The sequence below is a fragment of the uncultured Polaribacter sp. genome (genome assembly GCF_947497695.1).
GTDB lineage: Bacteria > Bacteroidota > Bacteroidia > Flavobacteriales > Flavobacteriaceae > Polaribacter.
Window position 1 is genome coordinate 57,672 of record NZ_CANMHM010000009.1, and the last position, 40,936, is coordinate 98,607.

The window sequence follows — 40,936 nt, forward strand, 5'->3', positions numbered from 1 at the left end:
AATAACCTCTGTCAACATATTCTACATCAAAAATATTATTTATCAACGCTGTAAAAGTAATCGATTTAAAAATAGATTTTGGTTGTATTTCATACACAATATTAATGTCTGACGTAAAGAAACTATCTAATACGTCATTGTCTGAAATTGCACTACTAAAATTACTCATAAATTGTTGCCCAACATATTTAGACAAAAAAGAAAACTGAAAATTTTCTACTGGCATATAGGTAAAAATATTTCCAATAACTACATCTGGCGAAAAAGATAAATCTGTACTTCCTAAAGATACAGGGTTTTCATTACCATCTCTTTTAATAAAGAAATCTCTGTTTTTATTGGTACTAAAAGCTATATTTGGTCTTATCGAAAACTGATTACCAAAACGAATATCTGCATCAATTTCTAGACCTAATCGGTAACTACTTCCAGAAGTTGCTCTAACTGCTTGACCAACATCATCTATATCACCTGTTAAAACCAGTTGATTTTTGTAGTCCATAAAATACATGTTGGTGTTTAATTTTACGTTTTCTTTATCTAAACGCCAGCCAAACTCAAAATCATTTAAGTTTTCTGGTGTATCAACGCCGTTTTCAAAATCATTTCTATTAGGTTCTCTATTGGCAACAGCAAAAGAAGTATACAATCTATTTTCACTATTTATTTTATAAGTTAAACCAAACTTTGGGTTAAAGAAATTAAAATTTGCATCTACATCTATTGGTATAATATCATTGGTAATTCCTTTTGTTTGATATGTTACAAACCTACCTTGTAAATCTATATAACCAGATAGTTTTTCATCAATTTTAAAATTTGCTTTTGTAAAAATTGAAAAGTCAGTTTTAGTAGCGTCAGAAAAATAATAATGATCTCTAATATTGGTGTTTGGTGCTAAATTTTCACCCCAAATAACTTCACCAAAATGATCTCCTGTATAGTTAGAATAAGAAATTCCAGTAATTAAATTTAGCTCTTCTGTTTTGTAATTTGTATTGTAGTTTACTACAAAAAAATCATTATCTAACCAACGTCTTACAATAACATCACTTCCATCTTCAATTAAATTATTAAAATCTGCTGCATCTTCTTCATCTTTAAATTGCTCAAAATATCCTGAACCTTTTGTGTAATTCAACGCTAAGTTTGTAGACCAATTATCGGTTATTTTTTCATTCCAATGCAATTGATAATGGTTTTGCTCGTAATTATCTGTTTCATTATCATAAGTATATGGGTTTTGTCTTCTATCTGTAGCTAATTGGTCTGCAGTTAAACCAAACCAAGCTTGATAGGTTTGTTCTTTTCCACCAAAAGAAATCGCTTTTATTAAGGTGTTTTCATCGGTATAACTTCCTTGTAAATAATACGATTTTAAATCTACAAAAGCTCTATCTATATAACCATCAGTAGAAATATTAGATAAACGTCCAGAAATTTCTATGTGCTCATTTAATTTTCCTGTGCTAAACTTTACAGTATGTTTTCTTGTATTAAAAGAACCAAAAGAATTAGAAATTTCTCCAAAGGCTTCCTCAGAATTAGCATCTGTTAAAATGTTTAAACTTGCACCAAAAGCACCAGAACCATTTGTTGAAGTACCAACACCACGTTGCAATTGTAAATTCTCTGTAGAAGAAGCAAAATCGCCTAAATTTACCCAAAAAGTACCTTGACTTTCTGCATCGTTATAAGGTATTCCATTTACAGTAACATTAATTCTCTCAGAATTAGAACCACGTACATTCATATAGGTATAACCAATTCCTGCACCAGCATCTGATGATGAAACTACGTTTGGTAAATAATTCATTAAAATAGGAATGTCTTGTCCTAGATTACGTTTTGCAATTTCTTTTTTAGACAAATTAGAAAATGTTACAGGTACATCTGCATTTACACGAACTGCAGAAACGAGTACTTCCTCTAAAACATTTTCATTAGATCTTAACACAAAGTTTAGTGTTACATCTTTATCAATAATGTTCACTTTTTGGATACTTGTTTTGTAACCAATAAAACGAACTTCAACAAGATACTCACCTTTTATAAGCTGTAATTTAAACTCTCCATTTAAGTCAGAAGAGGTTCCTTTGTTACTTTTTTTAACCAGAATAGTTGCTCCAGGTAAAGATTCATTGTTTTCATCTACAACTTTTCCAGAAAGTGTAAATTGTTGGGCGTTTACAAGTATACTTGCAAACAAGAATAAAAAAAGTGTAATTTTTTTCATTTTAAAAAAATTTAAAACGAATAAAAAGAGGTAATTATTCTTGATGTTAATATTGAATAATTAGTGTTTGTTTTACAAATTAAGAATGATGAAAAATCTATTTTAAAAATAGAGATTACTTCCATCGGTTCTTATTTGCAAAACATGTTTTACAAAATGGCAATTATTGCCTCCCTAAACAGCATTATCTGTTCTAGGTTCATTGGGTATGATCTCAGCCGATTTTCAGTGAACAGTTAAAAGTTTAACAGTTAACAGTGTAAAACTGATTACTGAATACTGATTACTGAATACTGATAACAGCACCCCTTTATGAGAACGCTGCAAAATTAAGATGGATTTTTTTACTGTGAAATAAAAAAGTGAATTTTTTTTAGAAGCTATTTCACGCTTTCAGCACTCGCTTTTTTTGTGAAAAACAAAAAAGAGCTCAAACATTAGTTTACCTTGAGCGTGGTCGAAAGGCTTCAATCGCGGCTAAACTTGTTTGCTAACTTTTAGATGTTAGTCTAACCTTGGTTTTTTTCTAAGTGTTTTTTTTACAGAATTTCTAATTTTATTTTCTGCATTTTTTTTAATTGAACTTCTACTTGGTTTTGTAGGTGTTCTTTTTTTAGGACGAATTAGGTTTGTTTTTATCAAACTTAAAAAACGTTTAATAGCTAATTCTTTGTTTTTGTGTTGTGAGCGTGTTTCCTCACAAAATAAAATCAATATATTTTCTTTGGTTAATTTTGATGAAAGTTTGCCTTTTAAAAGTTCTTTTTCTCTGTCTGATAAAGCGTTGGAGTTTTCTAAATCAAAAGTCAATTCAATTTTAGACGATGTTTTATTTACATGTTGTCCTCCAGCACCAGAACTTCTAATGGCTTTAAAATTAAGTTCTTTTACAATATTATTTACATCCACAATTATAATTTTATAAGAGACTTTTTTGATACTTTTTTTTCCAAGCTAAGTATCCAAAAATAGCAATAATAGTAAAACCAAGGTATTGAAAGCTAGTAAATGTAAAACCTTTGTAAAAATATAAAGGTACAGAAATAAGGTCTCCAACAATCCAAAACAACCAGTTTTCTACTTTTCGTTTTGCCATTAACCACATTCCTACAAAGAAAATTGCTGTTGTAAGTGTATCTACATAAGCAACCCAATGAGTCCATTTATCAAAGGTTTTATAAACGATAAAAACAAAAACCAAAGTAGCTATAAATATAAAAACACCTATTTTTTGCTCTTTTAAAGATGTTATAGAAATGGGGTTAGCATCAGTTTCATCGGCTTTACGTGTCCAAATATACCAGCCATAAATGCTCATTATAAAATAGTAAGCATTGATCATCATATCACCTAAAAGACCCCATTTAAGTAATAAATACACAAAAATTAAGGTGCTAACAATTCCTGTTGGAAAAACCCAAATTTTGTTTTTTTTAGAAAACCAAACCGATAAAAACCCAAAAATTACAGCAGTAATTTCTAGAACAATATCTAAAGTTTCATAAGTTTTGTATTGATCAAAAAAGAGCTTAAAAATATCTGTCATTGGTTTTGTTTGATGATGTAAAAGTAACGTTTTCTGTTTTTTCTTATGAGGTAAACTAATAAAAATAAAGGCATGTTACATCGACAAAAAGGAGAAGTCACACAAAAAGCCAAGACAAAGCTTTGTACAATCGATTGTGATTTCTCTCTGCGTTCGAAATTACAAACTGTATAAAAACGTTGTAATAACTACTTTTTTAAATCATCAAAAAAAGTTGCATCATTTTCAAAAGCAGTACCAATAACCACTAAATCTGCACCAGCATTAAATGCATTTTCTAATTGTTTTTTTGTGCGAATGCCACCACCAACAATTAAAGGAATTGATAAATTGTCTTTTAAAAGAGTAATAATATTTGTTTTTACAGGTATTTTGGCACCACTTCCTGCTTCTAAATAAATTAATTTCTTCCCTAAAAACTGGCCTGCTAAAGCAGTGTTTAAAATGAGTTCTGTGTTTTTTTGAGCAATGGGTTTTGTATTGCTAACTTTTTGTGTGGCTGTTACTGTTTGTCCATCAATTAAAATATAACCTGTAGGTAAAATTTCTAAAGTAGCATCTTTTAAAAAAGGAGCAGCTTTAATTTGTTGTTCTATTAAATATTCAGAATTTCTGCCAGAAAGCAAACTCAAAAATAAAATTCCATCTGCTTTTTGTGTAATTTGTTTTACATCACCAGGAAAAAGAATTACGGGTAGTTTTGTTACTTTTTTTATAGCAATAACAACGTTTTCTGTTTGGCTATTTATATCTGTACTACCACCAACAAAAATATGAGTAGCAATAGACAACTGTACTTTATCAAAAAAAGGAACAATATTATCTAAATCAATTTTTTCAGGATCTATTAAAACAGCCAACAGTTTTTTGCCTGCTGTTTTTGCTTGTAAAATGTTTTGGTAGAGATTCACGTTTGCGAAAATAAAAGTTTAGACACAAAATCCACCAAAAAACACGAATTTATCAGTTGTAATTTCGATAATCTAAATATCAATTAAAAATAACAATGTCAGTCTGAGCTTCTCGAAGACTAATAAGCATACGTACAAGTAAACCCATCAAACTCTAAAAAGTGAATTTTATAGGATGTAGTTTTTCCTTCATATCTAATTTCTCCCGTAGTTTTTTTGTCATCAAACCTAAAATCATCCACATAAATATGGTGTAAAAACAACAGTTTTTTCTTGCCATAAATTTTATACAAACTCTCTTTTGCACCCCAAACAATCGTTAATTTACTTACCAAAGCATCATGATTTGCAATGGTTTTATACTCTTCTACAGGAGTAAATTTATGAGCAATTTTTAAAATTTTATCACGTTGTTTCTCAATATCAATTCCAACAGGTAGGTTATCAGAAATTATAATTCCAGAAAAAGTAAAAGAATGTGTAATAGAAATGTGTTTTCCGTCTTTTAAATGCGGTTTACCAAATTCATCATATATTAAATCTGCATCAGTATAGCCAACTTCTTTTAACAAATGGCGTACACTTAAAAAACCTCTTTGGTGTAGTTCAGATCTCATACCATTTAAACGAATCTGATTTTTATCAGTAAGTAAAATGTTCTTATTTAATTCGTTAAAAGATTCTTCAATTTTCCAAATGAGTACTTTTGTATTTTTATCAATCGATAAACTTTTATAAATAGGCATACTTTTTAAAATGGATGTCGTAACTTTGCAGCTCGAAAAATTAGAATATAAATATACATAATATGAGTACAAAAACAGCTTACGTACCATTTAAAGTTAAAGATATTTCTTTAGCAGATTGGGGAAGAAAAGAAATTGAATTGGCAGAAGCAGAAATGCCGGGATTAATGAGTTTAAGAGAAGAATATGGAGACTCTCAACCATTAGCAGGTGCAAGAATTGCAGGTTGTTTACACATGACCATTCAAACAGCCGTTTTAATAGAAACTTTACAAGCTTTGGGTGCAGAAGTTACTTGGAGTTCTTGTAATATTTTTTCTACACAAGATCAAGCTGCTGCTGCAATTGCTGCTGCAGGTACTGCTGTGTATGCTTGGAAAGACATGACAGAAGAAGAGTTTGACTGGTGTATAGAGCAAACTTTGTTTTTTGGAGAAGATAAAAAACCTTTAAACTTAATTTTAGATGATGGAGGAGATTTAACCAACATGGTGTTAGATAAATATCCAGAATTGGCTGCAGGCATCAATGGTTTATCAGAAGAAACTACAACAGGAGTGCATAGATTGTATGACAGAGTAAAGGCAGGTACTTTACCAATGCCAGCAATTAATGTAAACGATTCTGTTACAAAATCTAAATTCGATAACAAATACGGTTGTAAAGAATCTGCAGTAGATGCTATCAGAAGAGCAACAGATATTATGTTAGCTGGTAAAAGAGTTACAGTTTGTGGTTATGGAGATGTTGGTAAAGGTACAGCAGCTTCTTTTAAAGGAGCAGGTTCTATTGTTACTGTTACAGAAATAGACCCAATTTGTGCGTTACAAGCTGCAATGGATGGTTTTGAAGTTAAAAAATTAGAAACTGTAATTGCAAATTCAGATATTATTATTACAACAACAGGTAACAAAGATATTATTCAAGGGCGTCATTTTGAGGCTATGAAAGACAAAGTTATTGTGTGTAATATTGGGCATTTTGATAATGAAATTGACATGGCTTGGTTAAACACAAACCATGGTAATACAAAAGATACTATTAAACCACAAGTAGATAAATACAACATTGCTGGTAAAGATATTATTGTTTTAGCAGAAGGTCGTTTGGTAAACTTAGGTTGTGCAACAGGGCACCCAAGTTTTGTAATGTCTAACTCATTTACAAACCAAACATTGGCTCAAATAGAACTTTGGACCAACAAAGAAGCGTATGGAAATGATGTGTATATGTTACCAAAACACTTAGATGAAAAAGTAGCAAAATTACACTTGGCAAAAATAGGGGTAGAGCTTACAGAATTACGTAACGACCAAGCAGAATATATTGGTGTAACTGTAGAAGGGCCATTTAAGCCAGAACATTATAGATACTAAATAGTAGTTAGTTTTTGGTTGTTAGTTATTTGTAACAATTAAAAACTATCTGTCATTTCTAAATGAGACTTTTTAGGTCTCTCGACTTTGCTCGAGATAAACTAATGAGAAATTTCATAAAACAGAAAACTCTTTCACTTGAGCTGAATTTATTTCAGTTTCTTTGGAAGAGTTTTTTTTATTTGGGCGTTTTAACAGGCTTTCCACTATATCTTTTTTATGAAAAATAAAAAAGGATGCCGTTTCAATCCTTAACGCAGCTTTTAGAGTTTTAATAACCTATTGTTACATCGAGTAAATTTGATTTTTTATCAAATTAGTATCAAGATGTTTTTATAATTAAAGCAAGTTAGAAAATTAAAAAAGCATTTAAGTACCCTATAAGGTTAAAAGGAAACCTTATCAGGATAAAAAAAGGAATTGAGTTCAAGTTTATACTTCTTTCATATCTTTGAAGTAATTTTAAATAACAAAATTCACTTTGAAAAAAAAACAACTACTCTCCATAATTTCTATTATCATTTTAATAGCAGTTTATGGCTACGAACATTTCTTAAATTCTAAAGAAGAAGGTTTTTTAATTGAAAATGGCAAAACACTAAAAGAATCAACAAACGAGTATTTTTTACCTACAAGTACAACCAATCAAGTAGTGCATCATCAAAATTATTCGTTGTCTTATAACGAAAAACACGAGCAAGCAGAATGGGTTGCTTATGAGTTAAAAGCAAATCATTTAAGCAGAACAAACCATAAAAGGCCTTATTTTGAAATTGATAATGCAGTAAAAACAAAAGCTGCACATTGGCGTAATTATAAAAAATCTGGCTATGATAAAGGGCATTTATGTCCTGCAGGAGACAGACGTTTTTCAAAATCTGCTCACGATGAAACTTTTTTAACAAGTAATATCAGTCCACAAGAGCATCAATTTAATGCAGGTATTTGGAACAGATTAGAACAAAAGGTACGTTATTGGGCAAAGAAAAATAATGGTGTTTTTGTAATTACAGGTGGTGTTTTAGAAGATAATTTAAAAACGATTGGATCAGAATATGTTTCTGTACCTAATAGGTTTTATAAAGTAATTTTAGACAAAACCAATGGTAAAATTAAAATGTTGGCTTTTTTAATACCGCACAAAGAATCAAAATTACCTTTGTATAAATTTGTAGTAACTGTAGATGAGGTAGAAGCAATAACTGGAATTGATTTTTTTAAAGAATTAGAAGATTCTATAGAAGAAAAATTAGAAAGTTCTAGCAGTTATAAAAACTGGAGTTTTTGAGTTACAATCTAGTCTAGTTTTCCTTATTTTAATCTTATTTTTGTAGCTTCATCCTTCAACTAGTGTAAATATGAGTTTCATGAAAAATTCTACTGCAATTTTCTATATGATTTTTAGTGTGATTGCATTTTCTTTTATGAATGCAGTTGTAAAATATTTAAATGGCTTTAGTGCGTATCAAATTGTTTTTTTTAGATCTATTGGTACTTTGTTGTTTGTAATCCCTTTAATAGTAAAGGCAAAAATTCCTATTCTTGGTAATAACAAAAAACTCTTGTTTTTAAGAGGATTTTTTGGGGTTATTTCTTTAACTTGTTTTTTTCAATCTTTAAATTACCTTTCTTTAGGTACAGCAGTTTCTTTAAGATATACATCGCCAATTTTTGCAGCAATTTTTGCATTATTTCTTTTAAAAGAAAAGATTAAACCCATTCAGTGGTTTTTATTTTTAATTGCATTTTTAGGAGTTTTAATTATTAAAGGTTTTGGAGGAGATGTAAATTCTTTGGGTGTAATTTTCGCAATTTTATCAGCCTTATTTTTAGGCCTTATTTTTATTGTAATTAGAAAACTTGGCGATTCTGAAAACCCATTAGTAATTATTAATTATTTTATGATTTTGGCATTTTCTTTTGGGGGAATTATGTCTATAAAATATTGGAAAACACCTAATTTAGTAGAGTGGTTACTTTTATTAAGTTTAGGTTTTTTTGGTTATGTAGGTCAATTATACATGACTAAATCTTTACAATCTAGCGAAACAAATATTGTAGTACCTTTAAAATATTTAGAAGTTGTTTTTATGATTGTAATTGGTGCTTTTTGGTTTGATGAAATGTATAATTTATGGACACTTTTAGGCGTGTTTTTAATTATGTTTGGGTTGCTTTATAATATTTACTTAAAGAGAAAAAAGACACAATAACTTTTAGTGATTTACAAGCTTACTTAATACAATAAAATTACTTTTTTCCAAAAAAAAGTATGTAACTTTTTGTTACTTTAGGTGTCTAATATAACAAACAATTAAAACAATAAAAATGAAACAATTTATAATATTATTATTTTTATCACTTTCATTATCTACCCTTGCACAAACAGTAATTAAAGATGGTAAAACGTACGAAGTTAAAAAAGAGAAAATATTTTTAGAGGGAAATGATGTTACTGAAACATTAGAAATTACAGAACGAGAAGCTATTTTTAAAGAACAAGCGTTAATACTTGAAAAATTAGCTTTAAAACAAGAAGTAGAGAAGCTTGAAAAAGAAAAGTTAATAGCTCAAAAGAAAGAAGAGAAGAGATTAAAAAAGGAAGAAAAGAAATTAAAGAAACAAGAAAATTTCAAGAAAAAGTTTAATAAAGCAAACGAAAACCTTGAAAAAGCAAAAGCAAAGCACGCAAAGTTAAAAAAGAACGGAGATTTATCTCCAAATGATGAAATAGCTTGGGCTAAAAAGTTCCAAAAATTAAATAAAAAAGTAGCAAAAGCTAAAAGTAAACTTTAGCTTTTACATTTAACGAATTTCTATTTAAGCTTCTATATTTTTTACTTCGGTAAATAAATATAGAAGTTTTTATTTTACTCAAAAAACCAATTGTATTTAACTACATTGGCTTATCTAAACGCTGTCTTCTATTTAGTTTCTTAACAAGCTAAAATGACCACTTTGAGTTCTTTTTACATTCTTTCTATCAATTAATTCAGCAAAAAACCAATAATCATTTGATGCAAGTACTTTGCCATTATAGGTTCCATTCCAGCCAATGCTATCCAAAGAAAAACTAGCAAGTTGTTTTCCATATCTATTGAAAATGTTAATTATTCCACTTTGATAAAAGTCTGTGTCAATTCCTTTTATTTGCCAAAAATCATTAATATTATCTGAATTTGGTGTAAAAAACTTTGGAAAATTTAACAATGAAACTTGCTCTTCGATACTTTTACAAGCATTTTCATAACGAATTAAAATGGTAAATACGCCTGTTTCCAATTTATCGAAGTAAGGGCTTGTTTGAAAGTCGTAAACAATATCTTGTCCATTAAGCAAGCTATATTCTATATCTTCAGGTTGAAAATTTAAAGTTTCAATGCTGATAGAATTATTTTCAGAACTTTCTACAGTGTTAATTTTATATTGTAAAGGAAATTTAACTTCTAAAGTAAGTTCACTAATTGAATAACAGCCATTTGTGTTTTCTACCCTTGCCCAAATAGTTTCTATATTTGCATTATTATTTTCATAGTTAGTAGTATTTAAAATAGCAGATACATTATTATTTGCGTTATCTATAGATCTAAAATAACTAATAGTAACAGTTTCAACATCAGTTACAATCATTGTATTAACGGTAGTTAAATCAAAAATAGTAAAACCATCAAAATCATCATCACAAGCTGTAATTGTCTCATTTTCTATAACATCAGGATTGTCAAAAACTTCAATTAATACTGTTGAAGAACAACTGGCACTAGTAAGATATGTAATTTCTGTAGTACCAGCACTTATTGCTGTTAACAAACCTAAATTATTAATAGTAGCTACAGTTGGGTTAGAAGATTGCCAAGGTAATGTTGTATTTGGATTGTCTGTACCAGTTAATTGAATTGTATTTCCTACACACATATTTGAATTTCCGGAAATTGTAGCACTTTCTACAGTAATATGAATACTATTACTTTGAATACAATTTTTTAGTGATTCTACTTGGATTCTGTATAAAGAACTAGAGGGTAGGTTAGAAGGTATTGTACATGTTATATTTCCACTAATATTAGTGGTAATTGTACCAATTTCTGTGGCATTATCAAAATTACCAGAAGCATCACTTAAAGAAACAGAAAGTAAGGTATTGGCATTAAATTGGCCAGAAAGCTCAAAGGGTAAGTCAAAACTATCGTCAGAACATAGAACTATTGGTGGATTAGGAATTGGGAGTTCTATATTTTTTAACAGATCATCATAAACAGTTAGATAAATTTGACCATTTGCTTGATAAGTAACTAAAATATTATCTGTTGTAGAACTTCTAGCAATGTTGTGGCTATCTCCTTCTGCCACAATTATTGGGGTATTAAAAGTATCACCTTGGTTTGAACTAACATTAATGGCTAAAAAACCATCATCATTTTTGTAACCATCAATTAAAGTACCTTTATTGTCTGCATAAAGTGTTCTGCCTTCTGGAGAAATGGAGTTTTTACCTAAAATAATTGGCGTTGAAATCCCTGTTTTAACATCAATTTTGTAACCTAAAGTATCTGATGGAAAAATGCCTCCACCTCCAACAAAAATAAAAGTTCCACAAGGTCCATCACTTAAAACATAACTTGAAAAAAAGACAGAAGCTGGTGGATTTATTATTTTTCTACTCAATGTTGCCCCCTGATTTACACTTTCAAAAATCAATAAGTTTGGATCATCCATTGGAGCATAAATAGCACCATTTTGATCTACTAAAACATCTGCATAGACCATTAATTGGCCTGTTGAACTATTTGTAAAATTACCAATACCATTATTTTTATTGGCGTAAACTTTTTCTCCATTTTGATTTATAACATATACATTTTCTTCAAAAGAGGAAATATGGACACCTGCTTCTGTTCCCTGTCCAATTATTCTTGGTAGAGAAAAATTTAAACCTTCGTCTGAACTTGAAGTAAAAAACAAATCATTATTTTCCATCCAAGCAATATATATAGTTCCATTAGTATTATTTATATTTAATTCTGGTTCAACATTTGCTGCGTTTCCAATTAGAGTGCTTGCTAAAAAACTTTGTCCACCATTTGTGCTTTTTGCAAGTCTAACTTCGCTATTATTTGCATACAATACAAATATATTTCCTTTGTTATCTACATCAACATTTCTACTTGTATTAGAGCTACCAATATTATTGTTACTGCCTGAATCACTTACAGGAATTCCAGAAAATAGCTCAATTTGTGAATAAATTGTAGTTTTTACAAAAAAAAGAAGTAAAAAAAATATAAGAATTTGTAAGGTATTTTTACTCATCAAATCAAAGATATAAAATTATGCCTATTAATTAAAAATCATTCCATTATCTTTAAAGCTTTCAGCATAATTTTAAGCATTTTAAAAAGCTATAAATGAAAGTTATAAATACAGTTGACTTAGAAACTAAAATAAACCTCTTAGAAAGATCTATTTCTAAAAGTGACCTTATAAACACAACTGTTTCTAAAGTAAATGTTGCATGGCATATAGACCATAGTTTAAAAGTGATAAATGCTGTTGTAAAAACAATGCAAAACTCCGATCCTAAATTGTACAAAGACAATTTTACTTTTTTAGGTAAAATACTTTTGCTGTTAAAGTATTTTCCAAAAGGAAAAGCACAAGCACCAAAACATGTAAAACCGCCAGAAATAATTTTAAAATCAGCTATTATCGATCAATTAGAAACAGCCAAACAAAATTTATCAGAAATAGTTAATTTAGATGAAAATGCTTTTTTTAAACATCCTTTGTTTGGTAATATCAATAAAAAAAGAGTTGTACGTTTTTTGAATGTGCATACAAATCATCATCTAAAAATTATAAAAAATATTTTAAATTAGGTTATTTTTATGATGATTATCTAGAAAAAAACTAAAAATACATCCAAATATGTAACAAGAACAAACCAGACCATAAAAAAGTACGAGTCCAATTTCTTTGAATCAATAAAAGTAAAAGTTTTTGATTAGACTTTCCCTCGGAAATTTTAAAGTGAAGTGGAGCAAAACCTAGAAACGTAAAAACCCAGAGAAAAAGTACAATTAATAAGGTAGTTATTGTAACTAAATTAGCATCAATATAAACAGTAATAATACCTAAAATGAGTTGAGTAAGCATTAAAGGAACTACAATAATTGCAATTTCTGTCGTATATTTTTGATGCCATGCTATTAAATTTTCTTTATTGAAATAGGTAAAACTAGGATACACAATTAACTGTACCATCCAAATAAGAACTACCAAACCTGCATCCACCAAAAGTGAAATTTTTACTATAATTTCTGAAAAGTCCAACTATAAATTATTTACGTTTATGTATTTTAATATTAAAATTATCCCAACCAACCATCTCTGTCTAAACTTCTGTATTGTATGGCTTCTGCAATATGATCTGGCATAATATCTTTAGCACTTGCCAAATCTGCTATGGTTCTAGAAACTTTTAAAATTCGGTCATAAGCTCTTGCAGACAGGTTTAATTTTTCCATGGCAGTTTTTAAAAGTGATAAACTTTCTTCGGATAATTTACAGAAAGTACGAATCTGTTTTACAGTCATTTGTGCATTGTAATGTACGTTTTCAAAATCTTTAAAACGTTCTGATTGTATTTCTCTAGATGCTGTTACTCGTTTTCTAATTTCTACGGATGATTCTCCTTTTCTTTCTTCGGATAATTTTGCAAACGGAACAGGTGTTACTTCTATATGAATATCGATTCTATCCAATAAAGGGCCAGAAATCTTGCTTAAATAACGTTGCATTTCTTGTGGAGAAGAGGTCATTGGAGAATTAGGGTCATTAAAAAAGCCACTCGGACTAGGATTCATACTTGCCACCAACATAAAACTACTTGGATATGTTACTGTAAATTTTGCCCTAGAAATCGTCACTTCTCTATCTTCTAAAGGTTGACGCATTACTTCTAAAACATCTCTTTTAAATTCTGGCAATTCATCTAAAAACAACACGCCATTGTGAGATAATGAAATTTCTCCTGGTCTTGGATATTGACCTCCACCAACTAAAGCCACATTGCTAATTGTGTGATGTGGACTTCTAAAAGGACGAGCATACAACAGGCCTTCATTTTTAGTATTCCCAACAACAGAATGTATTTTTGTAGTTTCTAAAGCTTCATGTAAAGTCATAGGTGGTAAAATAGATGGCAGTCTTTTTGCCAACATCGTTTTTCCAGAACCTGGAGGGCCAATCAAAATAATATTATGGCCTCCAGCAGCAGCAATTTCCATACAACGTTTTATAGATTCTTGTCCTTTTACATCAGAAAAATCAAATTCAGGGAAGTCGATATTTTTATAAAACTCTGCTCTGGTATCTACAATGGTAGGTTCAATTATTTTATCATTATTAAAATGATCGATAACTTCTGTAATATTTTCTACCCCTAAAATTGCTACATTATCTACAATTGCAGCTTCTTTTGCGTTTTCTTTTGGTAGAATTAAATATTTAAAACCTTCTTCTCTTGCTTTTATAGCAATGGGTAAAGCACCTCTTATAGGTTGTAAACTTCCGTCTAAAGAAAGTTCCCCCATAATAATATAATTGTCTATGTTTTCTGATTTTATTTGTGATGAAGCAGCTAAAATTCCCATAGCCAAAGTTAAATCATAAGATGCACCTTCTTTTCTAATATCTGCAGGTGCCATATTAATAATGATTTTCTTTCCAGGAAGTTTGTAGTTATTGTTATTTAAGGCAGCAGAAATTCGGTAAGAACTTTCACGAACAGCATTGTCTGGTAAACCCACTAAATGGTAACCAATTCCTTTATCAATATTTACTTCAACGGTAATTGTGGTAGCTTCTATACCAAAAACGGCAGAACCATAGACTTTAACAAGCATTTTTTTTCTTTAAAGATAAAGAAAATTTTGGCATAAAAAAATGCAACCAAAATATATTGATTGCATTTATAAATTTTATTAAATGTATATTTAAGCAGAATTTCTACTTGCATTAATATTCCCAAATAAAGAACGCATTACCATTTTTTCATACACTTCAATATCTTCTGGGTTTCCACCAGATTTATTAAGTTCTTGTATTTTCTTTAACGCATATTGTTGTATCGTTAATAGAGGCAATACAATCTGTTCTCTCATTTCTATAGAAGCCTTACCTACAGGGAAATTTTCCATTAATTCTGAATGACCAGTAAGTTTTAAGAGTAATCTTTTTGTAGTTTCATACTCAGCAAAAATTAATTTCCAAAAATCCCCAAACTCTTCATCATCAGCCATATAAGCAGTAAGTCCAAAGAAAGATTTAGTCAAACTCATCATACTATTTTCTAGCAACGTTCTAAAGAAATCTGATGCATTGTAAAATTCAATAATTTCATCAAATCTACCAGCATCTTCATATTTTTTCATTGCTGTACCAACTCCAAAAAACCCAGGTACGTTTTGTTTTAACTGACTCCAACTACCCACAAAAGGGATAGCTCTTAAAGCAGAAAAGTCCAATTTATCAGATCCTCCACGTTTACTTGGTCTACTACCAATATTAGTTTTTGCATAGTATTTTAACGTACTCATTTTTTCTAAATACGGTAAAAATTTGTCATGCTTTTTAAAGTCTACATAGGTTTGGTAGCTTGTTGTAGCCATGTCTTCTATTAAAACCCTGTGCTTATCGTTTAATTGATCTTTGGTAAAAACATCATTTTTAATACCAGAACTTATCAATTGTTCTAAATTGTATTGAGAGGAGTTTAAAGTACCAAAGTTAGAGCTAATAGTCTGTCCTTGTATAGTTAATTGAATCTCTTTATCTTCAATTGTTGGTCCTAATGATGCATAAAATTGGTGTGTTTTTCCTCCTCCTCTTGCAGGTGGTCCTCCACGTCCGTCAAAGAAAATTACTTCAATATCAAACTCTCTAGAAATTTTTGTTAATGCTTCTTTAGCTTTAAAAATTCCCCAGTTTGCCATTAAGTAACCACCATCTTTAGTTCCATCAGAAAAACCTAACATAATGGTTTGTTTGTTTTTTCTTTTAGATAAATGATGTCTGTAAACTTGATTAGAATATAAAGTTCTCATTACTTCTTCTGCATTTATTAAATCATCTACTGTTTCAAAAAGCGGAACAACATCTACAGTCAATTCGTTTTCGAAACCACATAAATTTAACATGGCAAAAGTTTGCATTACATGTAAAACACTTTGGTTGTTACTAATAATGTATCTGTTTGCACCACGTTCTCCGTTTCTTTGTTGTATTTCTTTTAATGCATAAATAGATTCTATAGTTTTTACAGAAACTTCATCAGTTAAAATACTTGGATCTATTTCACCTTTTACTAAAGATAAAATAGCTACTTGTTCTTCTTCTGAAAGTGAATTGTAATTCTTAGGGAAAGTAGTATCTCCATTTTTTAGTAAATCTTCTACAATTTGTGTAAATGCATGATGGTGTACTCTACTATCTTGTCTGATATCTAAAGTTGCAAAATGAAAACCAAAAATCCTTACTTTATTAATCACATCATTTAATTCTTCTACAAATAAAGATTGATGATTTTCTACAATAAGATCTCTTGCTGCATATAATTCATCTAGTAGAATTTTTTGAGAAAAATTAACATTGGTATAACTTCTAACAACGTGTTTATACAATCTTTTTTCTACACGAGCAAAAATTTCTTGAACACCATCAAAAGTAAAACGTCTTTTTAAACGTCTAATATCTCTGTAATAGCTTCTTAAAATTGTTTGACGCAGTCTTTCTGCAACATCTAACGTAATTTTAGTGGTTACAAATGGGTTACCATCTCTATCTCCACCAGGCCAAAAACCAAGATCAATAATTTCATTATCTATAGGTTTTCCGTCGTAAATATGATGTTGTACATAATTGTAAATTTTAGGTACAGAATGATAAAATACATGCTCTAAGTACCATATTAAACTTACTGCTTCATCAAAAGGACTTGGTTTTTCTTTTTTGTAAAAAGGTGTTTTCCCTAATTGAGCTAATAATTTTCTAATTAGCAGTAAATCGTCATTTTGTATTGCCTTATCTAAATCTGTAATAATTCCTAAAACAGAACCTGGGTAAAATTGAGTTGGGTGTGCAGTTAATACAATACGTACTTTAAAGTCTTCTAAATGTGCTTTTAATTCCTTTTTTTTGTTATTAAGATAAGCAACTTCTTTAGAATTTCTTAAGGTTCCAATACCATCCATATTGTTTACTACTGGGTAAGCAGCATCTTCTACAGCATCAAACAAAACTACTTGACGTTCTATAAATTGTATAAAACGAAACAATAAATCTGTTTTTTCTTTTTCTGTTGGATTTTCTTGGTATTTTTTAAAAAAATGATCTACAATTTCTGTAGGGTTTTTTTCTAAATCAAAACCTTTTTCACATACTTTGTGTAGTAGAGGTAATAAAACTCCAGTATCATCTATCGTATCAAAAGGTAATGTTGAAAAAATACTGTTGTAAATTTGATATTTAGAGAGTACGTTTTCGTTAAATAAATCTAATTGAGGTAAACTATTCATTTTGTTTGCTTTTACGGGATTCAATTTACAAAAATCTAAAAAGATAAAACCTACTTTTTAATGAAAAATCGTAATTTTAATTACGAAAACGATATAAATTTGATGCTTTTTTTACGAAATTGTCGTTTTCTGTTTAAAATCGTGATTTTCATTTTTATCTATCACTCATTTAAAGTTATTTTTATTGTAGCATTTTCTTTTTTGTTTACTTCAAAACGATTGTCTTGTCTGTAACCAATTACCCAAATAATAGCATCGTTTTTATTACAAAGTAACCAAGTGTTTTGTTTTTCTAAAACTGAGATTTTTTCGTCTTTAAAATATTTACTTAGTTTCTTTTTTCCTCTCATTCCTGTTGGATAAAAGAAATCGCCATTTTGCCATTTTCTAAGTTTCAACGGAAAAATTAGATGCTTTTTATCAACATAAATGGTTTGTTTGTTTTCTGTTGATTTTTCTTGTACTTCTTCTATTGTTAAGTTGATGGGTTTTGTAATTTTTATTTGATTTTCTTCAATTAAAAACGCTTCTATTGTATTTGAAGCAATATTTTTAGAGAGTATTAAAAATTCTCTATCCTTTAATAAAATGTGTGTTTTAGAAAATACCTGTTTACCAGATTGTGCAGAAAGTAAGTTGTAAACATCATTAAACTCTGTAAAATGATATGCTTTTAAAAGTTGATACAAATACGCTTTGGGGTTAGATAATTTCAGAATATCATCAACCTTAAACTTTAAAAAATCTTTTTCTTTACTTATTATTTTTGATGAAACTTCCTCAATTTTGTCTTCAATAATTGCCTGACTTTCTTTTAAATATGTTGATGTATTTGCAAATGTTTCTAATAAATTAGGATTAATTTCCTTTAAAACAGGCACAATTTGATGTCTAATTTTATTTCTAACATATTTTGTTGAGGCATTGCTTTTATCTTTTCGCCAAACAATGCTATTTTCTTTTGCAAAATTGATAATTTCTACACGTGAAAATTTTAAAAGCGGACGTACAATATGCCCATTAATTTCAGGAATTCCTGTTAAACCTTCTAAACCAGTTCCGCGAGTTAAATTGATTAGAAAAGTTTCTAAATTATCATCTGCATGATGTGCTGTTAAAACAAATTCGAAATTATGTGCTTTTATCAATTCTTGAAACCAATTGTAACGTAATTCTCTTGCAGCTATTTGTGTAGATTGTTTGTTTTTATAGGCAATTTCTTCCGTTTTAAAATGTATAGTAAAAGTTTCAATATTCAGTTTTTTACCCAGTTCTTTTACAAAAGTTTCGTCTAAATCACTTTCTTTTCCTCTTAAATTAAAATTACAATGTGCTAAAGAAATATTAAAATTTAAGGTTGATAACAAATGTGTCAAAACCACAGAATCAACTCCACCAGAAATGGCTATTAATAGTTTTTTATCCTTTAAAAAAGGAAGGTTTTGGTTGATGTGGTTTGAGAGTTTTTGTAACATTTAATATCAAAAGTAAGGAAATAAAGACAGTATTTACTTTTAGAGACCTCACAGGTTTTAAAAACCTGTGAGGTCTTAGTTTTATTGCTTACTCAACCAAACACGAATATCTTTTCTAATAGAAACTTCTGGTTTTGGTAACGGAATTGTTTTACCAAATTGTTTACTTCTATTAAATTTAGAAAATGTAACTTTTAGTTGTTTCCATTCTTTTGGGTACAACTTTAAAAATTGATTGAACATATTTTGTTCATTGGGTTTTTCATCTAAACTTTCTAAAGTTTTTTTGAAAAGCTCTTCTTGATTGATAATCATACTACATTATTTTCTTCTTGTAATTTTAATGCTCGCATTTCTTTTACACTAATAGTGCTTCCATCATGGCTCCAACCTGGAGGGCCAAAAACATACATAAATTTATGCCACCAATTACTGCTTTTTTTTGTGTCGTTCCAAATATCTTTATATTCGTGTGTTAAAATTACCCAGGGATTATAAGAATTTGGAGCAGATGTTACTCCATATTCAATCTCAATGTTTTCATCATATTCTTTAAAAGTTCCAAACATTTTATCAAATATATTTAAAAAACCACCATGATTTTTATCCATATATTCTAAGTTTTTTGCATGATGTACTTGATGCATTGTATGGGTATTAAACACAATGTCTACATATTTTAATTTAGGAATGTAAACACTGTGCAACTGAAATTGCCACAAAGCTTCTATACCTAAACAAACTACAACCATTTCTGGTGGAAAGCCAATTGCAGTAATCCACATATAAAAAAAAGGCTTGTATAAAATAGTGAACCAACCATTTCTAACTGCTGTACCTAAATTAAAATTGTCTGATGAATGGTGTACAATATGTGCAGCCCATAAAAAACGAACCATGTGATTTTGTCTATGAAACCAATAGTAACTAAAATCGTCTAATATTTGGCAAATGATCCAAACATACCAAGCATAACCAAAAGATTGCCACCCAAAAATGTTGGTGCGAATTCCATCTACCAAAGGATTAAAAATTTCAAACACATAATTAAAAATAATAATGGCAGAAACTGTTTTAATTAACGGAGCAAGTATGGCAGAACCAATGCCCATAAATAAGCTAGAAGCTAAATCTTTCCAATGATAGAGTTCTTTTTTATTATGTGTTTTGCTGTAAGTAAGTTCTAATAAAATGAGTCCTAAAAAACAAGGAACACCATATACTAAAGGGTTTGTAAAATCCATATTTTAATTATTTTGCAATACTATTCTCATAGCTTTTGCTTTTAATAAACATTCTTCGTATTCTTTTTCTACAACAGATTTAGCTGTAATAGCACCACCAACAGAAAATGAAATGTATTTATCGGTTTCGTTATATAAGATACTTCTTATAATTACATTAAAATCGAAATCATTTTCTGGTGTAAAATAACCGATTGTTCCAGAATACAAACCGCGTTTTGTTTCTTCTAAATGTTCTATAATTTTCATGGCAGAGAGCTTTGGAGCACCTGTCATACTTCCCATAGGAAAAGTACTTTGCAAAATATCTATTGGATGTGTATTTTCTTCCACTTCAGAAACTACAGTTGATATTAATTGATGCACCTGTTTAAAAGAATATACTTTGCATAATTCTTCTACTTTTACGCTTCCTATTTTAGCAGTTTTAGATAAATCATTTCTTACCAAATCTACAATCATTACATTTTCTGCACGTTCTTTTTCATCTCGCATTAAATTGGTTGCTATTTGTGCGTCGTCAATTTTGCTAACCAATCTTTTTGCAGTTCCTTTTATAGGTTGTGTAATTATTTTTGTGCCTTCTTTTTTAAGATATCTTTCTGGCGATGCACACAAAGCATATTGATTGTCTATTTTTAAAAAGGATGCAAAAGGAGGTTCAGAAATTTTGTTGAGGTGTTTGTATACTTCAACAGGATTAATCGTTGAATTTTCAGCATAAAACTCTTGACAAAAATTGGCTTCATAAATATCTCCTCTGTAAATATGCTCTATAACTTTGTTTATTTTTTTATGATATTGGTCTTTATGAATTCTTAGCTTTATTTTGATATCTCTTTTAGATTGTTGGATTGTTGGATTCTTAGATTGTCGGATTTCTTCAAAATCGCTTTCAATCTCATCATCCACCATTTTTAGGTAATGAAACTCAACAGATTTTCCTTTGATAAAAACAAGCTTTTTAGGTTGAAAAAAGTACAAATCAGCAAAATTTAAACCATCAAAATTTTTAGAAGATAGTTTTTCTACATCATTTTTAACATCATAAGTAATATAGCCAAAAATATAATCTTTGGTAATGGTTTGGTATTCTTTTAGTTTCTCAAAAGCGTTGTAATAATCTGTTTTAATCGATGTAAAATCATCTGCAGCTAATGCACCATCAAAACTAGAATATTGCTGTTTGTAATTGTTAGAATCTAACCAAAGAGCAGTTTCAAATTGTTGTGCCCAAGATAATACATTGTGTTTAAATTCAATAGTATCATCAACAGAAAAAGTACGAATAGTTCTTTGCATATTTAGACCAAAAATACAACTCTTATTTTTTAAAATGTGGAATTGTGTAATTGTTTATGAGTGTAGATGTTTATTTCATTAATAAACCAACTTATCAATTAAAAATATTAGTTTTCAAAAAAATAATTTAAAACGTTTTACCCAAAGTAAATTGTAGCGGAACTGCAACACCAGCATTGTCTGTAAAAATATTTCCGTTAGAATAATGCATAATTCTAAGTTCTAAATTGTACTTTCTGTTTTTTCCAAAGAAAACTCCTAAACCCATTGTATCTTGAAACGTAACTTTTGGCCCTGTTTTTAAATTATCTAAATTACTTTTTGTTAAATAAGTTGGGCCAATTAATGAGTAATTGGTGTACATATCAAAACCATTTCTTCTCATTAAATAAAAACGCATTGTTGGAAAAATTGAAAATGCAAGAACTTGTGTATTGGTTGCTTCTGTGTTAAAAGCAGTAACACTAGCTCCCCAATCTAAAGAAAAAGTTTTTTCTGTTCTAAATGCTGTTTTTTGATAAGTGATAGAAAATGAATTTTCTGCTCTTACATCTCCCAGCCAAAAAACAGGAATTCCAAAACTCTCAAAATTACCCACTCTCATATTCATTGAAAAAAACTTATTTGCACCCAAGCCTATTTTACTAGTACCATAACTAACTTGTAAAATATTTTTAGGAAAAAAGTATTCTTTATTATTTTCATATTCTAAGGCTACTTTTTTAGAAATTTTCTGAATGTGGTATTCAAAGCCAAAACTAGTTTGTGAAATTGAAGGTTGGTTATGTTTATCTGATTTAGGAAAAAAGGTTCCATTTAATGCAAGTTTCCATCGATTATTTAGTTTATAATTAAAACCAAAACCATACAAAAGGCTTCCAAAATGTGCATCAGGGTAAATAATTTCATCATCAATAGAAAAGCCCACTCTTGTTACGTTTGCTGCACCAAGTTCTCCAAAAAAAGATAGTTTTTTAGTTAGGTTGATATTTTTTTTAAGGGTTAAATACCAAGCATTAATCCATACACTTCTATCATAGCCAATATTATTTATATTATCGTATTTAAACCAAGCAGCAGGTCTAATAACGCCAAATTGCAACGCTAAATCGTTATTTATCTGATAGCCAAAACCTAATTTTCCAGAAAACCAGTTTCTGCTAAAAGTATTTGTTTCAAACCCTTCTTTTAAATTATTATTAGAAAATGGATAAAAAATACCCCCAAAATTGATGCTGTAGTAAAACTTTGATAGAAATTTTGAAGGTTGTGTTTTGGGTTCTTTACCATCTTGACTGTAGACATTGAAGGACAACAGAATGATAAAAAATAAGAGTATTTTTTTTTTCATGCTATAAAAGTAATCATTTTTGTAGAAAAAAAAAGCAACCAAATTTGGTTGCTTTTCATTTACTTTTATTAATTTTTAAAAGGATAATACATACCAAAGTCCGTTTCTATTAATTAAAGTTACTTTTTCAATAGTATTAGAACTTAAATTAGAAGAGAAGGTAACAGTTGCTTTGTTTCCTTCTACTACTGGTTCTCCAATAAAATTTCCTTGTAAAAAGTTGATTCTAAATTGTTGTTGTTTCTTTACTGATAAAGTTTCTATCAAACAAAAAGGGTTTGTATTAGCAGTGTTTTCTGAATAAGGATCACACAAGTATCTAAAATTAGATAAATCGTTTTTCTTGCAAGATTCTAAAATATAAGCAATCACATCTTCAGGTTTTTTCTGAAAATCAAAAGTTTCTAAGTTTTCAAGAGAAGTAATCTCATTTTTAAGACTTTTTTGATAACTTAAAAGTTCTCCTTTTTTATTATAACCTTCGTTTAGCTTTTGGTTTCCAGCTTTAGAGGGTTTTGAGGTGTTCTCTTTTTTAATTGTTGCAATCTTTTTATTTACTTCAATTAGTGCAGTAGGTATTGTAGTTAATGCTGCATTTAATGCTGCTATTTTCTTAACTTTCCCTTCATTTACTTTTTGATAATGAATTTTTGTAGCTGCTTCTTGTTTTTCTTTTTCAATTTCTTTGGCACTTTTACCACAAGAAATAAACACAGTTAACATTAGTATAATTAAGTAAGTATTTTTCATAAATATCTTATTAAGAGTTTAAATGAAAAATCCACATAATTTTTACCTTAAGTGGATTCTATTATTTTTAAGCATTTAAAGGTTTTCCATCCCAAGCAGCTTTTGCAGCTTCTTTTACAGCCTCTGAATAGGTTGGGTGACCATGACATATTCTTGCCAAATCTTCTGCAGATGCTCTAAACTCCATTGCAACAGCAGTTTCCATTATTAAATCTGCAACTCTTGCACCAACCATGTGAACTCCTAAGATTTCATCTGTATTTTTATCTGCTAACACTTTTACAAAACCATCTAAATCTCCACTTGCACGAGATCTACCCAAAGCTCTCATAGAAAATTTACCTGCTTTATAAGCAACACCAGCATCTTTTAATTCTTGTTCTGTTTTACCAACAGCAGCAGCTTCTGGCCAAGTATATACAATACCAGGAATTAAATTATAATCTATATGTGGCTTTTCTCCACATAAATATTCTGCAACAACTACACCTTCTTCCTCAGCTTTGTGAGCTAACATTGCACCTGCAACAACATCTCCAATCGCATAAATATTAGTAACATTGGTTTGTAAATGATCGTTTACTGCTATTTGTCCTCGTTCATTAACTTCTACACCTACTTTTTCTAATCCTAAACCTTCTGTGTAGGCTTTTCTACCAACAGAAACCAAGCAATAATCTCCATTAAATTCTATTTCTCTATCTTTTTTATCTGTAGCTTTTACAGTAATTATATCCCCATTTCTTTCAACAGATTTTACTTTATGGCTTGTTGCAAATTTTATCCCTTGTTTTTTAAATACCTTTTGTAATTCTTTAGAAACATCTGTATCCATTCCTGGTACAATTTTGTCCATATATTCAATTACAGTCACATTTGCACCTAATCTTTTATAAACAGAACCTAATTCTAAACCAATAACACCACCACCAATTACTAATAAATCTTTTGGTACTTCAGTTAATTTTAAAGCTTCTGTAGAAGTAATTACACGTTCTTTATCTATATTGATAAAAGGTAAATTACCAGGTTTAGAACCTGATGCAATAATAATGTTAGTACCTTCTAGTATTTCTGATGAACCATCTTTTTTAGAAACTTTTACATGAGTAGCATCTTCAAAAGAACCCAAACCTTCAAAAACTTCAATATTGTTTTTGTCCATTAAGTATTTAATTCCACCAGTTGTAGTTTCTACAATTTTTGCTTTTCTACCAATCATCTTACCAAAATCGAAACTTGGCTTTTCAACAGAAATACCATGTTCTTCAAAATGATTTACAGCATCGTAAAAATGATGTGAAGAATCTAACAAAGCTTTAGAAGGAATACAACCAACATTGGTACAGGTGCCTCCTAAAGTTGCATATTTTTCTATTAATGCTACTTTTTTTCCTAGTTGAGAAGCTCTAATTCCTGCAATATATCCTCCAGGTCCAGATCCAATTACAATAATATCGTATTTCATGTGTCTAATTTATTTTTTTTTATTGGTCACATGTAGCTTCCATTTATTCATACTTATAGCATCAACTATTCGTTGTGGAAGTTTCATGTGTGCGTTTATTTTGCGTATTCTTTAACCTTATTGGTTATTTTTTAATAATAGTTGACAAAAATACACATATTTTCACAGAATAAAGAGAGAATTTAGTAGTTTTACAGTGTTTTTAACTCTTAAAGTTTACATAATGAAAATTCTTAAAAATACAGGTTACGTTTTAATATTTGCTCTAATTATTGCACAGTTTTTTGGTCCAGAAAAAAATGATGGAGACATAGCTTCTGTTGCTGCTTTTGTTTCGGAAACAAATCCTCCAGAAAATGTAAAACAAATTTTAGAAACTACTTGTTATGATTGCCATTCTAACAAAACAAATTACCCTTGGTATAATAATATTACACCTGTAAATTACTGGTTAGATAGTCATATTAAAGATGGTAAAAAACATTTAAACTTTTCTAAATGGAGTAATTATTCTCTAAAAAAGAAAGAGCATAAAATGGATGAATTGCATGAGGAAGTTGAAGAAGGAGAAATGCCTTTAAAATCTTACACTTATACACATTATGAAGCAAAATTATCTCCAGAACAAATTGCAGCTGTAGTTGCTTGGGGTAAAAAAGTCCAAACAGATTATAAACAACAAATGAACACTAAATAAGTGCAAAAACAATCGCTTTTAATTATTGGTGCTGTTTGTGTAGAACCCAATTCTTCTGCTGCTGGCAAAAGAATGTTGCAGTTAATTCATCAGTTTTTAGAAAGAGATTACCAGATAACTTTTGCTACCACAACTCAAAAAAGTGAAAATGCTTTTGATTTAATTTCTTTAGGAATTACCGAAGTTTTAATTGAACTAAACGCTACTTCTTTTGATGATTTTATAAAAGATTTACAACCTAATATTGTGCTTTTTGATCGTTTTATGACAGAAGAACAATTTGGTTGGCGTGTTGCAGAAAACAGCCCTAATTCTTTACGTATTTTAGATACAGAAGATTTACATTGTCTTAGAAAAACGAGAGAACTTTGCTTTAAGAAAAACATCGATTTTTCTGTTGATGCACTTTTAAAACAAGATATTACCAAAAGAGAAGTTGCCAGTATTTTAAGATGCGACTTGTCGTTAATTATTTCTACTTTTGAGATGGATTTGTTAAAAAATACCTTTAAAATAGAAGAGAATATTCTACTCTATTTACCTTTTTTGTTTGATGAAATTTTTAAACATCAACAGAAAAAATTAAAATCTTTTGAAGAACGAGATCATTTTATTTTTATCGGTAATTTCTTTCACAAACCAAATGTGGATGCAGTGTTGACTTTAAAAACACAAATTTGGACTACAATTAGAAAGCAATTATCAAAAGCAGAATTGCATATTTATGGTGCTTATATGAATCAGCAAATACAAGAATTACACAACCAAAAAGAAGGTTTTATTATAAAAGGTTTTGCAGAAAATGCCAATGAAGTAGTAGAAAATGCCAAAATTGTTTTAGCTCCGTTAAATTTTGGAGCAGGAATTAAAGGAAAACTAACAGAAGCAATGTTGTGTGGTACACCAAGTATTACAACCTCAATAGGAAAAGAAGGAATGTGTGGTAACTTTCCTTGGAATGGATTTATAGAAGATAATTATTTAGAGTTTTCAGAAAAAGCAGTTTTACTTTATAATGATGCAGATTTGTGGGAGAAATCTAAAAAAAATGGTTTTGAAATTATAAACCACTTTTACAATAAAGAAAAAAATGGGAAGCTATTTTTCAATAAATTGGATGAAATTCAGCATAATTTACTAAAACACAGAACTCATAATTTTTTAGGAAGTTTACTACAACATCAAACTATACAAGCAACAAAATATATGAGTAAATGGATTGAGGCTAAGAATAGTAAGAAGTAAAATAGTTTGCAGTTGGCAGTATTCAGTAGGCAGTCTCAAATATACTGAAGACTGGGACTGCCTACTGCCAACTGAAGACTACAGCAACCCCGCTCTTTTTAAAAGTGCATCTGGTTTTGGCTCTTTTCCTCTAAAACGTTTGTATAGTTCCATTGGTTTTTCTGTTCCACCTTTTGATAATACGTTTTCTTTAAATTTTGTAGCTACTTCTTTGTTAAAAATGCCTTTTTCTAAGAAATATTCAAAAGCATCCGCATCTAAAACTTCTGCCCATTTGTAAGAGTAATATCCTGATGAATATCCTCCTTGAAAAATATGTGAAAATGCAGTACTCATTACATTTTCTGTAACATCTGGATATAGTTTTGTATCAGCAAAAGCAACGTTTTCAAATTCTTTTATAGATTTTATTGTTGATGGATCTTGTCCATGCCATTTCATATCAAGTAAACCAAAACTTAATTGACGTAAAGTTTGCATTCCTTCATGAAAACTTGCCGATTCTTTAATTTTTTCTACATATTTCATTGGAATTACTTCGCCAGTTTCATAATGTTTGGCAAACAACTCTAACGCTTCTTTTTCGTAACACCAGTTTTCTAAAATCTGACTTGGTAATTCTACAAAATCCCAAGAAACTGAGGTTCCTGATAAACTGTTATAGGTTGTGTTTGCTAACATTCCATGTAAAGCATGTCCAAACTCATGAAACAAGGTTGTAACCTCATTAAAAGTTAATAATGAAGGTTTTGTTTCGGTTGGCACTTTGTCAGAGCTCAGTACAGGCTTGGTAAAATTACAAACAATAGAAACTTGTGGTCTTTCGTTAATTCCTTTTTTAATTTGTTGCGATTTGTAACTTGTCATCCAAGCACCATTTCTTTTTCCTTTTCTAGGATGAAAATCAGCATAAAAATACGATACAAAATTTCCATTCGCATCTGTTACATTGTACGTTTTTACATCTTCATGATATTTGTCGATGCTATGTATTTCTTCAAATTGTAAGTCAAATAAACGGTTGGCAATTGTAAAAACCCCTTCAATTACATTTTCTAATTTAAAATAAGGTTTTAAGATTTCTTGGTCTAAATCGAACAATTCTTTTTTTAGTTTTTCAGAATAATAAGCACCATCCCATTTTTGAAGTTGATCAATTCCGTCTAATTTTTTAGCGTATTTTTCTAAGTTTTCAAATTCTTTTAAAGCAGCAGGTTTTGCCTTTTCTAGTAGATTGTTAGAAAAATCGATTACATTTTCTGGTGTTTCTGCCATTCTTTCTTCTAACACAAAATGAGCGTGGGTTTTATAACCCAATAAATTGGCTCTTTTTTGACGAAGATTTACAATGTCTAAAACAATTTGTTCGTTATTAAATTCATTGTTTTGAAACCCTTTTTTACCAGCAGCAATTGCCATTTTTTTTCGTAATTCTCTATTGTCTGCATAGGTTAAAAACGGAATGTAACTAGGGTAATCTAAGGTAAAAATATAGCCTTCCTTATTTTTTTCTTTGGCAACTTGTTTTGCAGCTTCTTTAGCAGAATCTGGCAAACCAGCAACATCATTTTCATTGGTTAAATGCATTTCAAACGCATTGGTTTCTGCCAATACATTTTCGCCGAATTTTAAGGAAAGCTTTGATAATTCTGCATCAATTTTTCTTAATTCGGTTTTATCATCTTCCTTTAAATTGGCTCCATTTCTTGCAAAACTTTTGTATTGCTTATCTAAAAGCATGCTTTGTTCTGTCGATAAATCTAAAGAATCTTTAGCATCAAAAACCGTTTTTACTCTTTTAAATAAGGCTTCATTTAGCGTAATATCATTGCTAAATTCACTTAACCAAGGAGAAACTTCTTGTGCTATTTTCTGAATTTCATCATTGGTTTCAGCGGAGTTTAAGTTAAAAAAAATAGATGTTATTTTATTCAGTTTTTCTCCAGAAAAATCTAAAGCAACTGTTGTGTTTTCAAACGTTGGTGCAGCTGTATTATTAACAATTGCATCAATTTCTGCTTTGGCAATTTCAATCCCTTTTTTAATTGCAGGTTTGTAATCTTCATTCGTAATTTTAGAAAAAGGAGGCGTATTGAAGTTTTGTAAAAGTGGGTTCATGTAAAAAAGTGTAATTGTTTAATTTTGTAAACGTGTAATTGTAAAAGTTGAGAATTTATTTTTTAACTCTTGCAGAAGCTTTTTCAACTTTCAATTTCAATTCTTCTTTGTAAGCGATTATTTTATTTAAAACCAATTCATCTGAAGCACCAATAATTTGAGCCGCTAAAATACCTGCATTTTTTGCGCCATCTAAAGCAACAGTTGCAACAGGTACACCACCAGGCATTTGTAAAATTGATAAAACAGAATCCCAACCATCTATAGAATTTCTACTTTTTACAGGAACTCCAATTATTGGCAAAGGACTCATACTTGCAACCATTCCTGGTAAATGAGCTGCTCCTCCAGCTCCTGCAATAATTACTTTTATGCCTCTTTTGTGTGCATTTTTAGAATAGTCTACTAATTTTTCTGGAGTTCTGTGAGCAGATACAATATCTACTTCTATTGCAATATTAAAACTCTCTAAAATGTCTATTGCTTCTTGCATTATTGGAAGATCAGAATCGCTTCCCATTATTATTCCTACCATAGTTTAATTTATTAAATTGATAATTACGTTTATCATCATTTCTTTTTCATTTGGGTTGCTTTCTGCAATCATTAACGTTAAAGCAACTAATGTATTATTTTCAATTCTTTTAGAATTGTCATTTTTATATAAATATTCGTTTTTATTCAAATACCAAACAAATAACCAAGCTGCAATACGTTTATTTCCATCTGTAAAAGAATGATTTTTCACAACAAAATATAACAAATTTGCTGCTTTTTCTTCAATACTTGTGTATAGTTCTTTTCCATCAAAAGTTTGATCTATAGTTGCAATAGAACTTTTAAAAGATTGATCTTTCTCGTTTCCAAAAATGGAAGATCCTCCAAATTTTATTTTTAATTCTTCAATAGCCTTTTTTGCTTCTTTATATTCAATTTTATAAGAAACAAAATTATTTACATTGTCTCTATTTAATGTTTGATGATCGAAACCATCTAAAATATCTAAAGCTGATGAGTAATCAGACAAAATATCGATTAAGCCTTCAGTATCTTTTGTTAATTTTGATGTTCTTTGAACTAATTGAATTGTCTTTTGAAGTTGATTTAAACGTTTTTCGTTTATGGAATAGCCTGTAGTTAAATGTTCTTTTAAAATATTTGTTGCCCAAATTCTAAATTGAGTTGCAATTTTAGATTTTACTCTATAACCTACAGAAATTATTACATCAAGATTATAATGATTTACATCATATGTTTTTCCATCATTTGCAGTATGTGCAAATTTTGCACATACTGATTCTTGTAGGAGTTCTTGTTCTTTAAAAATATTCTTTAAATGCTTTGAAATTACTGTTCTATCTCTCTGAAAAAGTATTGAAATTTCTTTTTCAGTTGCCCAAAGAGTTTGCTTTTGTTCATCTAAAATAATCTCAAAACCTTTATTTTCTGTTGAAGATTTAAATGAAATTATTTTGTTCATTTTACAATCATTTTAAAGCTTAATTTTGTTTAAACCTATTCAAAATATTCCAATATACCTTTATCACATATTGCAAACTTTCTAAAAATCAATTTATTATATCGAAATAATAAGTGGTTGTTCGGAATTTCCGAACAACCATATTTTTAACTAATTCTTTTTTTGAACTGTTGCATTTTTTGCACTAGTTAAAAAAATATTTAACTTACTTCGAAATCACTCTAATCGTTTCCTTCACTTTCTGTGCTACTTTTCTTGCAATTTCAATATCTTTATTTACAATAGTAACATGACCCATTTTTCTAAATGGTCTTGTTTCCTTTTTCCCATAAATATGAGGCGTAACACCATCAATCTTTAAAATATCTTCTATATTTTCATAAATAACATCGCCAGAAAAACCTTCTTCTCCTACTAAATTTACCATAATACCTGTAACTTTACTATCGGTGTTTCCTAAAGGAAGATTTAAAATAGAACGTAAATGTTGCTCAAATTGATTGGTATAACTTGCTTCAATAGAATAATGTCCAGAATTATGAGGTCTTGGTGCAACTTCATTCACTAAGATTTTATCATCTGCTGTTTGAAACATTTCTACAGCCAATAAACCAACAAAATCTAAATCACTCACTACTTTTAAGGCAAGTTCTCTAGCTTTTTTGGCAACTTTATGATCTATTCTTGCAGGACAAATAACATATTCTACTTGGTTTGCTTCTGGATGAAATTCCATTTCTACAACAGGATACGTTTTTACTTCTCCAGCTGTATTTCTTGCTACAATTACAGCCAATTCATTTTTAAACGGAATCAGTTTTTCTATAATACATTCTACATTTGGTAAAGATTCTAAATCTGCTATATTTCTAACGATTTTAACACCATTTCCATCGTATCCAAAACGTGCAGCTTTCCAAACAAAAGGAAAGGTAATAATGTTGTTTTCAAAAGAATGTATCAATTCTTCTAAATAGGCATAATGAGAAAATGGAGCAGTAGGTATTTGATGATCTACATAAAAATTTTTCTGCCTAGCTTTACTTTGAATAATGCGTAAATCTTTCGGTTTAGGAAAAATTGTTAAACCTTCAGCTTCTAATTTATCTAGAGCGTCTAAATTTACGTTTTCAATTTCTATGGTTAAAACATCTACTGTTTTACCAAAATTATAAACGGCATCAAAATCTAACAAATCTCCAACCACAAAAGTGTTGCAAATTTCTGCACAAGGTGCATTTTTATTGCTTTCTAGAATAGAAGTATGAATATCGAATTTTTGCGTTTCTGCTAATAGCATTCGTCCTAATTGACCACCTCCAAGAACGCCTAATTTAAAATTTGAAGAATAATAGTTTTTCACGAGTAAATTTGTTGTATTTCAGCAAAAATACACAACTAAATTCAGTATTACTAGAAATTAGTTATACTTAATGATGAACCTCTTTGAATAGCCCTATATTCTAAAGCCGGACAAATAAAATTATCAGTTTGAGGAGCTCCTCCAAAATCTAAGCTGTAGGTACCTCCATCACAGCTACATTTTAGCAGTCTATTTTCATAAACCATTGGAGTATTGCAGTCATTTAAAGGACAAATTCTATCAAAAGCAGCATATTCATCAGTTTTTTTACGAAAAACTATAATACCTTTTGCACCACCATTAAGTTCTACAGCATTACCAATAACCAAATTGTTAAATTGTGGGAGGTTTAGATCTGTATTAATTTGTACAAAAACGGGTCTTAAACAATTATCAGGTAAACTATTATCTGAACAACTAGAAAAAGCTATCAATGTAAATATTAAGAGAATTTTTTTAATCATACCAAAGTTTCATTTCATCTAAAACGATGGCAATTTACAAATATTTTGTACATTTGTATTACAATCTCATTCCTGTTTAGGCAATGGGATTTTTAAATTTAGCCTACATTGGCTATTTACTAAACAAATACTATTTTTTTGTTTTACTGTAAATTTATTTTTATGCAATAAAATGAATCAATTTAAATAAAACATCATGAGTGAAATATCATATTATTCTGCAGAAGGATTAAAGAAATTAAAAGAAGAATTGGTGCAACTAGAACAAGTTGAACGCCCTAGAGTTACCACAGAAATTGCAGATGCAAGAGATAAAGGAGATTTAAGTGAAAATGCAGAATACCATGCAGCAAAAGAAGAGCAATCTCACTTAGAATTTAAAATTGCGAAGTTAAAAAACGTAATTTCTAACGCTAGAATTATAGATGAATCTCAATTAGATACCTCTAAAGTATTGATTCACTCTATTGTAAAAATTAAAAATACAGCCAATAAAATGGAGTTTTCTTACACTTTGGTGGCAGATTCTGAAACCGATGTTAGAAACGGAAAATTGTCTGTAAACTCTCCAATTGGTAAAGGTTTATTAGGTAAAAAAGTAGGTGATATTGCAGAAATAAAAGTACCTAATGGAATTATGAAATTTGAAATTGTAGACATTTCTAGATAAAAAATCCTTTTAGCTTTTGGCAAGTAGCCTTTAGCAAAAAGCCAACAATTAAAAATTGAAAAATGAGCATATTTACTAAAATAATTACCGGAGAAATACCTTGTTACAAAGTAGCTGAAGATGCAAATTATATTGCTTTTTTAGACATCAATCCTAATGCAAAAGGACACACTTTAGTGGTACCAAAAAAAGAGGAAAATAAACTATTTGATTTATCTAAAGAAGATTATTTAAGTTTGATGGATTTTTCTTACAGAGTTGCAAAAGCACTAGAAAAAGCAGTTGATTGTAAAAGAGTAGGGCAAAGTGTAATAGGTTTAGAAGTGCCACATATTCATGTGCATTTAGTACCTTTAAACACAATGGCAGATGCACAATTTACAAAAAAAGTAACATTAACTAATGATGAGTTTGTTGCTTTGGCAGCAAGTATTTCTGCTAAATTTGAGTAGATTTTTGTTGTTTATTTCTTACTATTTCTTCACAATTTTGCTATTTCATTATGAGGTTTCCCAGTCGCTAAAAAGCTCATTTCTAAATAACAAAACTGTGTGTTATCATTTTTATCTCCAACTTTATAAAACCTTTTGATTAGCAAAAAAAACAATACTATTTGAATTAGCTAGCAAATAAGTTTAGCCCTGATTGAACGGTTTGTTTGAGCTCTTTTTTATTCCTTTTTAGGATAAAAAAAGCGAGTAGTGAAAGCAGGAAATAGCTTCAAAAAAAAATTACACTTTATTTAATAGAATTTCAAAAGTAGTTCCTTTGTCTATTTCAGATTTTTGTACAAATATTCTTCCTCTATGGTAATCTTTTATAATACGTCTAGAAAGCGATAAACCTAAACCCCAACCACGTTTTTTAGTGGTAAAACCTGGTTTAAATATTTGGTTAAAGAGCTTTTTTGGCATTCCTTTTCCAGTGTCAGAAATCGTTATTTTTACTTTTTTTGCTGTATTTTGTATTTGTAATATTAACTCTCCTTTACCTAACATGGCATCAATAGCATTTTTGATGAGGTTTTCTATAACCCAACCAAATAATTCTGTATTTAAATTGGTGTAAATTTTAGTATCTGTAGAGATAAAAGAAAACGTAATTTGCTTAGAACTTCTAGATTCTAAATAATCAAAAGCTTGTTTGGTAATGGCAACAATGTTTTCTTTTTCCAATTCTGGTTTAGAACCAATTTTAGAAAAACGATTTGCAATGGTATTTAACCTACTTACATCTTTTTCTATTTCTTCTACATATTTATCATCTACTTTTTCCATTTTTAAAATGGCAATCCAACCTAAAAGAGAAGACAAAGGCGTGCCAATTTGATGTGCAGTTTCTTTTGCCATTCCTGTCCATAGTTTATTGGTTTCTGCAACTTTACTAGAGCTGTAAAACATATAAATAACGGCAAGAAACAAGAATAAAATTAAAATTAATGCCAGTGGATAATAGCGTAGCTTATTTAATAAATCTGAGTTTTTATAATAAATATACTGTTTGTTTTGTCCTTGATAACTAACTTCAATAGGTTCATTTTCAATTTTCATTTCTGCTAGTTGGGCTTCTAAATATTTGGTGTTTAGTGCTTTTACAGAATCTAAATTCTGAAAATATTCTATTTCACCTTTAACATTTACCAAAATCATGGGAATGTTATTATTATTCTCAATTACTTTTAATGGCAAATCTACATTTGCATTTAAATCTGTATTTGTAGCAATTTCTTTTTGAGCGGTTGCTAAAATTTCCATTTTAATACGCTCTTCTTGCTTAAATTTTTGGAAAAATATATAAGTGTTCCATAATATTAATGAAACTATAATTAGCGAAATTATAATGGCAAAGCGTCTAAATAATAAGTTGTTTGTTAAAAAGTTCATCTAAACAAATATAAAGGTTTCTGCTATATAACTCATTTAATGGGTTGATAGTATTTTGTAAATTAATTTTACAAGGATGTTTATTGAAATCTAAAAATAAGTTTCAACTTAAATTTTATCAAAAAAATAAGAGATTCAAATAGAGTAGGGTGTTGATAACTTTACAGAAGAACAATTTCAATTTATTGAACAAAAAACCACAAAAAAACATACATTTGCTTGAGCGTATTTTTAAAAAATGATACAAAAAGTACTTTAAAAGTACTTTTATTAAAATAGAAATTATGGAAGTTATTGGTAAAATAAAATTAATTGGAGATGAGCAATTATTAGGGGCTCAGCAAAATTTTAAGAAAAGAGAGTTAGTAGTTACAACAGATGATCAATATCCTCAAATGATAATGATAGAATTTGTGCAAGATAAATGTGATTTATTAAATAATTACAAAGTTGGGCAAGATGTAAAAGTATCTATTAATTTACGTGGTAGAGAATGGATTAACCCAGAAGGTGTAGCAAAATATTTTAATTCTATACAAGGATGGAGAATTGAAAACTTATCTCAAGCTGCATCTAGCAGTAATTTACCTCCTGTAGATCAATTTGAGCCTGCAGCAAAAGTTACTGATGAAGAGCCTGATGATTTACCGTTTTAAAAATTAAAAAAGAATAAGATTTTTTTGATGCAAGAATCAAGACAAATAAAAAAGAGAAAATTCATTTTGAATTTTCTCTTTTTTTATCTCTATTTTAGTCTTGGTTCTTGTTTTAAACACAGTCTTAAGAAAAATTATTTTTTCTCACCTTTTTTAGGCATTGGTCCACGTAAATGAATAACCAAACCATTCAAAAAATTACGTAAAATTTGATCTTGGCATTCTACATATTTTGGGTGTTCTTCACTTCTAAAAAGTGCTCCTAATTCACTTTTACTTACTTTAAAATCTACCAAAGCACAGATTTCTACAATATCTGTATCACGTAATTTATGTGCTACTCTTAGTTTTTTTAAAATGTCGTTATTTGTTAATCCCATAAATCAAAAGTAATTAATTTTAGTATTGTTTTAATCTACAACTTTAAAAATTGCCCAAGCATAAAAAGCAAATCGTGCAAATCGAAATAATCCAAAAAACACAACATTTTTAAACGGGTATTTAATCATTCCTGCAGCTAAACATGCAATAGAGAATGGTAAAGGTAATAATGCACCTACTAGAATTAAAAAACCACCCCATTTGCGTGTGTTTTTTAAATTGTCTGCCATTTTTACTTCTAAATATTCTTTTACAGATTTAATTTTAAGTGAAGTTTTACCAATAAAATAAGAAACCAAACCACCAAAATAAGATAAAGTAGCTAAAAATGTTAAATTTAAAATTGGATTTGCTGTTTTTTTAGACCAAGCAATAAATATTTCTGGAGGTATTAAACCTAGTAAAGTCTCAGAAATAAAAAACGTTATTAAAACGGTTAATCTAGAAAAAGTTTCGGTAAAATGATGCAAACCATCATTGATATTATAAACGTATTTATTAAACAAAAATAGACCAATTACAACAGCTAAAATTGGCAAAAAAGCTTTTTTAACACTTTCCCAAACAAACATATAAAAACCAGTTCTTCCATAATAATTATGGAGTCTTTTTCCTATAAAAGCAGTTTTTTTGATTCTTTTTTTACGTTTCTTTTCCACGAAAAATAATTAGTTTAATAAAAGTACAAAAATAGTAACTTCTAAGCTATAAACACCAAGATTATATTAGATTAATAATTTTTTAAGAAATAGATTTTTTAAAGTATTATTTATGATATGTTTTATGAACATAAAATCGTATCATTTTTTGATGTTATTTTTTTGTTGACTATTTTTACAAAATGATTTGGTTAACAGATACAATTGAATTCCCACCTTTTGAATACACAACAAGTGATGGCATTATTGCTTTGGGTGGAGATTTATCTGAAAAACGACTAATTTATGCTTATAAAAACGGAATTTTTCCTTGGTTTTCTGAAGGAGAACCAATTGTATGGTATTGTCCACATCAAAGAATGGTTTTGTTTCCTGATGAAATAAAAGTATCTAAATCGATGCAAAAAATCATCCATAAAAATGAGTTTATAATTACAGAAAATAAAGCTTTTGAAGAAGTTATTTACAATTGTAAAAACATCCAAAGAAATGACGATTTTGGCACTTGGATTACAGATGATATGGAGCAAGCTTACATCAACTTACATAAAAAAGGAGTTGCCAAATCTATAGAAGTTTGGTTTAATGGCGAATTGGTTGGTGGATTGTATGGTTTAGAAATAAATTCAATTTTTTGCGGAGAAAGTATGTTTAGCAAAGTTTCTAATGCTTCTAAATTGGGTTTTATTTATTTAGCAAAAAATAAAAATTATATACTTATAGATTGCCAGATTTATAATGATCATTTAGCTAGTTTGGGTGCAAAAGAAATTGATAGAGCCGTTTTTTTAAATTTTTTGAAAGCGTAAATTTTCTAAAAATCAGCAGCAACTGTAAAACTCATTATTTTATTGGTTGATGGATGCCTAAACTCAATAAATTCTGCATGTAAATGTAGTCTATTCTCTTTTTTACCATACAAATCATCTCCCAGAATAGGGGTATTTAATCCGTTTTTATGTGCAGCATGCACTCTTAGTTGATGAGTTCTGCCAGTAATTGGATAAAAATGAACTCTTGTTTTTCCGTTTTCTCTTTTGATGATTTTCCAATCTGTTTCTGCATTTTTGCCATGTTCAAAATCGACCAATTGTTTGGGTCTGTCATCTAAATCTACACGAATTGGAAGTTGAATTTTTCCGCTTTTTTTTGTTAAATTTCCATCTAATAAAGCTACATAACGCTTTTTTACAGTTCTTTTTATAAACTGATTTTGTAAAACTTTATTTGTTTCTTTGGTTTTAGTTAATAGTAAAATTCCAGAAGTAGACATGTCTAATCTATGTACAATTAAAGGTCCAGTTGCCTTTGGATATTTTTCTTTAATTCTAGTATACACAGAATCTGTAATGTCTTTTCCAGGAACCGATAAAAATTCTGTAGGTTTATTTACAACTAATAAAACATCGTCTTCATAAATAATTTCTAATTCTTGCTTTTCTGCTAAGTTTTCTAACAATAAATTAGCGTCCATTTTAATGCCTTTTAGCATGTGTTTTAAAATAGGTTTACATCTTCCTTGGCAAGCAGGGTAATAGTTTTTGTGTTTTCTTATTGCTGAGTTTGGCGAAATTCCCCACCAAAACTCAGCCATACAAATAGGCGTGTAATTATTTAAAAAAGCATGTTGTAACAATTTAGGAGCAGAACATTCGCCAGAACCTGCAGGAGGTTTTATTGCAGGATCATTAAAAATGTCTAACAAATTCACTTTTTCTTTTTGTTGATTTAAAAAAGCATATTTACTAAAAAGTGTTTGCTGTAAATAGTTCGATTTTTCTTTTCGTTGCTTTTTTAAGGATGCAATCTCATCTTCAAAAATGACTAATTCCATTCTTTTTTTAGCAATTTTATCTTCGTAATAATCTTGGAGTTCTTTCAGGTAAAATTGATCGTTAAAACTTTCTTGTACTATTTTTTTGGTAAGCATATTAAAATCAGTCTCATTTAAAGTTGTTTGTCCGATTGTTTTTCTAGCTTTTCGATCTTTCTTTTTTAGGTTTAATTTTTTTCTTTCCAGAATTAAATCGGCTTCTATTTCTTTAGATAATTTTAGAAAGGTTTTTTTTAAGATTACATAATTTTTATCTTTTTTTAAATCTAATAATCGCTTATTTATTTGATCTATTTCTTTTTCTCCTTTAATATAAAAACTACCTTCTGTTCTCATATTAAAAACAGGAGGAACAAATTTATTGGGTAAACTTTTATCTGCTAATTTTCCAGAAAAAGCGGCTAAATAACCTATTTCATTTTGCTTGTTTTTTACAACTAAAACGCCAAACATTTTACCAATTGGTAGTTGGTCTTTTTTATTTGAAAGTCCGAAATTATGAATAAAATCGGTTTGATTTTTTAAATAATCTTGTAATTCATTGGTTGCAATTTTAGCTAATAAATGAGGTTGGTAATAAAACGGAAATGTGAATTTTTCTGGGAGTTCAATTTCAGAAATATTAGTGTTAAATTTTTGAAAATAATTCAAGACTTAAAATTATGGAGTTAAAGGCTAAAGGTTGCACGTTGCAATCTGTCATTAATTGAGGTTCCTAAACCATTGTTAGGAAATTTTTCTGTAATTATTACATCTAATTTTTGATGATCTAATTCGTGCAGAGAATCATATAACTTAGATGCAGCTTCCTTTAAAGAACCTTTTTCTGATAAAATTATTTCAGTTATAGTTTCATTATTTAAAGATTTTTTAAAAACTAAAATACCAATTTTTTTCCCTTGATGATTTTTTACTTCTGATGAAACATCATCAACCAAAAAAGTACGAGTTGTAGGTGCATAATGTCTTGCCAGCATACCTGGAGCATCAGGACTTATTTCTTCCTTATTTTTGATGCTAATTTTACCAACAACAGCTTCAATATCTTCTAAATCCAAAGCACCTAATCTATAAATTATAGGTTCATTATTTTCAAAACCAATAATGGTAGATTCTATTCCGTTTTTACAAGAACCACCATCTAAAACCATTTGAATATCATTTTTAAAATAACTTTCTACGTGTGTTGGTTTTGTAGGACTGATACTTCCAAAAGGGTTTGCACTTGGTGCTGCCAAAGGAAAAGGTAGTTGTTTTAGTAGTTTTAAAGTTAAAGGGTGATTTGGAACACGAACAGCAACTGTGTCTTTTCCTGCGGTAATTATATCAGGAATTGTGTTGTTCTTTTTTAAAACCAAAGTCATAGATCCTGGCCAAAAAGCATTTGCTAATAATTTTGCTTTTTCAGGTATATCAGTTACAATATCCACTAAAGAATTTACAGAATGAATATGTACAATTAATGGATTAAAAAAAGGTCTTTTCTTTGTTGAGAAAATGCTTTTTATTGCTTTTTCACTATAAATATTACCTGCCAAACCATAAACTGTTTCTGTTGGTATTGCAACCAATTGTTCATTGGTTAATAAGGCAATTGCTTTTTGTATGTTTTTAGAAATGATGCTCATAATTATTGAACAAAATTACATATAAAATAGACGGTTAAAAAATATTTTTTGAAATTGAAATGAATGTTATTAACCAGTAAATCGTTTTGTTTTTTAGATGTTATTAAGCTATAATTTTTAGTCAACCTATTTCAGGAAAGTACAATGTTTTTTATTGTTGCCAACGTATTTTTGTATGGAAACTTGCGTTTTAAGTGAACGGCATTTTTCCGTAGGAAAAATAGAGTTTATAGAAAAGCACAAACTTTTGATTAAGCCAAATTAAGCAATTTTTTATACACGGTGTTGCCCAAAGTGATTTTCATAAATAGTTCCTTTTTTCATTTCTCCTTAATCTTTCATTCATTATATAAAAACTCCGTTTTCGTGGCAAATTCCATTTCAGAGTTTCCTCCTTATTTCTCATTTAGATTATGAGTAATAATTCCGCAAACGAGCTAAATTCCGCTTGAGTGAGTTTCCGAAGCAACATTCCGCCCGAGTAAATTTTCCAACTGCAAATAATTTTCCAAGTTTTATAAATTCCGCACACGTTTTCCTTAATTAAAAAACAGAAGAATTTCTCCGTAATTTGACTGTTTCACAACTCACTTTTTTATTCAGAGTTTGAGTGGTAATTCAGTTTTTTAAAATTATTCTTTAAAAACCCTTTTTTTGAAAATCAGCGGTCAATTCCGCCATTTTGGGCAACGTTGTTGTGTATGATTTGTTGCGTAAATTTAGCTAAAAATAACCAATAATTACAGACTTTTATGCGAGCGAGGTTTTTCGTAAGAAAAACTTTGCAAGCAATAAATTATACACGGCTTAAGTTTGTCTTTTAATAAATTTGATAAAATAATAAGAAAGAATAAAAGAGAGAATTAAGGTTAATTTACA

At 29.2% G+C, this 40,936-nt stretch carries 37 protein-coding genes (1 of these 37 running past the window's edge); 11 read left to right on the top strand and 26 right to left on the bottom strand.

Annotation, left to right across the window (positions count from 1 at the left end; genetic code table 11):
• The 5 genes from Q0731_RS10020 to Q0731_RS10040 form a co-directional block, all read right to left on the bottom strand.
• Positions 1 to 2,236 carry the 5' portion of a TonB-dependent receptor gene (locus Q0731_RS10020; RefSeq protein WP_299063482.1) on the bottom strand. 116 nt of this gene lie to the left of the window's left edge, so the window shows 2,236 of its 2,352 coding nt (coding positions 1-2,236); it begins with the start codon at positions 2,234 to 2,236; its stop codon lies off the left edge, out of view.
• 504 nt (positions 2,237 to 2,740) lie between these two features.
• Entirely contained in the window at positions 2,741 to 3,145 is a 405-nt protein-coding gene (gene arfB, locus Q0731_RS10025) for an alternative ribosome rescue aminoacyl-tRNA hydrolase ArfB (RefSeq protein ID WP_299063484.1), read from the bottom strand.
• Between the two features lie 10 nt (positions 3,146 to 3,155).
• On the bottom strand, positions 3,156 to 3,782 hold the full coding sequence (pnuC, locus tag Q0731_RS10030; protein ID WP_299063486.1) for a nicotinamide riboside transporter PnuC: 627 nt from the start codon (positions 3,780 to 3,782) through the stop codon (positions 3,156 to 3,158).
• A gap of 188 nt (positions 3,783 to 3,970) precedes the next feature.
• Positions 3,971 to 4,693 carry a geranylgeranylglyceryl/heptaprenylglyceryl phosphate synthase gene (locus Q0731_RS10035; protein ID WP_299063489.1) on the bottom strand — a complete coding sequence of 241 codons (723 nt, stop codon included), beginning with the start codon at positions 4,691 to 4,693 and terminating at the stop codon, positions 3,971 to 3,973.
• A 119-nt stretch (positions 4,694 to 4,812) separates the two neighbouring features.
• Positions 4,813 to 5,439 carry a 4'-phosphopantetheinyl transferase superfamily protein gene (locus Q0731_RS10040; protein ID WP_299063492.1) on the bottom strand — a complete coding sequence of 209 codons (627 nt, stop codon included), beginning with the start codon at positions 5,437 to 5,439 and terminating at the stop codon, positions 4,813 to 4,815.
• Positions 5,440 to 5,501: 62 nt separating this feature from the next.
• On the opposite strand from Q0731_RS10040, the gene ahcY reads away from it, so the two are divergent.
• The 4 genes from ahcY to Q0731_RS10060 all read left to right on the top strand — a co-directional run bounded on the left by ahcY (position 5,502) and on the right by Q0731_RS10060 (position 9,611).
• A complete protein-coding gene (ahcY, locus tag Q0731_RS10045; RefSeq protein ID WP_299063495.1) occupies positions 5,502 to 6,815 on the top strand; it encodes an adenosylhomocysteinase in 1,314 nt (437 codons plus the stop codon).
• Positions 6,816 to 7,296: 481 nt separating this feature from the next.
• On the top strand, positions 7,297 to 8,103 hold the full coding sequence (locus tag Q0731_RS10050) for a DNA/RNA non-specific endonuclease (protein ID WP_299063498.1): 807 nt from the start codon (positions 7,297 to 7,299) through the stop codon (positions 8,101 to 8,103).
• A 79-nt stretch (positions 8,104 to 8,182) separates the two neighbouring features.
• Complete coding sequence (locus Q0731_RS10055; RefSeq protein ID WP_299063501.1) at positions 8,183 to 9,028, top strand: DMT family transporter; 846 nt, start codon at positions 8,183 to 8,185, stop codon at positions 9,026 to 9,028.
• Positions 9,029 to 9,143: 115 nt separating this feature from the next.
• Complete coding sequence (locus Q0731_RS10060; RefSeq protein WP_299063504.1) at positions 9,144 to 9,611, top strand: hypothetical protein; 468 nt, start codon at positions 9,144 to 9,146, stop codon at positions 9,609 to 9,611.
• 132 nt (positions 9,612 to 9,743) lie between these two features.
• Here the strand turns inward: Q0731_RS10060 and Q0731_RS10065 are convergent, their stop codons facing one another.
• Positions 9,744 to 12,125, bottom strand: coding sequence for a T9SS type B sorting domain-containing protein (locus Q0731_RS10065; protein ID WP_299063507.1), 2,382 nt, complete (start codon positions 12,123 to 12,125; stop codon positions 9,744 to 9,746).
• Between the two features lie 95 nt (positions 12,126 to 12,220).
• On the opposite strand from Q0731_RS10065, the gene Q0731_RS10070 reads away from it, so the two are divergent.
• The gene (locus Q0731_RS10070) at positions 12,221 to 12,691 is read left to right on the top strand and encodes a DUF1569 domain-containing protein (RefSeq protein WP_299063510.1); all 471 of its coding nucleotides are present in this window, start codon (positions 12,221 to 12,223) and stop codon (positions 12,689 to 12,691) included.
• Between the two features lie 31 nt (positions 12,692 to 12,722).
• On the opposite strand, the gene Q0731_RS10075 is transcribed toward Q0731_RS10070, so the two are convergent.
• The 10 genes from Q0731_RS10075 to lpdA form a co-directional block, all read right to left on the bottom strand.
• Positions 12,723 to 13,145: a hypothetical protein gene (locus Q0731_RS10075; RefSeq protein WP_299063512.1), complete on the bottom strand. Its 423-nt coding sequence runs from the start codon at positions 13,143 to 13,145 to the stop codon at positions 12,723 to 12,725.
• A gap of 38 nt (positions 13,146 to 13,183) precedes the next feature.
• A complete protein-coding gene (locus Q0731_RS10080; protein WP_299063515.1) occupies positions 13,184 to 14,719 on the bottom strand; it encodes a YifB family Mg chelatase-like AAA ATPase in 1,536 nt (511 codons plus the stop codon).
• A 90-nt stretch (positions 14,720 to 14,809) separates the two neighbouring features.
• Positions 14,810 to 17,389, bottom strand: a complete 2,580-nt coding sequence (locus Q0731_RS10085; protein WP_299063518.1) for a phosphoenolpyruvate carboxylase — start codon at positions 17,387 to 17,389, stop codon at positions 14,810 to 14,812.
• 161 nt (positions 17,390 to 17,550) lie between these two features.
• Positions 17,551 to 18,864, bottom strand: a complete 1,314-nt coding sequence (gene tilS, locus Q0731_RS10090; RefSeq protein WP_299063520.1) for a tRNA lysidine(34) synthetase TilS — start codon at positions 18,862 to 18,864, stop codon at positions 17,551 to 17,553.
• An 81-nt stretch (positions 18,865 to 18,945) separates the two neighbouring features.
• Complete coding sequence (locus Q0731_RS10095; RefSeq protein ID WP_299063522.1) at positions 18,946 to 19,179, bottom strand: hypothetical protein; 234 nt, start codon at positions 19,177 to 19,179, stop codon at positions 18,946 to 18,948.
• Positions 19,176 to 20,108: a sterol desaturase family protein gene (locus Q0731_RS10100; RefSeq protein ID WP_299063523.1), complete on the bottom strand. Its 933-nt coding sequence runs from the start codon at positions 20,106 to 20,108 to the stop codon at positions 19,176 to 19,178. The genes Q0731_RS10095 and Q0731_RS10100 overlap by 4 nt, the downstream gene beginning before the upstream one ends.
• A 3-nt stretch (positions 20,109 to 20,111) precedes the next feature.
• On the bottom strand, positions 20,112 to 21,410 hold the full coding sequence (locus Q0731_RS10105; protein WP_299063525.1) for an anthranilate synthase component I family protein: 1,299 nt from the start codon (positions 21,408 to 21,410) through the stop codon (positions 20,112 to 20,114).
• A 127-nt stretch (positions 21,411 to 21,537) separates the two neighbouring features.
• Positions 21,538 to 22,761, bottom strand: a complete 1,224-nt coding sequence (locus Q0731_RS10110; RefSeq protein WP_299063527.1) for an acyloxyacyl hydrolase — start codon at positions 22,759 to 22,761, stop codon at positions 21,538 to 21,540.
• A 75-nt stretch (positions 22,762 to 22,836) separates the two neighbouring features.
• Positions 22,837 to 23,511 carry a hypothetical protein gene (locus Q0731_RS10115; RefSeq protein ID WP_299063529.1) on the bottom strand — a complete coding sequence of 225 codons (675 nt, stop codon included), beginning with the start codon at positions 23,509 to 23,511 and terminating at the stop codon, positions 22,837 to 22,839.
• A gap of 67 nt (positions 23,512 to 23,578) precedes the next feature.
• Positions 23,579 to 24,979, bottom strand: a complete 1,401-nt coding sequence (lpdA, locus tag Q0731_RS10120; RefSeq protein WP_299063531.1) for a dihydrolipoyl dehydrogenase — start codon at positions 24,977 to 24,979, stop codon at positions 23,579 to 23,581.
• A gap of 223 nt (positions 24,980 to 25,202) precedes the next feature.
• On the opposite strand from lpdA, the gene Q0731_RS10125 reads away from it, so the two are divergent.
• Both Q0731_RS10125 and Q0731_RS10130 read left to right on the top strand, forming a co-directional pair.
• Positions 25,203 to 25,676, top strand: coding sequence for a heme-binding domain-containing protein (locus Q0731_RS10125; RefSeq protein WP_299063533.1), 474 nt, complete (start codon positions 25,203 to 25,205; stop codon positions 25,674 to 25,676).
• Positions 25,677 to 26,921, top strand: a complete 1,245-nt coding sequence (locus Q0731_RS10130) for a glycosyltransferase (RefSeq protein WP_299063535.1) — start codon at positions 25,677 to 25,679, stop codon at positions 26,919 to 26,921.
• 78 nt (positions 26,922 to 26,999) lie between these two features.
• On the opposite strand, the gene Q0731_RS10135 is transcribed toward Q0731_RS10130, so the two are convergent.
• The 5 genes from Q0731_RS10135 to Q0731_RS10155 form a co-directional block, all read right to left on the bottom strand.
• Complete coding sequence (locus Q0731_RS10135; protein WP_299063537.1) at positions 27,000 to 29,039, bottom strand: M3 family metallopeptidase; 2,040 nt, start codon at positions 29,037 to 29,039, stop codon at positions 27,000 to 27,002.
• Between the two features lie 55 nt (positions 29,040 to 29,094).
• Positions 29,095 to 29,574, bottom strand: a complete 480-nt coding sequence (gene purE / locus Q0731_RS10140; RefSeq protein WP_299063539.1) for a 5-(carboxyamino)imidazole ribonucleotide mutase — start codon at positions 29,572 to 29,574, stop codon at positions 29,095 to 29,097.
• Between the two features lie 3 nt (positions 29,575 to 29,577).
• The gene (gene rhuM / locus Q0731_RS10145) at positions 29,578 to 30,519 is read right to left on the bottom strand and encodes a RhuM family protein (RefSeq protein ID WP_299063540.1); all 942 of its coding nucleotides are present in this window, start codon (positions 30,517 to 30,519) and stop codon (positions 29,578 to 29,580) included.
• Positions 30,520 to 30,724: 205 nt separating this feature from the next.
• On the bottom strand, positions 30,725 to 31,882 hold the full coding sequence (locus Q0731_RS10150) for a 5-(carboxyamino)imidazole ribonucleotide synthase (protein ID WP_299063542.1): 1,158 nt from the start codon (positions 31,880 to 31,882) through the stop codon (positions 30,725 to 30,727).
• Positions 31,883 to 31,932: 50 nt separating this feature from the next.
• The gene (locus Q0731_RS10155) at positions 31,933 to 32,346 is read right to left on the bottom strand and encodes a phosphoribosylaminoimidazole carboxylase (RefSeq protein ID WP_299063544.1); all 414 of its coding nucleotides are present in this window, start codon (positions 32,344 to 32,346) and stop codon (positions 31,933 to 31,935) included.
• Between the two features lie 196 nt (positions 32,347 to 32,542).
• Here Q0731_RS10155 and greA point away from each other — a divergent pair, with 196 nt between their 5' ends.
• Both greA and Q0731_RS10165 read left to right on the top strand, forming a co-directional pair.
• On the top strand, positions 32,543 to 33,016 hold the full coding sequence (gene greA / locus Q0731_RS10160) for a transcription elongation factor GreA (protein WP_299063546.1): 474 nt from the start codon (positions 32,543 to 32,545) through the stop codon (positions 33,014 to 33,016).
• 62 nt (positions 33,017 to 33,078) lie between these two features.
• Positions 33,079 to 33,468, top strand: a complete 390-nt coding sequence (locus Q0731_RS10165; protein ID WP_299063548.1) for an HIT domain-containing protein — start codon at positions 33,079 to 33,081, stop codon at positions 33,466 to 33,468.
• 279 nt (positions 33,469 to 33,747) lie between these two features.
• On the opposite strand, the gene Q0731_RS10170 is transcribed toward Q0731_RS10165, so the two are convergent.
• Entirely contained in the window at positions 33,748 to 34,899 is a 1,152-nt protein-coding gene (locus Q0731_RS10170; protein WP_299063550.1) for a HAMP domain-containing sensor histidine kinase, read from the bottom strand.
• A 284-nt stretch (positions 34,900 to 35,183) separates the two neighbouring features.
• Between Q0731_RS10170 and Q0731_RS10175 the strand changes: the two genes are divergently transcribed.
• On the top strand, positions 35,184 to 35,555 hold the full coding sequence (locus tag Q0731_RS10175; RefSeq protein ID WP_299063551.1) for a DUF3127 domain-containing protein: 372 nt from the start codon (positions 35,184 to 35,186) through the stop codon (positions 35,553 to 35,555).
• A gap of 134 nt (positions 35,556 to 35,689) precedes the next feature.
• Here the strand turns inward: Q0731_RS10175 and Q0731_RS10180 are convergent, their stop codons facing one another.
• Both Q0731_RS10180 and Q0731_RS10185 read right to left on the bottom strand, forming a co-directional pair.
• Positions 35,690 to 35,935: a DUF1456 family protein gene (locus Q0731_RS10180; protein WP_299063553.1), complete on the bottom strand. Its 246-nt coding sequence runs from the start codon at positions 35,933 to 35,935 to the stop codon at positions 35,690 to 35,692.
• 30 nt (positions 35,936 to 35,965) lie between these two features.
• Positions 35,966 to 36,595 carry a short-chain dehydrogenase gene (locus tag Q0731_RS10185; RefSeq protein ID WP_299063554.1) on the bottom strand — a complete coding sequence of 210 codons (630 nt, stop codon included), beginning with the start codon at positions 36,593 to 36,595 and terminating at the stop codon, positions 35,966 to 35,968.
• A gap of 182 nt (positions 36,596 to 36,777) precedes the next feature.
• Here Q0731_RS10185 and aat point away from each other — a divergent pair, with 182 nt between their 5' ends.
• Positions 36,778 to 37,404 carry a leucyl/phenylalanyl-tRNA--protein transferase gene (gene aat, locus Q0731_RS10190; protein WP_299063555.1) on the top strand — a complete coding sequence of 209 codons (627 nt, stop codon included), beginning with the start codon at positions 36,778 to 36,780 and terminating at the stop codon, positions 37,402 to 37,404.
• 5 nt (positions 37,405 to 37,409) lie between these two features.
• Here the strand turns inward: aat and Q0731_RS10195 are convergent, their stop codons facing one another.
• The gene (locus Q0731_RS10195; protein WP_299063556.1) at positions 37,410 to 39,080 is read right to left on the bottom strand and encodes an RluA family pseudouridine synthase; all 1,671 of its coding nucleotides are present in this window, start codon (positions 39,078 to 39,080) and stop codon (positions 37,410 to 37,412) included.
• A gap of 17 nt (positions 39,081 to 39,097) precedes the next feature.
• Positions 39,098 to 40,057, bottom strand: coding sequence for an L-threonylcarbamoyladenylate synthase (locus Q0731_RS10200; protein ID WP_299063557.1), 960 nt, complete (start codon positions 40,055 to 40,057; stop codon positions 39,098 to 39,100).
• Positions 40,058 to 40,936: the final 879 nt, after the last annotated feature.

Coding starts and splice junctions, on each gene's coding strand:
- Q0731_RS10115 (WP_299063529.1), bottom strand. CDS start 23,511: ATGAAAAATACTTACTTAATTATACTAATGTTAACTGTGTTTATTTCT.
- Q0731_RS10100 (WP_299063523.1), bottom strand. CDS start 20,108: ATGGATTTTACAAACCCTTTAGTATATGGTGTTCCTTGTTTTTTAGGA.
- pnuC (WP_299063486.1), bottom strand. CDS start 3,782: ATGACAGATATTTTTAAGCTCTTTTTTGATCAATACAAAACTTATGAA.
- Q0731_RS10055 (WP_299063501.1), top strand. CDS start 8,183: ATGAAAAATTCTACTGCAATTTTCTATATGATTTTTAGTGTGATTGCA.
- Q0731_RS10065 (WP_299063507.1), bottom strand. CDS start 12,125: ATGAGTAAAAATACCTTACAAATTCTTATATTTTTTTTACTTCTTTTT.
- Q0731_RS10070 (WP_299063510.1), top strand. CDS start 12,221: ATGAAAGTTATAAATACAGTTGACTTAGAAACTAAAATAAACCTCTTA.
- rhuM (WP_299063540.1), bottom strand. CDS start 30,519: ATGAACAAAATAATTTCATTTAAATCTTCAACAGAAAATAAAGGTTTT.
- Q0731_RS10060 (WP_299063504.1), top strand. CDS start 9,144: ATGAAACAATTTATAATATTATTATTTTTATCACTTTCATTATCTACC.
- Q0731_RS10200 (WP_299063557.1), bottom strand. CDS start 40,057: ATGAGCATCATTTCTAAAAACATACAAAAAGCAATTGCCTTATTAACC.
- Q0731_RS10105 (WP_299063525.1), bottom strand. CDS start 21,410: ATGCAAAGAACTATTCGTACTTTTTCTGTTGATGATACTATTGAATTT.
- Q0731_RS10040 (WP_299063492.1), bottom strand. CDS start 5,439: ATGCCTATTTATAAAAGTTTATCGATTGATAAAAATACAAAAGTACTC.
- Q0731_RS10175 (WP_299063551.1), top strand. CDS start 35,184: ATGGAAGTTATTGGTAAAATAAAATTAATTGGAGATGAGCAATTATTA.
- greA (WP_299063546.1), top strand. CDS start 32,543: ATGAGTGAAATATCATATTATTCTGCAGAAGGATTAAAGAAATTAAAA.
- Q0731_RS10135 (WP_299063537.1), bottom strand. CDS start 29,039: ATGAACCCACTTTTACAAAACTTCAATACGCCTCCTTTTTCTAAAATT.
- ahcY (WP_299063495.1), top strand. CDS start 5,502: ATGAGTACAAAAACAGCTTACGTACCATTTAAAGTTAAAGATATTTCT.
- Q0731_RS10155 (WP_299063544.1), bottom strand. CDS start 32,346: ATGATTAAAAAAATTCTCTTAATATTTACATTGATAGCTTTTTCTAGT.
- Q0731_RS10095 (WP_299063522.1), bottom strand. CDS start 19,179: ATGATTATCAATCAAGAAGAGCTTTTCAAAAAAACTTTAGAAAGTTTA.
- Q0731_RS10080 (WP_299063515.1), bottom strand. CDS start 14,719: ATGCTTGTTAAAGTCTATGGTTCTGCCGTTTTTGGTATAGAAGCTACC.
- lpdA (WP_299063531.1), bottom strand. CDS start 24,979: ATGAAATACGATATTATTGTAATTGGATCTGGACCTGGAGGATATATT.
- Q0731_RS10165 (WP_299063548.1), top strand. CDS start 33,079: ATGAGCATATTTACTAAAATAATTACCGGAGAAATACCTTGTTACAAA.
- tilS (WP_299063520.1), bottom strand. CDS start 18,864: ATGTTACAAAAACTCTCAAACCACATCAACCAAAACCTTCCTTTTTTA.
- Q0731_RS10170 (WP_299063550.1), bottom strand. CDS start 34,899: ATGAACTTTTTAACAAACAACTTATTATTTAGACGCTTTGCCATTATA.
- Q0731_RS10125 (WP_299063533.1), top strand. CDS start 25,203: ATGAAAATTCTTAAAAATACAGGTTACGTTTTAATATTTGCTCTAATT.
- purE (WP_299063539.1), bottom strand. CDS start 29,574: ATGGTAGGAATAATAATGGGAAGCGATTCTGATCTTCCAATAATGCAA.
- aat (WP_299063555.1), top strand. CDS start 36,778: ATGATTTGGTTAACAGATACAATTGAATTCCCACCTTTTGAATACACA.
- Q0731_RS10110 (WP_299063527.1), bottom strand. CDS start 22,761: ATGAAAAAAAAAATACTCTTATTTTTTATCATTCTGTTGTCCTTCAAT.
- Q0731_RS10085 (WP_299063518.1), bottom strand. CDS start 17,389: ATGAATAGTTTACCTCAATTAGATTTATTTAACGAAAACGTACTCTCT.
- Q0731_RS10180 (WP_299063553.1), bottom strand. CDS start 35,935: ATGGGATTAACAAATAACGACATTTTAAAAAAACTAAGAGTAGCACAT.